The sequence below is a fragment of the Burkholderia lata genome (assembly GCF_902499025.1).
In the GTDB taxonomy this organism is placed as follows: Bacteria; Pseudomonadota; Gammaproteobacteria; order Burkholderiales; family Burkholderiaceae; genus Burkholderia; species Burkholderia lata_C.
The window spans coordinates 1-56,375 of sequence record NZ_CABVPW010000017.1 but is presented as its reverse complement, the minus strand read 5'-3'; the positions used below and the strand labels follow the sequence as shown (position 1 = coordinate 56,375).

Sequence of the window (56,375 nt, the reverse complement as noted above, 5' to 3'; positions counted from 1 at the left end):
GCTGGCCTGCCGATGCGTCGCAAAAAATGAGTCTGATGCAGCAGTTTGCGATCAACACGGCTTTCGACCACTTGAAGGAAGAAGGATTGTTTTCCGTCAACGGGCCACCGGGCACCGGGAAAACGACACTGCTTCGCGACATGATTTGCGAGAACGTCGTGCGACGCGCGAGTCGACTGTCAAAGTTGGCGCGCGCGGCGGACGCATTGGCGGACGTGAGTACGGGAGTCCGCTTCGTGGATGGCGATACCGCGCGAATTCGCATGCTGCGCGCCGATCTCACGGGGTTCGAGATGGTGGTGGCCTCGTCGAACAATGCGGCGGCCGAGAATATCTCGAACGATCTGCCCAAGCAGAAGCAACTCGGTGCGGAGTGGAGCGGGGTGCGCTACTTGCAGCCGGTCGCGCACAAGATTGCGGCGCAGGTGGGCGACCGCAAAATGACGCGGCTCGACGCCGACGATGTGCCCTGGGGGCTCGTGTCATGTGCGTTGGGCAACGGCGACAATCGATGGCGTTTCAAGGAACGTTTCTTTATCGATTCCCGGCCGTTGGGCGAACGCGGCGGGCCGGGCGACCCCCAGGCGTTCTGGGGGTGGCGGGACCGCTACTCGGGCCCGACCTTCCAGTCGGCGAAGGCGTCCTTTCTCGAAGCGGAATCCGCCTACCAGGCCGCGCTCTCCGACCGGGTGGCCTTTAGGGCGCTGCATTCGGCGTGGGGCAACGTAACCGAGGCGCAGTTTGCGCAGCCGGCAACGGATGCGTTGCGACAGGCGGAGCAGCGTGGTCGCGACGCGAGCGCCGAGCTCGCGGCATGCGACGGCCGGACGGCGACAGCCGATGCCGTGCTTGCGCAATTGCAGGAAGAAGAGCGATTGCTCGATCGTGCCCGCCCGGGATTCTTTTCCCGGTTTTTCCGGACGGAGGTGGCGCGACGGCACATGGAACAGGTGGCGACGAATGCACGCGAGCAGATCGACGCGCACCGTGCCGCCGCGCAATGTCGTTTGGATACCGCATCCGCGCGCAACGCGTTGGACAACGCGCAGTCGCAAGCGAAGCGGGCCGATGCGGAATTGATCGCGGCCCGTCGAGTGTGGGCGGAAAAGCGCGCATTGCTTGCCGACGGGTGCAGCCGATTCGGTAAGGCCAGCTTGCCGGTGGGCTCCGAGCAACTCGAATCGGACGACGTGCAGCGGAACGGCTTCGGGCACGACGACGAGTTTGCGCGCCTGCGGTCCGGTCTGTTCGTCGCGGCGCTTGCGTTGCACGAGGCCTGGCTCGCGGAAGTGTCGAGGAAAGGGGGAGGCTTCGGCGGCAATCTGGTGGCGATTCAGAAACTGCTTGCCGGGACGCGCCTGGAGGATGCTTCGGAAGCCGAATTCATATGGCAGAGCCTGTTCATGGTGGTGCCGGTCGTGTCGTCGACGTTCGCGTCGTTCGCTCGACAGTTTCGCGGCATGGGGCCGCGTTCGATCGGCTGGCTGTTCATCGACGAGGCAGGGCAGGCCGTGCCGCAAGCTGCTGTAGGGGCGCTGTGGCGGGCGCGACGCGCCGTGGTCGTCGGCGATCCGCTGCAGATCGAACCGGTGTTCACGGTGCCGACCCGATTGATCAATGCGTTGGCGGACCTGTCGCCGCACACGTCCGACGGACGGTGCTCGCCCGCCCGAGTGTCGGTACAGCGGCTGGCCGACGAGGCGAATCCTTTCGGTACGTATGTGCCGGTAGAAGGGGAAGAACCGTTGTGGATCGGGAGCCCGCTTCGTGTGCATCGTCGCTGCTGCGACAAGATGTTCACGATCGCGAACCGGATCGCGTATCGCGACAAGATGGTCTACGGGCTCCAGTCCCGCGACCCTTCGGGAGATCCGCTCGAAAGACTGGGGAAGAGCGCGTGGATCGACGTACGTGGCCGCACGTCGGTACGGCAGGTCGTGCCGGCGCAAATCGAAGCGGTTGCGGCGCTGGTGATCCGGTTGTATGCGGACTCCGGCGCTTTGCCGCCGTTGTACGTGATCGCCCCTTTCAAGGCGATCAGGAAGGCGCTGTCTGACCGCTTGCAGGCAATCAAATGGGTGGCCGACACCGGTCGGCGAGGGCCGGCGAACAAGGTGTGGAAACAATGGTGCTCGCAACGTATCGGCACCGTACATACGTTTCAGGGAAAGGAGGAAAGCGTCGTGGTGTTCGTTCTCGGGGCGGACCTTGAGAGTGCGGCGTCCGCGAACTGGGCGGCATCCAAGCCGAACCTGTTGAACGTGGCGGTGACCCGTGCAAGGCATCGTCTGTTCGTTGTCGGCGACGCGTCGCTCTGGGGCGGCCTGAAGTACTTCAGCGAGGCGCGATTCCAGCTTGGGGAAGCGAGTTCTGCAGACGCGTGGCTGGCGAGACTGGACGAGGCGCCGCACGGTCATCCGGCGTGACGGCGGTTGCGGGCAAAGGCCGGGCTGTGCCCGGTCCGGGACCACGTGCCGGCAGGACGTGATGTACGGAAGACGCAAATGAAAAAGCCGCTGTTCCTTTCAGAACAGCGGCTCTCGCATTTGGTGGCGAATCAGGGATTCGAACCCCGGACCTGCGGATTATGATTCCGTCGCTCTAACCGACTGAGCTAATTCGCCGAAGAAATGAATTATGGAGAATGCCGGTCAGGCTGTCAACACCTTTTTTCATCATCGTTGAAAAAGGGTGCCGGCGGCCCGTGCCGGCCTCGTTGCGGACGGTCGCCGTGCGCCACCGGCAACCGCCCGCCCATCCACGTCAATCCTGCGCGTAGATGTTCGAGTCCTTCGTCTCCTTGACGAACAGCAGGCCGATCACGAACGTGGCCAGCGCGATCACGATCGGATACCAGAGGCCCGAGTAGATGTCGCCCTTCGCCGCGACGATCGCGAACGCGGTTGCCGGCAGGAAGCCGCCGAACCAGCCGTTGCCGATGTGATAGGGCAACGACATCGACGTGTAGCGGATCCGCGTCGGGAACATCTCGACCAGCATCGCCGCGATCGGGCCGTAGACCATCGTCACGTAGATCACGAGGATCGTCAGGATCACGATCGTCATCGGCCAGTTGAGCTGCGCCGGGTCCGCCTTCGCCGGGTAGCCGGCTGCCTTCAGCGTCGACGCGAGCGTCTTGTCGAACGCCGCGCCCTGCGCCTTCGCGTCGGCCGCCTTGCCCTCATAGGCCGGGATCACCGTGTCGCCGACCTTGATCTGGGCCGCCGCACCGGCCGGCGCCGCGACGTTCTCGTAGTTCAGGCCGGCCTTCGCGAGCGCGCTCTTCGCGATGTCGCACGAGTTCGTGAACTTCGACGTGCCCACCGGGTTGAACTGGAACGAGCAGGCGGCCGGATCGGCGATGACCGTGATCGGCGCCTTCTGCGTCGCGAGTTCGAGCTGCGGGTTCGCGTAGTGCGTGAGCGCCTTGAACAGCGGGAAGTAGGTCAGTGCCGCGATCAGGCAGCCCGCGAGGATGATCGGCTTGCGGCCGATCTTGTCCGACAGCGAACCGAAGAACAGGAAGAACGGCGTGCCGATCAACAGCGCGATCGCGATCAGGATGTTCGCGCTCGCACCGTCCACCTTCAGCGTCTGCGTGAGGAAGAACAGCGCATAGAACTGGCCCGTGTACCACACGACAGCCTGGCCGGCCGTCAGGCCGACGAGCGCGAGGATCACGATCTTCAGGTTCTTCCACTGGCCGAACGCTTCTGTCAGCGGCGCCTTCGACGTCTTGCCTTCCGCCTTGATGCGCAGGAACACCGGCGATTCGTTCAGCTGCATCCGGATCCACACCGACACCGCGAGCAGCAGGATCGACGCGACGAACGGCACGCGCCAGCCCCAGTTGCCGAATGCTTCCTCGCCGATGAGCGTGCGGATGCCGAGGATCACGAGCAGCGACAGGAACAGGCCGAGCGTGGCGGTCGTCTGGATCCACGCGGTGTAGAAGCCGCGACGGTTGGCCGGCGCATGCTCGGCGACGTAGGTCGCCGCGCCGCCGTACTCGCCGCCGAGCGCGAGGCCCTGCAACAGCCGCATCGCGATGAAGATCACGGGCGCGGCGATGCCGATCGACGCGTAGCCGGGCAGGAAGCCGACCACGAACGTCGAGAGGCCCATGATCACGATCGTCACGAGGAACGTGTGCTTGCGGCCGACGAGGTCGCCGAGGCGGCCGAACACGATCGCGCCGAACGGCCGGACCGCGAAGCCGGCGGCGAAGCCGAGCAGCGTGAAGATGAAGGCGGCGGTCGGATTGACGCCGGAGAAGAAGCTCTTGCTGATGTAGGCCGCGAGCGAGCCGGCCAGGTAAAAGTCGTACCACTCGAACACGGTGCCGAGCGACGACGCGAAGATCACCTTCTTCTCTTCGCCCGTCATCGGCGCGTGCGAAATTTGCCCGCCTAACGTCGCCATGAGTCGTCTCCAAGTCCCTTGATATAGATATGCGGCCGCCTTGGGTGGGCGGGCCTGTCGAGGATTATTGGTACGGAAACTTACGGCCGACTGACGCGCGTGTGCAAAATGGCTGCGCGTTAACCCGCGCCGAACCGGTTGCTTTGCGGGCCTATCGTGCGGCGAACGTCCGGTAAATCGCCGGTTTTGATGCAATCCTGGCGTGCTGCGGCGGTACGCGTCAGGGTTAATCCGGGGCGGTTTCGGTCAGCGGCAGGCTGATGCGTACCAGCGTGCCGGCGAGGCGCGGTGCGTGCTGGTAGACGTGATCGTCGAGCGTCAGCGTGCCGCCGTGCTGCGTGGCGATCTCGCGCACGATCGCGAGCCCGAGGCCGCTGCCGTCGCCTTCGCGGCCGAGGATCCGGTAGAAGCGCTCGACGACGCGTTCGCGTTCGGCGGCCGGGATGCCCGGCCCCGTGTCCTCGACTTCGAGATGCACGCGCCGCGCCGCGGGCTCGGCGCGCACGCGCACCGTGATGCGGCCGCCGTCCGGCGTGTAGCGGATCGCGTTGTCGATCAGGTTGCCGAGCATCTCCCGCAGCATCACCGGATTGCCGTCGACGTCGAGCGGCGTGTCGTCCGGCGGGTCCGGCGGGCTTTCGTAGCCGAGATCCATCCGTTTCGCGAGCGCGGCCTGCACCCAGTCGCGCACCGCGCGCCGCGCGAGCGTGGCGATCTCGACCGGCTCGAACGTCAGCCCGCTTGCGCGGTTCTCGGCGCGCGCAAGCGCAAGCAACTGCGTGACGAGCCGGGCGGCCTGCTCGGAGCTCGTCGCGATCTGCTCGAGCGAGCGCTGCACGTCGGGCGGGACGGGGTGGCGCAGCGCGAACTCGGCCTGCGTGCGCAGGCCCGCGAGCGGCGTCTTCATCTGGTGCGCGGCGTCGGCGATGAAGCGCTTTTGCAGCGCCATGTTCTGTTCGAGGCGGGCGAGCAGGTCGTTGAACGACGTGACGAGCGGCTCGATCTCGGGCGGCGCACGCTGCGCCTCGACGGGCGACAGGTCGTCGGGCCGCCGTGCGCGGATGTGCGCCTGCAGCGCATTGAGCGGCGCGAGCCCGCGCGACAGCCCGAACCAGACCAGCAGGATCGCGAGCGGCAGGATCACGAACTGCGGCAGGATCACGCCCTTGATGATGTCGTTCGCGAGCGCGTTGCGCTTGTCCAGCGTTTCGCCGACCTGCACGAGCACCGGCTGCGTGGTGCCCGATTGCGGCAGCGCGACCGTCGTATACGCGACGCGCACGTCGTTGCCGCGCAGCAGGTCGTCGCGAAACATGACGACGCCCGGCGGCGGGCGGTCCTCGTCGCGCGGCAGCGGCATGTCGGCTTCGCCCGCGACCAGCTCACCGCGCGTGCCGAGCACCTGGAAGTAAACGCTGTCGACGTTGTCCGCGCGCAGGAAGTCGCGCGTCTGCTCCGGCAGCGTCAGCTCGGCGACGCCGTTTACCGGATGGATCTGCCGCGCGAGCACGTACGCGTTGGTCTCGAGCGCGCGGTCGAACGGGCCGTTCGCGATCGTCTTCGCAACCAGATAGGTGACGGCGATACTCATCGGCCATAGCAGCAGCAGCGGCGCGAGCATCCAGTCGAGGATCTCGCCGAACAGCGAGCGCGGGCGCGGCGCCTCGGGCGCATCGGTTTCGTCGGGCGGCGCGAACGGGTTCTCGTAGCGCGCGTCGCGCGCCTCGTCGGCGGCCGACGACGGCGCGCCGGTCGGATGGCGGGTAGGGGCCGGCGTGGCCATCGCGGCGACGCCCGGGTTCAGCGCAGCGGCGTGCCGGCCACCGCGGGCTGGGGCGCTGCCGTGTCGGCCGGCGCGGCGGGCGCGACCTTCTCGAGGCAATAGCCGAGGCCGCGCACGGTCGAGATCCGTACGCCGCTGGGTTCGATCTTCTTGCGCAGCCGGTGCACGTAGACTTCGATCGCGTTGTTGCTGACTTCCTCGCCCCATTCGCACAGATGGTCGACGAGCTGTTCCTTCGATACGAGCCGGCCGATCCGCTGCAGCAGCACCTCGAGCAGGCCGAGCTCGCGCGCGGAGAGGTCGAGCACGTGATCGTTCGCATACGCGATGCGGCCGACCTGGTCGAACGCGAGCGAGCCGTGGCGCACGACGGTCGGGCCGCCGCCCGCGCCGCGCCGGGTCAGCGCGCGCACGCGCGCCTCGAGCTCGTTGAGCGCGAACGGCTTGGCCATGTAGTCGTCGGCGCCGAGGTCGAGCCCCTTCACGCGCTCGTCGACGCTGTCGGCGGCCGTCAGGATCAGCACGGGGAGGTTCGAATTGCGGGCGCGCAGGCGCTTGAGTACGTCGAGCCCGGACATTTTCGGGAGCCCGAGATCGAGGATCAGCAGGTCGAATGTCTGCATCGACAACGCGGTATCGGCGTCGACGCCGCTCTTCACGTGGTCGACCGCATAGCCCGATTGGCGGAGTGACCGGGTGAGGCCGTCCGCGAGTATGCTGTCGTCTTCCGCGATGAGAATTCGCATGGTGCTGACCGATGGCCGGCAGGGCGTTCGCGCCGGCCAGCTGTCTCCGAAGTTATTCGTGTACAACGCAGCCTGCATTGCGGGCTTGCACAAAACACTGTTTTTTTATACAGTGTCTGCATTCGTGGGCGGCGCTTGAAAGTGGGCGCGCCTTTAACAGACGCTGCTCATCATAGCAAAGGACGATTCATGGAAGATAGCAAGAAGGGCTCCGGGATGACCGCCGAGAAGAGCAAGGCGCTGGCCGCCGCGCTTGCCCAGATCGAAAAGCAGTTCGGCAAGGGCTCGATCATGCGCATGGGCGACGGCGAGGCGACCGAGAACATCCAGGTCGTGTCCACGGGCTCGCTCGGTCTCGATATCGCGCTCGGCGTCGGCGGCCTGCCGCGCGGCCGGGTGGTCGAAATCTACGGTCCGGAATCGTCCGGTAAAACCACGCTCACGCTGCAGGTCATTGCCGAGTTGCAGAAGATCGGCGGTACGGCAGCGTTCATCGACGCCGAGCACGCGCTCGACGTTCAATATGCAGCGAAGCTCGGCGTGAACGTGCCGGAACTGCTGATCTCGCAGCCGGACACCGGCGAGCAGGCGCTTGAAATCACCGACGCGCTGGTGCGCTCGGGCTCGATCGACATGATCGTCATCGACTCGGTCGCGGCGCTCGTGCCGAAGGCCGAAATCGAAGGCGAGATGGGCGATTCGCTGCCGGGTCTGCAGGCCCGCCTGATGTCGCAGGCGCTGCGCAAGCTGACCGGCACGATCAAGCGCACGAACTGCCTCGTGATCTTCATCAACCAGATCCGGATGAAGATCGGCGTGATGTTCGGCAACCCGGAAACCACGACGGGCGGTAACGCGCTGAAGTTCTACTCGTCGGTGCGTCTCGACATCCGCCGGATCGGCTCGATCAAGAAGAACGACGAGGTGATCGGCAACGAAACCCGCGTGAAGGTCGTCAAGAACAAGGTGTCGCCGCCGTTCCGCGAAGCGATCTTCGACATCCTGTATGGCGAAGGCATTTCGCGTCAGGGCGAGATCATCGATCTCGGCGTGCAGGCGAAGATCGTCGACAAGGCGGGCGCCTGGTACAGCTACAACGGCGAGAAGATCGGCCAGGGCAAGGACAACGCGCGTGAATTCCTGCGCGAGAATCCGGAAATCGCACGCGAGATCGAGAACCGCATTCGCGAATCGCTCGGCGTGGTCGCGATGCCCGATGGTGCAGGCCAGGACGAAGCCGAGGCGATGGACGAAGAAGAGTGATGGTCGGGCGCCGAGGTCAGGCTGGCGAGCCGGAGGAGAGTGACGCGCCCGAAGCGGCGGGTCGCTCCGGCCGGCGAACCGGATCCTCGAGCGCCGATCGGCGGGGCGCGGGCAGCGATGCCGCGAACCGCACCGCGACGAGGGCATCCGACGATGCCCTCGTTTCGTTTGAGATTGCCGCACCGGACGATCCGTTCGACGACGATGAATCGTTCGACGCGCACGACCGCTCCCGCCGTCGTGTTTCCGGTGTCAGTTTCCCGGGCGATCGCGCAGCCGATACATCGGCGCCGGCCAGGGAAGATGTCTATACGCGCAGCAGCCAGCATCCGCGCCGCACACGTCGCGCGTCGGCTGCCTCTTCCAGTGCTTCGTCAGGTGACGCTCCGGGCACGACCGAGCGCAAGTCGTCGAAGCCTCAGCGATCGTTGAAGGGCCGCGCGCTCGGCTATCTGTCCAGGCGCGAATACAGTCGCACCGAACTCGCGCGCAAGCTTGCGCCTTACGTCGGCGAAGACGAATCCGTCGACCCCGTGCTTGATGCGCTGGAACAGGAAGGCTGGCTGTCCGATGCACGCTTTGCCGAGAGCCTCGTGCATCGTCGCGCGTCGCGCGTCGGTGTCGCACGCATCGTCAGTGAGCTGAAGCGTCATGCGGTGGGCGACACGCTCGTCGAGGAAGTGAATGCGCAGCTCCGCGAGACCGAATGGGCGCGTGCACAGGCGGTCTGGCGCAAGAAATTCGGTGCACTGCCGCAAACGCCGGCCGAGCGTGCGAAGCAGGCGCGCTTTCTCGCTGCGCGCGGCTTCTCGAGCGCGACCATCGTGAAGTTGCTGAAGGTCGGCGACGATTTCCCGATCGACGACTGACCGCGCCGATCGCGCGCGTGGCGCGCGATTTTGCTGCAATGCAACCGCTTCCGGACAGGCGGGAATACCCGCCGTCGCGTCAAACTGTCTCAAATACCCAATATGCTAAAATCCACGGGTTTTCCTCTTCGGCCTCAACCTCCAGCATGCCGCTATCCGAGCCCGTGCCCCGTCAGTTGCGACATCAACGCGCAATCCGAGCGGAAGCTTACGAGCGCGGCGACGGCTTGTGGGACATCGAAGCCTGCCTGACCGACCACAAGCCGCGCGATGTCGCGCTTGCGTCGGGCATCCGGCCCCAGGGCCTGCCAATCCACGAACTCTGGCTGCGCGTGACTATCGATCGTGACCTCAATGTCGTCGACGCCGAAGCGTCTTCGGAATGGGTTCCCTATCCCGGTCACTGTCAATCCGCTCCTCCCGCCTATCGGGCCCTCATCGGGCTCAATCTCTTCCGCAATTTCCGCCGCAACGCGAACCGGCTGCTCGCCGGCGTCGCAGGCTGCTCCCATCTCACCGAACTGTGCGCCGTACTGCCGACGGCAGCGATCCAGGCGTTCGCCGGTGATGTGTGGAATGTGCGCGAAGAGGGGGGCGAAGGGCCGGACCATGGCGGCGTGCATGACGAAGCGCCTTTCCAGCTCGGCCGCTGCCGGGCGTTGCGCTTCGACGGCGAGGTCGTGCGGCAGTACTACCCGCGCTGGTATGGCGCGAGCCGGCCGGACGTGCCCGGTGAAGGCAGCACGAAGGAATGAACGGAAATCATTCGAAGAAGCGTCTAAAGCGACTTTTCATCCAACTCTCAGACTGAAGGGAATCACGCATGAAGATTCACGAGTACCAGGGTAAGGAAATCCTGCGGAAATTCGGAGTCGCGGTACCGCGCGGCAAGCCGGCGTTCTCGGTTGACGAGGCCGTCAAGGTGGCAGAAGAGCTCGGCGGCCCGGTTTGGGTCGTGAAGGCTCAGATTCACGCAGGTGGCCGTGGCAAGGGCGGCGGCGTGAAGGTGGCGAAGTCGATCGAGCAGGTTCGCGAATACGCGAACCAGATCCTCGGCATGCAGCTCGTCACGCACCAGACCGGTCCGGAAGGCCAGAAGGTCAACCGTCTGATGGTCGAAGAAGGCGCCGACATCAAGCAGGAACTGTATGTCAGCCTCGTCGTCGATCGCGTGACGCAAAAGATCGTTCTGATGGGTTCGAGCGAAGGCGGCATGGACATCGAAGAAGTTGCCGAAAAGCACCCGGAACTGATCCACAAGGTCATCGTCGAGCCGTCGACGGGCCTGCTCGATGCACAGGCCGACGACCTCGCCGCGAAGATCGGCGTGCCGGCTGCTTCGATTCCGCAAGCGCGCGCGATCCTGCAAGGCCTGTACAAGGCATTCTGGGAAACCGACGCATCGCTGGCTGAAATCAACCCGCTGAACGTCTCCAGCGACGGCAAGGTCATCGCACTCGACGCGAAGTTCAACTTCGACTCGAACGCGCTGTTCCGCCACCCGGAAATCGTCGCGTACCGCGATCTGGACGAAGAAGATCCGGCTGAAATCGAAGCGTCGAAGTTCGACCTCGCGTACATCTCGCTCGACGGCAACATCGGCTGTCTCGTGAACGGCGCAGGCCTGGCAATGGCGACGATGGACACCATCAAGCTGTTCGGCGGCGAGCCGGCGAACTTCCTGGACGTCGGCGGTGGCGCGACGACCGAGAAGGTCACGGAAGCGTTCAAGCTGATGCTGAAGAACCCGGATCTGAAGGCGATCCTCGTGAACATCTTCGGCGGCATCATGCGCTGCGACGTGATCGCGGAAGGCGTGATCGCCGGTTCGAAGGCCGTGAACCTGAACGTGCCGCTCGTCGTGCGCATGAAGGGCACGAACGAGGACCTCGGCAAGAAGATGCTGGCCGATTCGGGCCTGCCGATCATCTCGGCGGACAGCATGGAAGAGGCTGCGCAGAAGGTCGTCGCGGCTGCCGCAGGCAAGTAAAGAAGCGCCCCCAGACCTGGCGCTACACGCCAGGCCCCCCGGGGGGGTCAAGAAAACTTGGGGCGGCCCGGCGTTTTCTTGGCGCGCTCAATGAATAGGTATGGCGGCGCGGTTTGCACGCGACGCCAATCGAACAGAGGTCAAAATACATGTCGATTCTGATCAACAAGGACACGAAGGTCATCACGCAGGGCATTACCGGCAAAACCGGTCAGTTCCATACGCGCGCCTGCCGTGAATACGCAAACGGCCGCGAAGCATTCGTCGCGGGCGTGAACCCGAAGAAGGCCGGCGAAGATTTCGAAGGCATTCCGATCTACGCAAGCGTCAAGGAAGCGAAGGCAGAAACCGGCGCGACCGTGTCGGTCATCTACGTTCCGCCGGCAGGCGCAGCTGCTGCGATCTGGGAAGCGGTCGAAGCCGATCTGGATCTCGCGATCTGCATCACGGAAGGCATCCCCGTCCGCGACATGATCGAAGTGAAGGACCGCATGCGTCGCGAAGGCCGCAAGACGCTGCTGCTCGGGCCGAACTGCCCGGGCACGATCACGCCGGACGAACTGAAGATCGGCATCATGCCGGGTCACATCCACCGCAAGGGCCGCATCGGCGTCGTGTCGCGTTCGGGCACGCTGACGTACGAAGCGGTTGCTCAGCTGACGGCACTCGGCCTCGGCCAGTCGTCGGCAGTCGGTATCGGCGGCGACCCGATCAACGGTCTGAAGCACATCGACGTGATGAAGATGTTCAACGACGATCCGGACACGGACGCAGTCGTGATGATCGGCGAAATCGGTGGTCCGGACGAAGCCAATGCGGCAGAGTGGATCAAGGACAACATGAAGAAGCCGGTCGTCGGCTTCATCGCTGGCGTCACGGCGCCTCCGGGCAAGCGCATGGGCCACGCCGGCGCGCTGATCTCGGGCGGTGCGGATACGGCCGAAGCGAAGCTGGAAATCATGGAAGCGTGCGGCATCACCGTCACGCGCAACCCGTCGGAAATGGGCCGTCTGCTGAAGAAGGCGCTGTAATATTTCCACCTGGGTTCGTCCTGCAGAAAACGCCGGCTTTGCCGGCGTTTTTTGTTATGCTCGCGCAATGAATTCGTAAGCACCGGGCATGCATCGCGCATGTGCCGGCGATGAACCGGGCCGCCCGCGGGCGGCCGCCGTCCTGCCCGTCACGCCATGCTCGAATTCCTGACGTCGCTCCATTGGGGCGCCGTTCTCCAGATCGTCATCATCGATATCCTGCTCGGCGGCGACAACGCGGTCGTGATCGCGCTCGCATGCCGCAACCTGCCCGCGAACCAGCGGCTGCGCGGTGTCATCTGGGGCACTGCGGGTGCAATCCTGTTGCGCGTCGCACTGATCACGTTCGCGGTCGCGCTGCTCGACGTGCCGTTCCTGAAGCTCGGTGGCGGGTTGCTGCTGCTGTGGATCGGCATCAAGCTGATGGCGCCGGCCGGCGACGCACACGACGACATCAAGCCGGCCAGCCGGCTGTGGGACGCCGTGAAGACCATCGTGATCGCCGATGCGGTGATGAGCCTCGACAACGTGATCGCGATCGCGGGCGCGGCCGAGCAGGCCGACCCGATACACCGGATTCCGCTCGTGATCTTCGGGCTCATCGTCAGCGTGCCGATCATCGTGTGGGGCAGCACGCTGGTGCTGAAGCTGCTCGACCGTTTCCCCGTCGTCGTTGCGCTCGGCGCCGGGCTGCTCGGCTGGATCGCGGGCGGGCTGATCGTGAACGACCCGGTCGGCGACCGCTGGCCGGTGCTCGATACGCCGGAAGTCCTCTACGGCGCGAGCATCGCGGGCGCGCTGTTCGTGGTGGCGATCGGATACGCGCTCAGGCGGCGCAGCGGCGCACCGCGCGCGCATTGACGCTGGCCATCCGGCCGACTGCCGGATTCACGGCCCGCTGGCTACGATCGAGACGCCTGCCTTTATCGGCAGGCGTTTTTCGTTTCCGGAGCCTGCCATGTTCGAAGCCTTTTCCGTTTCCCTGTTCCGTCGCGTAGCCGCCGATCTGCGGCGCGCGAACCGGCCGTCCCCGCGCTGGAGGCCGGCCGGCTTCACGCTGATCGAACTGATGATCGTGCTGGCGATCGTCGGCGTGATCGCAGCCTATGCGATTCCCGCGTACCAGGATTACCTTGCGCGCTCGCGCGTCGGCGAGGGGCTCGCGCTCGCGTCGTCCGCACGGCTGGCCGTCGCCGACAACGCCGCGAGCGGCGCGAGCCTCGACGGCGGCTACAGCCCGCCGGCCGCGACCCGCAACGTCGAATCCGTTGCGATCGACGGCGAGACCGGCCAGATCACGGTCGCATTCACCACGCGCGTCACCACGGCCGGCGCCAATACGCTGGTGCTCGTGCCGTCAGCGCCCGACAAGGCCGATGCGCCCACCGCACGCGTGCCGCTCAAAAAGGGCGCGATGCAGGCCGGCGCGATCGCGTGGGAGTGCTTCGCCGCCGGCAAGGATGCGTCGTCGCTGCCGGCGCCCGGGGCCGGGCCGTTGCCGGGCGATGCCGCGACGCTGCCCGCGAAATACGCGCCGGCGGAGTGTCGCGCGTAGCGCCGGTGGCGGAGCCGGGCGGCGCGGGTAGCCTGCCGCCCGCCGCTTCAGCCGGCCGGGGCGGCCGCTCCGCGTCGGGGCGCGGCGCGAAGGCCCCGCACAGAGGGGGGAAAGTTTTGTATAGTGCGCCGGTTGCTGACATCCGGTTCGCTCATGCCTTCTACTTTTTCCCGTTCGTTGCCGCTCGTTGCGCTGGCTGTCGCCCTGATCGTGCCGTACGCGATCACGAATCACACGTATCCGATCCCGACCTTCTATTCCGAATTTTCCGCACTGGTGCTGTATCTGCTGGTGGGGGTGTCCGTCGTGCTGCTCGCGCGCACGGGTCGCCCGGCCGAACCGTTTGCGGCGCCGACTGCGTTCGTCGCGCCGCTCGGGTTCGCCGCGGTGCTCATCGCGCAGGTCGCGCTGATCCCGCTCAAGGTACCGTCGATGAACTGGCTCGCGGTCGGCTATCTCGCCGCTGCGCTGGTCGCGATGCAGGCCGGCTATGCGCTCGCACGCGACGGGCTGGCCGAGGCCGTGTCGCGGATGATGGCCGGCGCGCTGCTCGTCGGCGGCGTGTTTGCGGTCGGCACGCAGATCGTGCAGTTGTTCCACCTCGAGTCGACGCTGTCGCCGTTCGTCGTGATGTACAACGTCGCGGTCGATCGCCGCCCGTACGGCAACATGGCGCAGGCGAACCACCTGGCCAGCTACATCGCGTTCGCGCTCGTGGGTGCGTTGTATCTCGTGCAGACGCGCCGGCTCGCGGTATGGGCGTGGCTCGCGCTGTCGATCGTGCTGTCGGTCGGTCTTGCGCTGACGGTGTCGCGCGGGCCGTGGCTGCAGGTCGCGGTGATGGTTGTCGCGGGCTTCTGGATGGCGTGGCTCGAATCGCGTCGCGCGCCGGGCAATGCACGTGCGTGGGTGATACCGGTCGTGCTCGCCGTGGCGTTCATCGCGGTGAACGTCGCGGTGCGCTGGGCGAACGTCCACTACCACCTGGGTCTCGCGGAATCCGCGGCTGACCGGATGCGTGACGCGGGGCAGATCGCGCCGCGCCTCGCGCTGTGGAAGTACGGGCTCGCGATGTTCCGCGAGCATCCGCTGCTCGGCGTCGGCTGGGGCGAGTTCCCGTCGCACCAGTTCGCGCTGGTGCGCGCGCTCGGCGGCGTCGAGATCGCGAACAACTCGCATGACATCTTCATCGACCTGCTCGCGAAGTCCGGCCTCGTCGGCCTGGGCGTGCTCGTCGTCGCGCTCGTGACGTGGTTCGTGCGTGCGGTGCGCGCGCCGCAGTCGAGCATGCGCGTGTTCGGCTTCGCGCTGATCGGCATCCTGCTGATGCACGCGCTGGTCGAGTATCCGCAGCAGTACATGTTCTTCCTGCTGCCCGCGATGTTCGTGATCGGGCTGCTCGAAGTGAAGCCGCTGCGCATCCTGCCGGGGCGGGCAGCCTTCGGGCTGTTCGCGGTGCTGTCGGTCGGCGGCGTGCTGGCGGCGGTGCCGGTGCTGCGCGATTACCAGCGCGCGGAAGTGCTGTATTACGGCAGCGATCCGGCCGCGCAGTACCGCGATGCGCCGTCGCTGCTGTTCGGCGCCTGGGGTGAGTATGGCGCGGCCACGCTGCTCCCGATTTCCCCGGACGACCTGCCGGCCAAGCTCGCCGCGCATGAAAAGGCGATCGCGCTGCTGCCTGGCGAGACGGTACTGCGCCGCTATGCGGCGCTGCAGGCGCTGGCCGGCCACGAAGCCGACGCGCTCGACACCGTCGCGCGCCTGCACGTGTTTGCAAAGGAGCTGAAGGACTGGCCGCAGCAACTGGCGGCGCTGTACAAGCTGTGCGACCAGCAGCCGGCGCTGAAGCCATTCAAGGCGGCGGTCGTTGCGAAATACGGCGAAGTGCCGGCCGATGCGGCCGACGACGAGGACGACGACGATTCGGATTGATGCGCACAGTGCCTGCTGGAACGGGGAATTCCGGCAGGCGCCGCGCCGTGATGAAGTCGCGGCGCGCATCGGGCGTTACAGCCCGGCGCGAGCCCGGCGAATCCGGCCGCGTATCGATTACCTCGCGGATTGCGCGGATTCCGGCAGAAGGCGCGGCGATTCGCGTCAACCATTGTCAAATCGCCGCCGCTTGTAGGGCGGCGCGTGCACAATGCGCGAAAGCGCTCGCGTGCCGGCCCGTGAGAGGCAAAGGCCGGCGAGAGCGCAGGCAACACCCCGGCCACCGGGGAAGTCCACCAAGCAGGATCGCGGCCGAGCATCGATCGGCCGTGCGGCCGTAACGGGGCGCCGGTCCGATGGCCGCGGCGCAGTGGGACGCATGCGATGCGGCCGGGCGATGTTCCCCGGTGCGCGGCACATGCGTCCGGAACAGTGCTGAAGAACGATATTCGACCATGGCTATTCGCTCGACCTACCTGATCCTGCCCGCCGTCGCGATGCTGTTTTCCGGCTGCGCGATGCTGTCGTCGTCGCAGGAAAGCAAGCTGACGTGCCACATTCCGCGCGCCGTCTATCCGGATACCGCGAAGCCGCTCACGCGCCCGGCGACCGTGCTCGTGCGCGCGCTGATGACGACATCCGGCGAAGCGCAGAACGTGACCGTGACGACGAGCAGCCGCAACGCGGCGGCCGACCGCGCGGCCGTCGACGCGATGACGCACGCGACCTGCGTGCAGACGGGCGCGACCGCGAACCCGTTCCTGCTGACCCAACCGTTCGTGTTCGAGCCGCAGCGCGGCCAGTGATACGCGGGCGGCGCTGCCTGCGTGCGGGTTGCCGCCCGGTTGCGTTTCCTGCCAGCCGCTTCGTTGTGCATGGCCACGGACAGTCGATGCGCGCGGCCGTTGCGGCGCGCGCGCCCGACGTTCAGTGCTGCGGCATCAGGTTCGCGCCGCGACAAGCCGGCTCGGCCGCCGTGCTCAGCCCGAGCAGCGTGAACCCGTTGCGCTCCTGGCGAATCTGCGCATAGTGCCGCGCGACCGTTTCCCCGGTGGTGCCCGTCAGATCGAGTTCGACCTGGAAGCGGTCCTTGCTGTCCGAGCAGCTGCGCACCGGGCCGTACGCGAACCCCCTTCCTGCCGCCTTGCCGGCCTTGTCGAACGCCTGCCGGCCTTTCAGCGCGGCCGCGGCGGCGGCGGGCTCGCTCCATTCGCGCGCCAGCGCGTCGTCCGCCTTCAGCCATTCGTCGACGAAATCCCGGCCGTTGAGCGCGACGGGTTGTACGCGCTGAACGGAGCCGCCGTCGACGCGATAGCGGAAGACACCGGGCCGCGTCATCACTTCGCTGTCCATCGAGCCGACCGTCGCGCGTACCTCGAAGCCGTCGGGGCGCACCTTGAACCGGATCGGGTTCTCATCGATCACGTAGCTGTTTTCGGAATGGAACACCGTGCGTTGCGCGGCCGAGCCGTTGGCCGGTGCGACCACGTCCGCGGCGAACTGGCTCCATCGCGACGCGCACGACGGTGTACCGTGGACAACCGCGACCTGCCCGCCTGGCAGCGCCGAGAACCAGAAGCCGCTGCCGTACGCGCCGCCGATGTCCTGGTAGCCGTCGGCCTGCCAGCGCAGCACGCGCCGCCAGGCGCCGTTTTCCCATGCGTAAGCGGTCAGCAGGTTGTCGTCGCCGCATGCGATGTCGAGGCCGGCGCGCACGAACAGCAACGGACGGGACGTGCCGCCGCGTTCGACGTCGACGTCCGGATTGCGGCCGAAGGCCGATTCGCCGTCTTTCGGCTGGACGGGGCGGGCCGGCACGCCGAGCGCGGCCGCGAGCGTGCGCTTCAGTGCGGCCGGGTCGACCTGCTCGTCGCTGCACGCGAGCCGCGCATCGATCGTGCCGACGAGCGCCTGCTTGTACGCACGCAGCGCGTCGCGCAGCGGCGGCGGAATGTCGACACCGCTGCCGTCGCTTGTCGGAATACGGATCTGCTGGACGCGGTGCTGCGCGTCGATGGCCGCCCGCGCGGCGGTGTCGGCGGCGGGGCAGGCGCTGGCGGCCGATGCGACGGCCGGCAGCAGCGAGAGCGCGCACAGCAGCGGCGCGCCGTATTTCAGCGTGAGGTTCTTCATGGGTGATGTGTTTTTCTGGTTGTTATCGTTCGAACGGGGTATCGCTACGGCCGACGACGCCCCGTGAATGGCTGCTGTTGCCGTTGGCGCTTAACCGGCCGTGTCTTCCGCCTTCCAGTCCCCCGACTTCCCGCCGCGCTTCTCGCGCACGCTCACATCGGTGATCACCATCCCGCGATCGACGGCCTTGCACATGTCGTAGACGGTCAACAGCCCGACCTGCACGGCGGTCAGCGCTTCCATCTCGACGCCGGTCCGGCCGAACGTTTCGACCTGCACGGCGCAGTGGACGCCCGGCAGCGCGTCGTCGAGTTCGAAGTCAACGGCCACGCGCGTCAGCGCGAGCGGGTGGCACAGCGGGATGAGGTCGGCCGTGCGCTTGGCGCCCTGGATGGCCGCGATGCGCGCGACGCCGAGCACGTCGCCTTTCTTGGCCTTGCCGTCGCGGATCAGCGCGAACGTGGCCGGCAGCATCCGGATCGTGCCGCGCGCGATCGCGATGCGTTGGGTTTCCTGCTTGCCGCCGACGTCGACCATGTGTGCATGGCCGGCGGCGTCGAAATGGGTAAGTCCTGACATGTCGTGCTCCGGTGGAACGGCGTGCTCGCGCGAGCACGTCCGTCGGTCCTGCTTCGCGATCGGGCAGGGCGCCGTATTGAATCCTCGCACCCCGATCCGATCCCACGTTTCAACGGGCGCCTATCATAGCAGTGGCATTCGCGGCGCCGGGTACGCAGATGGCGCCCATGCCGCACGGGACAGTCGCGATGTCGCCGGTACAATGACCCGAATATTCAGACCAAACGCCGCGATGCGCGCCCGGCGCGCGGGACGGCGTCGCTTTCATCCTGCCATGCGTGTCAAACAGTTGCTTGCCGTGTCGCTGTCGGTGGCGCTCGCATTGCCGCCGAGCGGCCATGCGCAGAGTGCGTCCGCGCCGCCGCTCGAATCGGCGGCCAGCGGCGCGCGGTCGATTTCCACCGTGCCGTCCGGCATCGCGGCCGGCGTGTTCGGCACGTACGGCGGCGCGGAGAGCCGGTTTTCGGACACCGGCGGCGCGTCGGCGCCGGCCGCGAGCCTGCGCGCGCCGCTTCGCTCGTTCGAGCTGCCCGATCTGGGCGACGGTTCCGGCGGTTCGCTGACGCCGCAGGCCGAGCGCCGGCTCGGTGAGCGCGTGATGCGCGAAGTGCGGCGCGATCCCGACTATCTCGACGACTGGCTCGTGCGCGACTACCTGAACGCGATGGCGGCGCGGCTCGCGGCCGCGGCGGCCGCGCGCTTCATCGGCGGCTACACGCCGGACTTCGAGCTGTTCCCGGTGCGCGACCCGCAGATCAACGCGTTCTCGATGCCGGGCGGCTTCATCGGGATCAACAGCGGGCTCGTCGTCACGACGCAGACGGAATCGGAGCTCGCATCGGTGGTCGGCCACGAGATGGGGCACGTGCTGCAGCGGCATATCGCGCGGATGATCGGCGCGAGCGAGAAGACCGGCTATACGGCGCTCGCGACGATGCTGCTCGGCGTGCTGGCCGGCGTGCTTGCGAGAAGCGGCGACCTCGGCAGCGCGATCGCGGTGGGCGGGCAGGCGTATGCGGTGGACAACCAGCTGCGCTTTTCGCGTTCGGCCGAGCGCGAGGCCGATCGCGTCGGTTTCCAGCTGCTCGCGGGTGCGGGCTATGACCCGTACGGGATGCCGGGATTCTTCGAGCGGCTCGACCGCGCGTCGATGGGCGATGCGGGCGTGCCGGCCTATGCGCGCACCCACCCGCTGACCGGCGAGCGGATCGCCGACATGGAGGATCGCGCGCGCCGCGCGCCGTACCGGCAGCCGCGCCAGTCGCCCGAATACGGGTTCGTGCGTGCGCGGCTGCGCATCCTGCAGAACCGCGCGCCGACCGACATCGCGGCCGAGGCGCGGCGGATGCAGTTCGAGATCGACGATCGCACCGCGCCGAACGTCGCGGCGAACTGGTATGGGATCGCGCTCGCGAATGCGCTGCTCGGCGAGTACGACGCAGCCGGCAAGGCGCTCGCGTCGGCGCGCAATGCGTTCGATGCGCGCGAGCGGCGCGAGGACGATCCGGCGACGAGCTCGCCGAGCCTCGACGTGCTGGCCGCCGACATCGCGCGCCGCGCGGGGCGGACCGACGACGCGGTGCGGCTCGCGGCGCTCGCGCAGCGGCGCTGGCCGGCGTCGCACGCCGCGATCGTTGCGCATCTTCAGGCCCTGATCGCCGCGCGTCGTTTCACCGAAGCGCAGGCGCAGGCACGTGCACAAGCGAAGGCCGACCCCGAGCAGCCGGACTGGTGGGACTATCTCGCGAAGGCGAGCGACGGCAAGGGCGACCTGCTGGCGCGGCGCCGCGCGCTGGCGGAGAAGCTCGCGCTCGACGGCGCGTGGCCGTCGGCGATTCGCCAGCTGAAGGAAGCGCGCGACGCGAAGGACGTGTCGTTCTACGAGCAGTCGATGATCGGTGCGCGGCTGCTGGAATTCGAGGCGCGCTACAAGGAAGAGCGCGAAGACGAGAAGAACGGCCGCGGGTAGCGGCCGGTACGCGGCAAGCGCGGACAGGGCCGCCGCGGGTCAGGCGCTGCCGTCGGCCGCGTCGCGAGCCTGTTGCGCCGGGCTTGCAACGTAGCCGAATCGCGTGGGCACATCGGCGCAGACGATGCTGTCGAGCGGCAGCGTGCGGCCGTCGCGCCAGCGCAGCACGGGCGGCGCGGCATCGAAATCCGCGTGATCGGCGAACAGCCCGAGATCGTGATCGTGCAGCGCCGCGATGCGTGGCCGCGTGCCGGCCGCGCGAAACAGCACGCCACCCGCATCGTCGAGCCAGGCTTCGTCCGGTTCGAACGGCGTGCCGGTCTGGTCGGTGAGCGTGAGCTGCCCGTCGCGCTCGGCGAGCCGGACGACCCACGGCGTATAAGCCAGCTCGACGTACACGCGTTGCGGCCCGTTCTGGAAGAACCACTGGCCCTGCGCATCGCATTCGTAATTGCGGGCGATGAACGCGTTCAGCGCCGCATGCCGGACCGGCGAGCCGAGCTCGCCGGCCGCCTGGGCCGCGTCGTCACGCAGCCGCCATTCGCCGCGCCGGTCGAGCAACAGCCAGCCGGTACAGTGCGGCACGTTCGGCCACTTGGCGAGGGCCTGCCTGACGATGTCATCCATGGTCGACGAATTTGGAGCAGTAGCCGAACACCCGCGCCGACAACCAGTCGAGGCGCCCGGGGAACGGCCCGGTCATGAAACCCGCATGGCCGCCTGCCGCGGGCTGGTCGAGCTCGACGGCCGGCGAGACGTCGGCCGGGCCCGGCAGCGCGGACTCGGGCAGGAACGGGTCGTTGCGGGCGTTGAGGATCAGCGTCGGCACGTCGATCGCGGGCAGCAGCGGCCGTGTCGTCGCCTTGGTCCAGTAGTCGTCCGCGTTCGCGAAACCGTGCAGCGGCGCGGTGACGACCTCGTCGAAGTCGCGCATCGTCACGGCCTGCAGCATTGCTTCGCGGTCGAACAGCCCCGGGTACTGGTCGAGCTTCGCGATTGCCTTGCGCTTGAGCGTCTTCAGGAAGCTGCGTGTGTAGACCATCGCAAAGCCTTGCGACAGCGCCCGCCCGCCGGCGTGTACGTCGAGCGGCGTCGAGATCGCGGCGGCCGCCCGCAGGATCGACGTGTCGCTGCGATGCTCGCCGAGCCAGCGCAGCAGCACGTTGCCGCCGAGCGACACGCCGGCCGCGACCAGCGGCCCGCGATGCTGCGCGGCGAGCCGGCGCAGGATCCAGTCGACTTCGGCGCTGTCGGCGAGATGGTAGAAGCGCGGCTGGCGGTTGATCTCGCCGCTGCAACTGCGAAAGTGCGGCACGACGGCGTGCCAGCCTTTCGCGCGCGCGGCGGCCATCATCGCGAGTGCGTAGTGCGAGCCGGAGCTGCCTTCGAGGCCGTGGAACAGCACGAACAGCGGCGCATCGGGCGCCGGCGCCGCGCTGTCGAGATGCGCGACCCAGTCGAGATCGATGAAGTCGTGGTCGGGGGTTTCCCATCGCTCTCGTCGGTAAGCGACGACGGGACGCCGCGCGAACAGCGCAGGCACGATGGTTTGCGCATGGCTGTTGGGCAGCCAGCGTGGTGCGCGATAGCGCAGAAGGTCGTCGTCGGGGGCCGGAGCCCCGGTCAGCGGCGAGGTGGGCGGAGAAGCCGTACTCATGATCGCCCCGCGTATGCGTTGCTTCGTCTTTTCGTCAGTGCAGCGGACCCTGCCCGTGACGGATCTTCGCGGCGAATTGTCCGGCCGCTTGTTCGGGAATCGGGCTCGCGTGGATATGCGCGATGCGCCACTCGCCGCGTTCGTGAATCATCACGTACGTGGCGAAAACCATATCGGGTTCGGCCGTCAGGTCGGCCTGCTGATGCGCTTCGGCGATCGTATAGACGACCGTGCCGAGGCTGTCGTACACGCGGATGTCGAGCGGCTCGATCGTCACGGGGCGCGTGGCGAGCCGGTTGGCGAGCCCGCTGCGGATCTGGTCGAGGCCGTGCAGATGCTCGCCGTCCGCCCATACGCAGCTGGCGAAATCCTCGTCGATCCACAATCCCAGCAGCGCGTCGAGATTGGCATCGGCGACGGCCTGGTAGTAGGCATTCAACGTATCGGCGGCGGCTTCGAAGAGGCGGGCAAAACGTGGCATCGGGGTTATCTCTCGCGCGCGTCGCGCGCCGTATTCAGCACGGCGGCCCGGATGGAGCCGCCGTACACCGGTGAATCGGATTGCCCGGCGCGCCGTGCGACGCTGCCGGCCAGGGTCAGCGCTGCCCGACGAGCATGCCGCGCAAATCGCCGAATACCTGCTCGGGACCGAGTTCGCGCAGGCACTTCAGGTGGCCGAGCGGGCACTCGCGTTCGAAGCAGGGACTGCATTCGAGATGAAGCCATTGTACCTTCGCCAGGTCCGACAGCGGAGGGGTGTGGCGCGGATCGGTCGATCCGTACAGCGCGACGAGTGGCCGGCGTAGCGCGGCGGCAACGTGCATCAGCCCCGAGTCGTTGGTGACCACCGCGTTCGCGCGTGCGATCAACGCGCACGCCTCGGACAGCGACGTCTGCCCGCACAGGTTGCGCACGTTCGGCGCGTGGTCGGCGATCGCCTGTGCCGCGGCGGCATCCTTCTGCGAGCCGAGCGCGACGATCTGCGTGTACGGGAACGACTGGTGGACGATGGTGGCGAGCGATGCGAAGTGCTCGGGCGGCCAGCGCTTGGCCGGGCCGTATTCGGCGCCGGGGCAGAACACGACGAGCGGCTTGCGTGTATCGAGATTGAAACGTGCGGACACGCGCGCCGTCTCGTTCAGGTCGGCGTCGAGGCGCGGCGCGGGCAGCGTCTTCATCGACTCGGGCAGCTTCGCGCCCGGCGCGTACGCGAGCGCCGCGTAGTGCGTCGTCATCGGCGGCCGCTCGCCCGACTTGTCGGGGTTCGCGTGCCGCACGTTCAGCAGCCCGTAGCGGTGCTCGCCCGTATAGCCGACCCGCAGCGGGATGTTCGCGAGCCACGGGATCACCGCGGATTTCAGCGAATTCGGCAGCACGTACGCCGCGTCGTAGCCGACGTCGCGCAGGTCGCTCGCGAGCTGCCAGCGGCGCAGCAGCTGCAGCTTGCCGTGCGCGAGATCGGTCGCGTAGACATCGTGGATCTCGGGCATCCGCTCGAGCACGGGCGCGACCCACGAGGGCGCGACGGCATCGATCGCGATGCGGGGATGGTTTTTCTTCAGCAGCGCAAAAAGCGGCTGCGCCATCAATGCGTCACCGATCCAGTTCGGTGCGATAACCAGCGCTCGACGCATCAGGTCGACTTCCGATGTCGTAATGAAGCACGGCGCTCAGGCGCCGCGTTCGGGTTGCCAGAATGGAGAAGGGCGGCGCGCCGGCAATCCGGCTGCGCCGCCTTGGGGGCCGGCGGGCCTGCATGAGCCTGCCGGCCCGGCCGCCGGGGCTCAGTGGCCCTTGACGACCTCGCCGTCGCGCAGCTTGTAGCGCGTGCCGCAGTACGGGCAGCGCGCTTCGCCGTGCGAGACGTCGATGAAGACGCGCGGGTGGGCGCTCCAGCGCGCCATGGCCGGGTTCGGGCAGTACGCGGGAAGATCCTTGGCCGTCAGCTCGACCAGCGGCATTTCCTTGATTTCACTCATGAGACTTTCTCTTATCACTCTTTTGTGGGGCGGTATGTGGCGCAGCGCGCTCAGACCTTCGTCAGCCAGTGCGCGTACTTCGCGTTCTTGCCCGACACGATATCGAAAAACGCCGACTGGAGCTTTTCCGTGACGGGGCCGCGCGCGCCGCTGCCGATCGTGCGGTTGTCGAGCTCGCGGATCGGCGTGACTTCAGCGGCCGTGCCGGTGAAGAACGCTTCGTCGGCCGTGTAGACCTCGTCGCGCGTGATGCGTTTCTCGATCACTTCGATGCCGGCGTCCTTCGCGAGCGTGATGACGGTATCGCGCGTGATGCCGTCGAGGCACGACGACAGGTCGGGCGTGTACAGCTTGCCGTTGTTCACCAGGAAGAAGTTCTCGCCGGAGCCTTCCGACACGTAGCCGTCGACGTCGAGCAGCAGCGCTTCGTCGTAGCCGTCGGCCGTCGCTTCCTGGTTCGCCAGGATCGAGTTCACGTACCAGCCCGACGCCTTCGCGCGCACCATCGACACGTTCACGTGGTGGCGCGTGAACGACGACGTCTTCACGCGGATGCCCTTCGCGAGGCCTTCCTCGCCGAGGTACGCGCCCCACGGCCATGCGGCGATCGCGACGTGGATCGTGTTGCCCTTCGCGGCCACGCCGAGCTTTTCCGAGCCGACCCAGATGATCGGGCGCAGGTAGCACGACTCGAGCTTGTTCTCGCGCACGACTTCGAGCTGCGCGGCTTCGAGCGTTTCCCGGTCGAACGGCACGTCCATCTGGAAGATCTTCGCCGAATTCAGCAGACGTTTCGTGTGCTCGTACAGGCGGAAGATCGCGGTGCTGCCGTCGGCCGACTTGTACGCGCGCACGCCCTCGAAGACGCCCATGCCGTAGTGCAGCGTGTGGGTCAGGACGTGGATCTTGGCATCGCGCCAGTCGATCAGCTTGCCGTCCATCCAGATCTTGCCGTCGCGGTCGGCCATTGACATAGATTTCTCCTGGGATGCGGTTGTATGCAGCGTTGAGCCGGAAAGACGCTTATTTTAGCGTCATTTGAAGGCGATCCGGTCGGTCGGTGCGGGGCCGGCGCTATAATCGCCCGGTACCGATTCCAATAACGACGGGTCGTACCGGCAGGAGGCGCCGGCGCCCCGACGAACCGCCCGCTGCGGCCCGCTTCCCATGCTCGCTCGATTGTCCGCCACCGACCGCTTCGCGCTGATCCAGGGCGCGCGCGACTATTCCCCGACGCTGATGGCGATTTTCTCGTGGGGGCTCGTCACCGGCATCGCGATGAGCAAGTCGGTGATGACACTCGGGCAGGCGAGCGCGATGTCGCTGCTGGTCTATGCGGGCTCGTCGCAGCTCGCGGTGCTGCCGCTCCTCGCGGCGAAGCTGCCGATCTGGACCATCCTGCTCACGGCCGCGATGGTCAACACGCGCTTCGTGATCTTCAGCGCCGGGCTTGCTCCCCATTTTTCCTACCTGCCGCTGTGGCGGCGCCTCGCGATCGGCTATTTCAACGGCGACGTGATCTACCTGCTGTTCCAGAAACAGGGCTTCGCGTACGGCCACGTGCCGGGCAAGGAGGCGTATTTCTGGGGGATGGCGCTCGCGAGCTGGCTGTCGTGGCAGGTGTCGTCGCTCGCCGGCATCCTGCTCGCGAGCTTCTTTCCCGCGAGCTGGGGGCTGGAACTGGCCGGCACGCTCGCGCTGATCCCGATCATGGTGTCGGCGGTCGCGAACCGCTCGACGCTCGCGGCCGTCGCGGTCGCCGGCGTCGTGTCGCTCATCGCGTTCGACCTGCCGTACCGGCTCGCGCTGCCGCTCGCGGTGCTCGCCGCGCTCGCGGCCGGCTGCACGGCCGATTTCTTCGTCGAGCGGGCCGACTGGCGGCGCATCCGCACCGAAACCGTGCACGAAAAGGAAATCGAATGAGCGCGACGGACATCTGGATCGTCATCATCGGGATGACGATCGTCACGGCGGTCACGCGCGCGCTGTTCCTGATCGGCGGCGAACGCACCGTGCTGCCCGAACGCGCACAGCGCGCGATGCGCTACGCGCCGGCGGCGGCACTGGTCGCCGTCGTGCTGCCCGACGTGCTCGAAACGCCGGCCGGCCTGTCGTTCGCGCTGTCCAACCATCCGTTCTACGCGGCGCTCGCCGGCCTCGGCTGGTTCTTGTGGCGGCGCAGCATGCTCGGCACGATCGTCGTCGGGATGCTCGTGTTCACCGTACTGCGCCTGATCTTCTGATGGGCTGCCGTTCAGGCCTGCCGGGCACCGGCCGCTCGTGCGGGCGCATTGCTGCATTGCAGCAATGCGTCTGTTCCCGCCGACGATCTCAAATAGGCGGAATTCGCCGCCGCACGGGTCAGTCTGCCGGGTGGATCGGCTAGAATGCCCGTTCGAGATTTTTTACCCGTGCGCGTCATGCGAACCGCCAGCCACGGCCGCATCCGGCGCCCTTTCGCGGCAGCCCGCGCACGTCCAGCGTGAACCCCCTTTCCCCATCCACCACTTCAATTTGTTCAACATGAGCCAAGTCAAGCGTCTTACCGACCTGATCGCCGCCGGCCAGCTCGCCGGCAAGCGGGTATTCATCCGCGCCGACCTGAACGTCCCGCAGGACGACCAGGGCAACATCACCGAAGACACGCGCGTGCGTGCGTCCGTGCCGGCCATCCAGGCCGCGCTCGACGCCGGCGCGGCCGTGATGGTCACGTCGCACCTCGGTCGCCCGACCGAAGGCGAATTCAAGCCGGAAGATTCGCTCGCGCCGGTCGCGAAGCGCCTCGCCGAGCTGCTCGGCCGTGACGTGCCGCTCGTCTCGAACTGGGTCGAGAACGGTGTGAACGTCGCACCGGGCCAGGTCGTGCTGCTCGAGAACTGCCGCGTGAACAAGGGCGAGAAGAAGAATTCGGACGAGCTCGCGCAAAAGATGGCGAAGCTCTGCGACGTGTACGTGAACGACGCGTTCGGCACCGCGCACCGCGCGGAAGCGACCACCCACGGGATCGCGAAGTACGCGCCGGTCGCGTGCGCGGGCCCGCTGCTGGCCGCCGAACTCGACGCGCTGGGCAAGGCGCTCGGCGCCCCGGCCCGCCCGCTGGTGGCGATCGTCGCCGGTTCGAAGGTGTCGACCAAGCTCACGATCCTGAAATCGCTGGCCGGGAAGGTCGACCAGCTGATCGTCGGCGGCGGCATCGCGAACACGTTCATGCTCGCGGCCGGCCTGTCGATCGGCAAGTCGCTCGCGGAAGCCGACCTCGTCAACGAGGCGAAGGCGATCATCGACGAAGCGCGCGAGCGCGGCGCGTCGGTGCCGATCCCGACCGACGTCGTGACGGCCAAGGAATTCTCGCCGACGGCCGTGGCCACGGTGAAGCAGGTCGCCGACATCGAAGCGGACGACATGATCCTCGACATCGGCCCCGATACGGCCAAGGCGCTCGCAAGCCAGCTCGAGAAGGCCGGCACGATCGTGTGGAACGGTCCGGTCGGCGTGTTCGAGTTCGACCAGTTCGGCAACGGCACCAAGACGCTCGCGGAAGCGATCGCCAAATCGTCCGCGTTCTCGATCGCGGGCGGCGGCGACACGCTCGCGGCCATCGCGAAGTACGGCATCCATGACCAGGTCAGCTACATCTCGACGGGCGGCGGCGCCTTCCTCGAGTTCCTCGAGGGGAAGAAGCTGCCGGCAGTGGAAGTGCTGGAAACGCGGGCGGCCTGAGCGTGGCGGCGCGCGCAGGGGTGACGAAGGCCGCGCGCTCCGCGAAAGCGGAGCCGACGGCCGGCGCGGGCAAGCGCAAACGCGCGCCCGCGCGGGCGAACACCGCCCCGCGCGCACCGGCGGCCGCCGGCGACGCGGCCGAGCAGCACCACGAGATTCAGAACAAAGCGATGCCGGGCGCAAGCACCGGCACGCCCCCCGGAACGGCCGCCGCTGGGCCTGCCGCTTCCGGCTCTCGCAGCGTTTCACCCAGCGCATCCACCTTGATCCAGATGAGGAGTTTCATGCAGCGCGCCACCAAGATAGTCGCCACGATCGGCCCGGCTTCCAGTTCGCCGGAGATTCTGCTGCAGATGATGCAGGCGGGCCTCGACGTCGTGCGGCTCAATTTTTCGCACGGCACGGCCGACGATCACCGCCAGCGCGCCGAGATGGTGCGCGAGGCCGCCCGCAAGGTCGGCCGCGAGATCGCGATCATGGCCGATCTCCAGGGCCCGAAGATCCGCGTCGGCAAGTTCGAGAACGGCAAGACGACGCTCGAGCCGGGCCAGTCCTTCATCCTCGACGCGAGCTGCGAGATGGGCAACGACGAGCGCGTCGGGCTCGATTACAAGGAACTGCCGCGCGACCTGCGCACGGGCGACCTGCTGCTGCTGAACGACGGCCTGATCGTGCTGACCGTCGAGCGCGTGCTCGGCGACGAGATCCACACGATCGTCAAGGTGGGCGGCGAGCTGTCGAACAACAAGGGCATCAACCGCCAGGGCGGCGGCCTGTCGGCGCCTGCGCTGACCGCGAAGGACATGGAAGACATCCGCACCGCGATGTCGCTCGGCGCGGACCTGGTGGCGGTATCGTTCCCGAAGAACGCGACCGACATGGAAATGGCGCGCCAGCTCGCGAACATCGCGGGCGCGCCCTACGGCATCAAGCCGAAGATGATCGCGAAGATCGAGCGCGCGGAAGCGATTCCGGCGCTGCAAAGCATTCTCGACGCGTCCGACGGCATCATGGTCGCGCGTGGCGACCTCGCGGTGGAAGTGGGCAACGCGGCCGTGCCGGCGCTGCAGAAGCGGATGATCCGGATGGCGCGCGAGTCGAACAAGCTCGTGATTACCGCGACGCAGATGATGGAATCGATGATCCACGCGCCGGTGCCGACGCGTGCGGAAGTGTCGGACGTCGCGAACGCGGTGCTCGACGGCACCGACGCGGTGATGCTGTCGGCCGAGACGGCCGCCGGCAAGTACCCGGTCGTCACGATCGAGACGATGGCGGCCGTGTGCGTCGAGGCGGAAAAGTCGGAGCACGTCGAGCTGGACAAGGATTTCCTCGACCGCACGTTCACGCGGATCGACCAGTCGATCGCGATGGGCGCGCTGTTCACCGCGTACCACCTGGGTGCGAAGGCGATCATCGCGCTGACCGAATCGGGCGCGACCGCGCTGTGGATGTCGCGTCACTACACGCACGTGCCGATCTTCGCGCTGACGCCGCGCGTCGGCAGCGAGCGCACGATGGCGCTGTACCGCAACGTGACGCCGCTGCACGTCGACTTCAACAGCGACCGCGATTCGGCACTGCAGGCGGCGCTCGAGATCGTCGTCAAGCAGGGCTACGTGCAGCACGGCGACATGGTCGTGCTGACCGTCGGCGAGCCGATGGGGCAGGCGGGCGGCACCAACACGCTGAAGATCGTGCGGGTCGGCGAGCACTATTGAGTACCGGCCGGGCAGTTGCCCGGCCCGAAACCGGCGGCCCGGCGCGATCGGGCACCGATTTTCGACGAAAGCCGCGCGGGGTCGCATGCCCCGCGCGGCTTTTTTTCTCTTTTTTGCCCGCATTGTGCCGTGCGAACGTAACAAATTGCGAGTCGGCGCCACCGGGCGGTCGGAATCGGAGGCGCTTCGCGATAAAATGCGGCTATTCGACGCTCAGCCGCGCCGCGCCACCCCGGGTTCGACCGGGAGCGAGCGCCGCGCCGGCGTCAGGGCGCACCGGTTTTCATTCCAAGGAGTTCCACAATGCCTCTCGTATCAATGCGTCAATTGCTGGACCACGCGGCAGAGCACGGTTACGGCCTGCCGGCCTTCAACGTGAACAACCTGGAGCAGGTCCAGGCAATCATGGCGGCGGCGGACCAGGTCGGCGCACCCGTGATCATGCAGGCATCGGCCGGCGCGCGTAAGTATGCGGGCGAGCCGTTCCTGCGCCACCTGATCGAAGCAGCGGTCGAGTCGTACCCGCACATCCCGGTCGTGATGCACCAGGATCACGGCCAGTCGCCGGCAGTCTGCATGGCCGCGATCCGCAGCGGCTTCACCAGCGTGATGATGGACGGTTCGCTCGAAGCCGACGGCAAGACGGTCGCGTCGTACGAGTACAACGTCGACGTGTCGCGCAAGGTCGTCGAGATGGCGCACTCGATCGGCGTGACGGTCGAAGCCGAACTCGGCGTGCTCGGCTCGCTCGAGACGATGAAGGGCGACAAGGAAGACGGCCACGGCGCGGAAGGCACGATGACCCGCGAGCAGCTGCTGACCGATCCGGAGCAGGCTGCCGACTTCGTGAAGCTCACGCAGTGCGATGCACTCGCGATCGCGATCGGCACGTCGCACGGCGCGTACAAGTTCTCGAAGAAGCCGACGGGCGACATCCTGTCGATCCAGCGCATCAAGGAAATCCACGCGCGCATCCCGAACACCCACCTCGTGATGCACGGTTCGTCGTCGGTGCCGCAGGAACTGCTGGCCGAGATCCGCGAATTCGGCGGCGACATGAAGGAAACCTACGGCGTGCCGGTCGAGGAAATACAGGAAGGCATCAAGCACGGCGTGCGCAAGATCAACATCGACACCGACCTGCGTCTGGCGATCACCGGTGCGATCCGCCGCTACCTGTTCGAGAACCCGGGCAAGTTCGATCCGCGCGACTACCTGAAGCCCGCGCGCGAAGCGGCGAAGCAGGTCTGCGTCGACCGCTACCTCGCGTTCGGCTGCGAAGGCCAGGCCGGCAAGATCAAGCCGGTGTCGCTCGACAAGATCGCCGAGCAGTACAAGTCCGGCGCGCTCGCACAGGTCGTGCGCTAAGACTGTAGTACGATTGCCGCGCCGAAAGGCAAAGGCAAGGCTGTCCAGCCGGATCTGATCCGGCCCCGCAGCCGTTCCGTCCGGCCGAACGAGGGCCGGCCGGCAACCGCCCGGGCGCTGTCGCCCGGCCGGTTCGCCGACGTATTGCAAGACCGCCGTTCCCGCCTGCCGCGGGGAACGGCGTTTCCCTTTTTGTTTGGCTCCTTATCTGCGAAAAGACGATGTCTACCCTCTACGAATCCACGCTCCGCTCGCTGCCGCTCCTCGGTCGCGGCAAGGTCCGCGATAACTACGCGGTCGGCAACGACAAGCTCCTGATCGTCACGACCGATCGCCTGTCGGCATTCGACGTGGTGATGGGCGAGCCGATTCCGAACAAGGGCCGCGTGCTCAACCAGATGGCGAACTTCTGGTTCGACAAGCTCGCGCACATCGTGCCGAACCACCTGACGGGCGACGCGCCGGAAGCCGTCGTCGCGGCCGACGAAGTCGAGCAGGTGAAGGGCCGCGGCGTGGTCGTCAAGCGCCTCGAGCCGATCATGATCGAAGCGGTCGTGCGCGGCTACCTGGCCGGCAGCGGCTGGAAGGAATACCAGGCGTCGGGCGCCGTGTGCGGCGTGCAGCTGCCGGAAGGCCTGCAGAACGCGCAGAAGCTGCCCGAGCCGATCTTCACGCCGGCCGCGAAGGCCGAGATGGGCGAGCACGACGAGAACATCACGTTCGAGGAAACCGAGCGCCGCATCGGCACCGAGCTGGCTGCGACGATCCGCGACATCTCGATCAAGCTGTACAAGGAAGCGGCCGACTACGCGGCGACGCGCGGCATCATCATCGCCGACACGAAGTTCGAATTCGGCCTCGACAACCACGGCAAGCTGTACCTGATGGACGAAGCGCTGACGGCCGATTCGTCGCGCTTCTGGCCGGCCGACCAGTACGAAGTCGGCACGAACCCGCCGTCGTTCGACAAGCAGTTCGTGCGCGACTGGCTCGAGGCGCAGCCGTGGGGCAAGACGGCACCGGCACCGGCGCTGCCGGCCGACGTCGTCGAGAAGACGGCCGCGAAATACCAGGAAGCGCTCGAGCGCATCACGGGCCAGTCGCTGGCCTGATCGGGGAGCGGAACACATGAGCGAAGTTCAGACTGCCCACATGCACAGCGCGCCGCTCGTCGGCGTGCTGATGGGTTCGAGTTCCGACTGGGACGTGATGAAGCACGCGGTCGCCATCCTGCAGGAATTCGGCGTGCCGTACGAAGCGAAGGTCGTATCCGCACACCGGATGCCCGACGAGATGTTCGACTATGCGGAGAAGGCGCGCGAGCGCGGGCTGCGCGCGATCATCGCGGGCGCCGGCGGCGCCGCGCACCTGCCCGGCATGCTGGCCGCGAAGACCACGGTGCCGGTGCTCGGCGTGCCGGTCGCGAGCAAGTACCTGAAGGGTGTCGATTCGCTGCACTCGATCGTGCAGATGCCGAAGGGCGTGCCCGTCGCGACGTTCGCGATCGGCGAGGCCGGCGCGGCGAACGCCGCACTGTTCGCGGTGTCGATCCTGTCCGGCAACTCGGTCGACTATGCGAACCGGCTCGCCGCGTTCCGCGTGCGCCAGAACGAAGCCGCGCACGCGATGGTGCTGCCGCCGCTGGAATGACGGCGCACCGGCGGCCGCGTGTCGCGGCTGCCTGACCCTCCCCACTGCGGCGGGCAGCGCCCGCCGCGACCGACCACTGACATGACCGCAACTCCTGATTCCGTTTCCCCGATCCTGCCCGGCGCGTGGCTTGGCATGGTCGGCGGTGGCCAGCTCGGCCGCATGTTCTGCTTTGCCGCCCAGTCGATGGGCTATCGCGTCGCCGTGCTCGATCCCGATCCGACGAGCCCTGCCGGCGCGGTCGCCGACCGCCACCTGCGCGCGGCCTACGACGACGAAGCCGCACTCGCCGAACTGGCCGACCTGTGCGAGGCTGTTTCGACGGAGTTCGAGAACGTGCCGGCCGCGAGCCTCGATTTCCTCGCGCGCACGACGTTCGTCGCGCCGGCCGGCCGCTGCGTCGCGGTCGCGCAGGACCGGATCGCGGAGAAGCGCTTCATCGAAGCGTCGGGCGTGCCCGTCGCGCCGCACGTCGTGATCGAATCGTCGGCGGCACTCGCCGCGCTCGACGATGCCGCGCTCGACGCGGTGCTGCCGGGCATCCTGAAGACGGCGCGCCTCGGCTACGACGGCAAGGGCCAGGTGCGGGTGAGCACCGCGCAGGAAGCGCGCGACGCGCATGCGGCGCTGAACGGCGTGCCGTGCGTGCTCGAAAAGCGCCTGCCGCTGAAATACGAAGTGTCGGCGCTGATCGCGCGCGGGGCGGACGGCCGCTCGGCCGCGTTCCCGCTCGCGCAGAACGCGCACCACAACGGCATCCTCGCGCTGACGGTCGTGCCCGCGCCGGCCGCCGATGCCGCGCGCGTCGAAGAGGCGCAGCAGGCCGCCGTGCGGATCGCCGATACGCTCGGTTACGTCGGCGTGCTGTGCGTCGAATTCTTCGTGCTGGAAGACGGTTCGTTCGTCGCGAACGAGATGGCGCCGCGTCCGCACAACTCCGGCCACTACACGGTCGATGCGTGCGCAACGAGCCAGTTCGAGCAGCAGGTACGCGCGATGACGCGCATGCCGCTCGGCAACCCGCGCCAGCATTCGCCGGCCGCGATGCTGAACATCCTCGGCGACGTGTGGTTCCCGAACGGTGCGACCGGCGTAGGTGCAGCGGCGGAAGCCGTCACGCCGCCGTGGGACACGGTCGCCGCGATGCCGACCGCGCACCTGCACCTGTACGGCAAGGAAGACGCGCGGGTCGGCCGCAAGATGGGCCACGTGAACTTCACGGCCGAGACGCGCGACGAAGCCGTTGCCGCGGCCACCGCGTGCGCGCAGCTGCTGCGCGTGCCGCTCGACTGAGGCGCCAGCCGATGTCCATCGATCTCCCGAACTCCGTGACGGCCGCTCAGATCGACGCGGCCGCCGCGCTGCTCGACGCGGGCCAGCTCGTCGCCTTTCCGACCGAAACCGTCTACGGGCTCGGCGGCGACGCGGCGAATCCCGAGGCCGTCGCGCGCATCTACGCGGCGAAGGGGCGGCCCGCGAATCATCCGGTGATCGTGCACCTGCCGCCGGGCGGCGATCCCGGCTACTGGGCCGACGATCTGCCGGCCGACGCACAGGCGTTGATCGATGCGTTCTGGCCGGGCCCGCTGACGCTGATCCTGAAGCGCCACGCGCGCATTCCGGACGCCGTGAGCGGCGGCCAGGATTCGGTCGGGCTGCGCTGCCCGTCGCATCCGGTCGCGCAGGCGCTGCTGGCCGCGTTCAGCGCGCGGCGCGGCGGGCATGGCGGCGTGGCTGCGCCGTCCGCGAACCGGTTCGGCCATGTGAGCCCGACCACCGCGCAGCACGTGCGCGACGAATTCGGCGACACCGTGCACGTGCTCGACGGCGGCGCATCGGAAGTCGGTATCGAGTCGACGATTCTCGACCTGTCGCGTGGCTTCCCGGCGCTGCTGCGTCCGGGCCACGTGACGCCGCAGCAGATCGCCGACGTGCTCGGTCGCGCGCCGCGGCTGCCGGACGGCAGCGACGCGACCGCGCCGCGTGCGTCGGGCACGCTGAAAGCGCATTACGCGCCGCGCACGCCGCTCGCGCTGCTGCCGTTCGACGCGCTCGAGCCGCTGCTTGCGGCCGCGCAGACCGATGGCGAGCGCGTCGCGCTCGTCGCACGCGCATCGCGCGCGGGACGCTGGGCGCAGGCCGACGGCGTGCATTTCGTCGCGGCACCGGAAGATCCGCAGGCGTATGCGCGCGACCTGTACGGGATGCTGCGTGCGCTCGACCGCGCGCAGGTCGCGCGGATTCTCGTCGAGAAGCTGCCCGAGACCGTCGAATGGATCGCGGTCAACGATCGCCTCGGCCGCGCGGCCGCGGCTTTTGAAGCGACCGAATGACGAAGGTGCGCGGCTGACGCGACCGTCGCCGCGCCGGTTGCCCCGCGCATGAAAAAACGCCCGACCGGCGAACCGGTCGGGCGTTTTCGTTTGGGCGCGTGGCCGGCGGCTTACTTGCCGACGCCGGACGCCGCGATCTTCGACTGCACGAACTGCGCGAACAGCGCGTACAGGTGCGTCGTCGGGTGGACCGTGTCGGCGAACATGTAGGTCTGGTCCGCGTTCGCGGCCGTGTAGGTCTGCGGCGAGCAGAACAGCGACGAGCCGAATGCGGTTGCGTTCGCGACGCCGTATTGCGTTGCGGCCGCGACCATCGCCTTCAGGTTGCACCCGGTATCGGTGTTCGATACGGTGAAGCCGTTCGCCTGGTAGTTCGCGAGGATGCCGTCCTGCCACGTGAACGTGTCCATCAGCACGTACTTGGTCGTATCGACCTTGAGCGCCTGCAGCGTCGCGGCGAGCGTGCCGTTGAACAGCATCGACAGTTGCGTGAGGGTCGTCTGCGTGCCGGCTTGCAGCGCGAGCGGCGTGCCGCCGATGTCCGGCACGTTCGACACGAACACGTGGGTCGCGCCGGCGGCGACGATCTGCTGGACGATGCCGGCAAGCTGCTGCGCGGCCGCCCCGATGTTCTGCTGCAGTTGCGTCGGCGTGATCGCGCCCGCCTGCAGCGCCGTGACCTGATAGAAGATGTCGTTCGCACCGCCGTTGAGCAGCACGATCTGGCCAGCGTTGAAGCTGCCGTGCTGCGACACGTATTGCTTGACCTGGTCGGCGATCGGCATCGTGGTCGCCTGTGCGTAGTCCGCGTTCGGCACGCTCGCGTCCGCGTGGCCGATGCCCGGCTGCTGCGTCACGCGCGCGCCGCCCTGTGCGTAGCCGAGGCCGCCGGTGGCCTGCAGCGGAACGCCGAAGCCGCCCTGGTTGGCCGGCTGCAGCGTGTCGCCGTAGTACTGCGCGACGTCCTGCGTCCACACCTGGCCGGGGTTCGTCGTGAAGCGGCCGCCCCCGAAGCCGAGCTTGATCTGCGAGTAGGTGCCCGCGTCGGACAGGCTGTCGCCGAACGACACGATCTGCATCTTCACGCCCGACGGCGGCGTGTTCGACGCGCTGTTGTTGTTGTCGTCACCGCCACCGCCGCACGCGGCGAGCAGCGCGAGTGCGGCGCCGGCGATTGCAACTTGCGCGGTGCGCAGCATGCGTTGCCGGGTGCGGGTAGGTGCGTGTTGTCGTGTCTGCATCGTTCGATCTCCTCGTAGATATGGCCTGATGTGTTTCTCATCTGCCGCGTGCCTGCTCGGTTCCGGGCTGCGCGGCGGCCGTTGGCTGAAACGGTTTATTGGTCTCGCGCAGCCGCAAGCGGCACGGTGCGCGGATCGGGGTTCGCGGCCTCGGCAATCTGCGCATGATAAGCGCTCGCCCATTCGGGCGGGCCGAAAATCGCGCGCAGCTTGTTGCGCCAGCCGTCGACGCGCAACGCGTCGCCGGCCATCGACACCCACTCGTGGAACGTCGCGACGAGCGGATTGTTCGAGCCGAGCCGCTCGACGATCCCGTATTGCGGCGGATCGTCGGGCGTTTCCTCGACATAGCTGCCGAACAGGCGATCCCAGATCACAAGGACGCCTGCGTAATTGCGGTCGATGTAGCGCGGATTGCGTGCATGGTGCGCGCGGTGGATCGACGGCGTGTTCAGCACGTATTCGAGCCAGCCGAGCTTGCCGATCGCCTGCGTGTGCACGAAGAACTGGAACGCGAGGTTGATCAGCACGATGCCGACGACCTGTTGCGGCGGAAAGCCGGCGAACGCGAGCGGCAGCCAGAACACCCACATCCCCGCGACGGGGTACATCAGGCTCTGGCGGAACGCGGTCGAGAAATTCATCCGCTCGGACGAGTGGTGCACGACGTGCGCGGCCCACAGCCAGCGCACGCGATGGCTCGCGCGATGGAACACGTAGTAGAGGAAATCCTGCGCGACGAACAGCACCGCGAACGACAGCCAGCCGTCGTGCCACGTGTACAGCCGATAGTGCCGGTAGCAGTACGCATAGACGGGGATCACGAACAGCCACGCGATCTTGTCCGCGCCCTGGTGCATCAGCGCGAGCGCCGCGTTGCACAGCGTGTCGCGCCACGCATAGACAGGGTCCTGCGCGCGAGTGCGGGCGAGGTGCCAGGCCTCCCACGCGATGCAGAGCAGGAAGACGGGCGCCAGCGCGAGCAGAAGCAATTCGACGTCGAATCGCATGGGCGTGTCTCCTTCTTTCCCCTGCAAGCCGTGAGGCCGGGCGTGTGGCCCGTTGTAGATATCAGTCAGGCCAACAGCCTACGCAATCGCCACGCGCTAGGCGAGGGGGGAGCGTAGAGGGTTCCCTCTGAGGACAGGGTTTCTACGGAAGCCGCGCGGCACGGGGCCGGGCGGTGTGGCCCCGTTTTGTGGGCACGGTTGGCGCGCGGTATGCCACGGGCCGGTGGCGGCTGCCGTTTCAAACCGGGGAGGGCGGAATTCGATGGGCGGGGGCGCCGCGAGGCCGCCCCGGCGGCCGGTCAGAGCGACCCGCTGCGCGGTGTCGCCCGTGGCCGGCGCAAGTCGACGAGAGCCGGCAGCCGGCGCCGCCGCATCGTGTCGTGGCGCGCGAATCGTCAGTGCGCGCCCGCGTAGATCCACTCGAGCAGCGTGTCGTGTGCGGCGCGTGCAGCTTCCGCGTGATCGTTGTTGATGAAACTCACGACGATGTAGCTCTGGCCGTCGGTGCCGGCGACGTAGCCGGCGATCGCGCGCACGTCGCGCAGCGTGCCGGTCTTGATGTGCGCGTTGCCGAGCACGCCGGCGTTGGTGAGGCGGTTCTTCATCGTGCCGTCGATGCCCGCGATCGGCAGCGAATCGACGAACGCCTGCGCAACGGGGCTCGCGTTCGCGGCCTGCAGCAACGCGGCGAGCGACAGCGCGCTCACGTGCTCTTCGCGCGACAGGCCCGAGCCGTTCTCGAGCACGAGATCGGGCATCGCGATGCCGTTCTTCTGCAGGAACGCCTGGATCACGCGGCTCGACTGCTCGGGCGTCGCGGGCGGCTTGCCGCTGACCGCGCCGATCGTCAGGAACAGGTTGCGCGCCATCACGTTGTTGCTGAACTTGTTGATGTCGTAGACGATGCTGCCGAGCACCGGGCTGTGATGCACGGCGAGGGGCCGCGCGGTGGTCGGCACCTTGCCTTCGCTCACCGGCCCCGTGATCGTGCCGCCGTCCTGCTGCCACAGCGCGAGGAAGCCGCGCGCGAAGAACGTCGTGTGATCGAGGATCGCGAGGTTGGTCGTGTGCGCGCCGCAGCGCAGCGGGTAGTCACCGGCGAACGACGCGGTCATGATCCCGCTGCCGGCGGTCAGCGTCGGGCGCGCAGCCGCCGCGGCCGCGCTGCACGAGCCCGAGCCTTCGACCAGCTGGTTGTCGATCGACAGGTCCGCGAGCGGCGGCAATACGTCGACGGCCACCTTGCCGTCGTCGCCCGGCGTGACGGTGAACGACACGGCCTTGAATGCGTACAGCAGCGGATCGGGGCCGACGTTGTACGGCGCGCTCGCGTCGTCGTCGAACGAAGGGAGATCGCGCGTCGATGTCGCGAAGTAGCTCTTGTCGAGCACGAGGCCGCCGGCCACGCGCTTGACGCCGGCCTTGCGGAGCTTGTCGACGAGGTCGATCAGCTCTTCGGGCACGAGCTTCGGATCGCCGGTGCCCTTGATATACAGGTTGCCCTGCAGCGTGCCGTCGGGGTCGATCGTGCCGTCCGTGTACGCGGTCGTGCGCCAGCGGTAGTCGGGGCCGAGGATCGACAGGCCCGAGAAGGTCGTCACGAGCTTCATCGTCGAGGCCGGCATCATCGGCCGGCTCGCATTCCACGCGATCAGCGGTTCCGGATCGCCGACGCGCTCGACGACAACGCTCATCGCCGACGCCGGCACCTTCGCGCGCTGCAGCGCGACGAGCACGGACGCGGGCAGGCCGGCCGCGCGCGCGGCGGGCGACACGACCGTGGTTTTGCGCGCTTCCTTGTGGGATTTCTTGCGGGCCTGCGCGGACGGCGCGAAGGCGAGGGCGGTGCAGGTGGCGACGATGGCGGCCGCCTTCAGGCAGACGCGGGCGCGGGGGGCGAACCGGGTGGAAAGATCGGAAATCGGCATGAGCGAATACGGGAGAAGCACGACGTTCGGGCAGGGCGCGCGCGGCGCCAAAGCGCACATTGTAGAGACAAGTCCGGACAGGTCCCTTGCAATCCGCCTTTCTGTTGCATTGCACGGTGCCGCGCGCACGGTTCGCGGCGCTACAATGGTCGGCGTGTTTGACTCGCCCCATGGATGCCTGTCCCGATGCGGATTCTGCTTGTCGAAGATGATCGAATGATTGCCGAAGGCGTGCGCAAGGCGCTGCGCTCGGATGGCTTTGCGGTCGACTGGGTGCAGGACGGCGACGCCGCACTGACGGCGCTCGGCGGCGAGACGTACGACCTGCTGCTGCTCGATCTCGGCCTGCCGAAGCGCGACGGCATCGACGTGCTGCGCACGCTGCGCGCGCGCGGGCTGGCGCTGCCGGTGCTGATCGTCACGGCGCGCGATGCCGTGGCCGATCGCGTGAAAGGGCTCGACGCGGGCGCCGACGACTACCTCGTCAAGCCGTTCGACCTCGATGAACTGGGCGCGCGGATGCGTGCGCTGATCCGCCGCCAGGCCGGGCGCAGCGAATCGCTGATCCGCCACGGCGCATTGACGCTCGATCCCGCTTCGCACCAGGTGACGCTCGACGGCGTGCCCGTCGCGCTGTCCGCGCGCGAGTTCGCGTTGCTCGAGGCGTTGCTCGCTCGACCCGGCGCGGTGCTGTCGAAGAGCCAGCTCGAGGAGAAGATGTACGGCTGGGGCGAGGAGATCGGCAGCAACACGGTCGAGGTCTACATCCACGCGCTGCGCAAGAAGCTCGGCTCGGACCTGATCCGCAACGTGCGCGGGCTCGGCTACATGGTCGTCAAGGAAAGCTGACGCGTGAGGTCGATTCGTCATCAATTGCTGATCTGGCTGCTCGCGATCGTCGTCGCGGGCGTGGGCATCGCGGGCTGGCTCATCTACCGGCAGGCGCTCGCCGAAGCGAACGAACTGTTCGACTACCAGTTGCAGGAAATCGCCGCGGCGCTGCCGTCGGAACCGTTCTCGCAGGTGTTCGGCTCGCGCACCAACGGCGACGAAGGCATCGTGATCCAGATCTGGAACCGCAACGGCGTGCTGATGTACTTCTCGCATCCGCGTGCGCCGATCGCGCCGCGCGCGGAGCTCGGTTTCTCGACCGAACGCACCGACCGCGGCGAATGGCGCGTGTACGGCGCGATCGTCGGCGACAACGTCGTGCAGCTCGCGCAGCCGCTGTCGGTGCGCAACCGGCTCGCGGCGAACGTCGCGTTGCGCACGCTGTGGCCGCTGATCGTGCTGCTGCCGTTCCTCGGCGCGGCCGTGTGGGTGATCGTCGGGCGCGGGCTCGCGCCGCTCGGCCGCGTGACGCGCGCGGTCGAGGCGCGCCGGCCGGAAGCGCTCGATCCGTTGCCCGATGCGCGCCTGCCGCTCGAGGTGCAGCCGCTCGTAAGGGCGCTGAACGGGCTGCTCGCGCGGCTGGCGGCCGCGCTCGACACGCAGAAGGCGTTCGTGGCCGATGCCGCGCACGAACTGCGCACGCCGCTTGCGGCCGTGCAGATCCAGGCGCAGCTCGTCGCCCGCGCGAAGGACGACGCATCGCGCCGCGAGGCGGTCGCGGATCTCCAGGATGGCGTGTCGCGTGCGACGCGTCTCACGGAGCAGCTGCTCGCGCTCGCACGCGCCGAACCGGATGGCGCGACGATGCGCGAGCCGGTCGACCTGCAGGCGCTGCTCGCCGAATGCGTGGCCGCGCTTGCGCCGCTCGCGCAGCGGCACGACATCGATCTCGGCTTCGAGGAGACACGGGCGGCGAGCGTGGTCGCGGACGTCGGCGCGCTGCGCGTGATGTTCGGCAACCTGCTCGACAACGCGGTCAAGTACACGCCTGACGGCGGCCGCATCGACGTGTCGCTGACGCGCGACGCGGCCGGCCGCGCGTGCGTGCAGATCGGCGACAGCGGGCCCGGCATTCCGGCCGACGAGCGCGAGCGCGTGTTCGACCGCTTCTACCGCGACAGCTCCGCGCGGGCGCGCACCGACGTGTCGGGCAGCGGGCTCGGGCTGGCGATCGTCAAGCGCGTGGCCGCGCAGCAGGGCGCGACGGTGTCGCTCGGCGATGCGGCCGCGGGCGGCCTGCTCGTCAGCGTCGTGTTCCGCGACGCCGAGATGCCGGCCAAGGCGCCGCAGCCGTCCGAATCCGTGTGAAGATCGCTGCCGGACGGGCGCCGGCAGCCGCTTAAGCCCCGCTTAAGGCTGATTAAGCCTCCTTTAAGTCAGGGTCGTTACGCTGCGTCCTAACAAAGAGGAGGTCCTACGATGAACACCCGATTCCTTGCGCGCGGCGCCGTCGCGGTCGCCGTGGCGGCCGCCCTGTCCGCCGGCTACGTCGCCGGCACCCGCCGCGCCGATCCGCAGATCATCACGCCCGCGCAGGCGGCCGCGCTGATGCCGGCCGAAGCGGCCGCGAAGACCGGCATCCCCGATTTCTCCGGGCTCGTCGAAACCTACGGCCCGGCGGTCGTGAACATCAGCGCGAAGCACGTCGTGAAGCAGGTGTCGCGGCGCGTGCCGCAGCCGCAACTGCCGATCGATCCGAGCGACCCGTTCTACCAGTTCTTCAAGCACTTCTACGGCCAGGTGCCGGGCATGGGCGGCGACGCGCAGCCGGACGACCAGCCGAGCGCGAGCCTCGGTTCCGGGTTCGTCATCAGCTCCGACGGGTACATCCTCACCAATGCGCACGTGATCGACGGCGCGAACGTCGTCACGGTCAAGCTGACCGACAAGCGCGAATACAAGGCGAAGGTCGTCGGCTCCGACAAGCAGTCCGACGTCGCGGTGCTGAAGATCGACGCGAGCGGCCTGCCCACCGTGAAGATCGGCGACCCGGCGCAGAGCAAGGTCGGCCAGTGGGTCGTCGCGATCGGTTCGCCGTACGGCTTCGACAACACGGTCACGTCGGGCATCATCAGCGCGAAGTCGCGTGCGTTGCCGGACGAGAACTACACGCCGTTCATCCAGACCGACGTGCCGGTGAACCCCGGCAACTCGGGCGGCCCGCTGTTCAACCTGCAGGGCGAGGTGATCGGCATCAACTCGATGATCTATTCGCAGACGGGCGGCTTCCAGGGCCTGTCGTTCGCGATCCCGATCAACGAGGCGATCAAGGTGAAGGACGAGCTCGTGAAGACGGGCCACGTGAGCCGTGGCCGCCTCGGCGTCGCCGTGCAGGGGCTGAACCAGACGCTCGCGAGCTCGTTCGGATTGCAGAAGCCGGATGGCGCACTCGTCAGCTCGGTCGATCCGAACGGCCCGGCCGCGAAGGCCGGCCTGCAGCCGGGTGACGTGATCCTGTCGGTCAACGGCTCGCCGGTTGCCGATTCGACGTCGCTGCCCGCGCAGATCGCGAACCTGAAGCCGGGTTCGAAGGCCGACCTGCAGATCTGGCGCGACAAGTCGAAGAAGTCGATCAGCGTGACGCTCGGCGCGATGGCCGACGCGAAGCTCGCGTCGAATGACGGCGGGCCGGTCGAGCAGGGGCGCCTGGGTGTCGCGGTGCGTCCGCTGTCGCCGCAGGAGCGCAGCGCCGACAACCTGTCGCACGGCCTGATCGTGCAGCAGGCCGGCGGGCCGGCCGCCAACGCGGGCATCCAGCCCGGCGACGTGATCCTCGCGGTCAATGGCCGCCCGGTCACGAGCCCCGAGCAGTTGCGCGACGCGGTCAAGGGCGCGGGCAACAGTCTTGCTCTATTGATCCAGCGCGATAATGCACAGATCTTCGTGCCGGTCGACCTGAGCTGACCGGCGACGGCCGACGGCCGGCCGGGCCGGCCGCGGCGGGCGCTGCCGCCGTTCGAATGTGTGACGCAGTGCCCTGTATGTGTTCCGACCCCAAGGAGAGAGCCATGCAATATCTACGCAACGTGTCCCGATTTGCCGTCGCCGCGGCGCTGGCCGCCGGCCTCGCAGCCGGAGCGACCGGCGCGTACGCGCAGTCGGACGGCCTGCCCGCCGCGCGCCAGCAGGGCGACGTCACCTTCGTGTCCGGCGGCGTCGGGCAGGACGAATCGACGGCGTTCCAGCGCAACGAACCGAAGTGGCCGCTGGCGCTGCGCTTCACCGGCAAGGGCGGCGAGTTCCTGGCCGACGTCCATGTGCGGATCGTCGACGGCAAGGGTACCGAAGTGCTGAAGACCGACGCGCGCGGGCCGTACATGCTCGTGAAGGTGCCGCCGGGCCGCTATACGGTGTACGCGTCGTACCAGGGCAACGAGGAATCCCGCGCCGTCACGGTCGGCACGAAGGGCGGCGCGAAATCCGCATTCCAGTGGAGTGCGCAGTAGCCCGCCGCGCGCGGCTCCGGCCGGGGCCGCGCATTCGGCTGCGGTTTCGCCCATAATGAAAGCCACGGCACCCGTGCCGTGGCTTTTTCGTTTCCTGAGCCCGGCTTGGCCGGGCCGCCCGAAGGAGAAACGATGTCCGATGCAGCCGACCCTCGTCTCGAAATCGTGCCGAACCGCCATCGCGTGCGCGTGATCCATCGCGGCATCACGTACGCCGATTCGCACGGCGCGCTGACCGTGCGCGAAACGGGCCTGCCGGACACCCACTACCTGCCGCGCGGCGACGTCAACATGCGCCGGCTCGTGAAATCGGGCGTCACATCGGCGTGCCCGTTCAGGGGCCGTGCCGTGCATTTCGACTTGCAGACGGAAGACGGCGTGATCGAGAACGCCGCATGGAGTTACGAGGAACCGGAGGCAGCCGCGTCGGCGCTCGCGCACTACGTTGCCTTCGACGCTGCACGGATCGACAGTCTCGTCGAGACGTCCTGATGCGGCGCGCGTTCATCGGGGAGGCGTCATGGAACTGAACGACACATTACGCATACCGCTCCCGCCGCCTGTCGTGCGGGAGGCGTTCGAGGATCTCGCGTTGCTGCGCGCGAGCTTCGACCATTGCGAATCCTTCGTGAAGCTTGCGCACGGCGAGTTTGCGCTGACGATCACGGTGCCGCTCGGCCCGCTGCGCGCCCGCTACGACGTGCGTGCGCATGCGGCCGCCGAGCAGGGCGACGCGGAAGGGCAGCCGCGCCGCGTGCTCAACTTCAAGGCGCGGGCCGACGGGCTCGGCGCGCTGCGCGGCCAGGTCGAACTCGTGCTGATGCCGGAAGACGACGACGCGAACGCCACGCGCATCGAGTACGTGGTCTGGGCGACGGCGAGCGGCCCGCTCACCGAGCTGCCGGGGCGGCAGATCGAAAATACGCTGCACGAATGGACCGACGATTTTTTCCGTGAATTCTGCGCGGTCGTACAGGCGAAGCACGGTCTTGCGCCGAATCGCGCGCGCTCGGCCGCGCCGCGGCGCCAGCATGTGTTCCTGCGGCCGGCGGCGCTGGTGGCCGCGACGAAGCGTGCGTTGCCGCCGCACCTCGGCGGCGCGCTGACGGGGCGTGCCGCGAGCGCGCTCCCGCATCGCGGCTCCGGCACGGTGCCCGTGTGGGCGTGGGCCGCGATGATCGTCCTCGTCGCGCTGCTGCTTTACGCGGCGCGCTGGTTCAACGGCGGCTGAGCGGCCGGCCGGTTCCGCTGCAAGACCCGCCCGCCGCGCGCGTTACCGCGCGGCATCGGTGCCGGCGCCGGCACCGCGAAACTCCCTTCGATACGCCGACGGCGACGTGCCGAGCGCGCCCGCGAAATGCTGGCGCAGCGACACGCTCGACCCGTAGCCGGCCGCCTGCGCGATCGCGTCGATCGATTGCCCGGTGGTCTCCAGCAGATGCTGCGCGCGCGCGAGCCGTTCGGCCTGCAGCCACGCGGTGACGGTCGTGCCGGTAGCCTGGCGGAAGTGGCGCGTGAACGTGCGCCGGCTCATCAGCACGCGTTCGGCGAGCGAGTCCACGCTGTGCGCTGCATCGAGGTGGGCGCGCACCCAGTCCAGCAGGCCCGCGAGCCGCGCATCGCGCGGGTGCGCGGCGACCGGCTGCGGCACGTATTGCGCCTGCCCGCCCTGGCGGTGCGGCGGGATCACGAGGCGGCGCGCGATCTGGTTCGCGGCGTCCGAGCCGAAGCGCAGCCGCACGACGTGCAGGCAGCAGTCGAGCCCGGCGGCCGTGCCGGCCGACGTCATCAGGTTGCCGTCGTCCACGTACAGCACGTCCGGATCGAGTTTCACGCGCGGAAAGCGTTGCGCGAAGTCGTCGGCCCATGCCCAGTGCGTGGTGGCCGGGCGGCCGTCGAGCAGGCCGGCCGCGGCGAGCACGTAGGCGCCGAGGCACAGCCCGACGAGCTGCGCGCCGCGCGCGGCGACCGCGCGGACGGCGTCGAGCAGCACGTCGGGCGGCGCTTCGTCCGGATCGCGCCATGCCGGCACGATGACGATGTCCGCGTCGTCGAGCCCGTCGAGCCCGTATGGCGCGGTGATCGTGAAGCCGCCGGTGGTCGACAGCGGGCCGCGCTCGGCCGAGCAGACACGGAACTCGAACGCGGGCGACGTGGCCGCGTCGCGTTCCTTGCCGAACACGACGGACGGCACCGACAGGTGGAACGGGCTGATGCCGTCGTACGCGATCACGGCGACGACGGTCGGAACGGGCGGGGCGGGCCGGGCGGACGAGGCTGCGGCGGTCATGGCGGGCTCCGGAATGGCGATGGCCCGATTCTATCGAAGAATGGCTATCGGGCCACTGTCCGCGCGTACGATGCGCGCCGACAATGCATCGCATCGCGCCGCTGGCCGTCCCGTTCCGGGGCGGGGCCGCGCCCCCGGAGCCCGCCATGTCGAACACCGTCCCGCCTTCCGCTTCCCAAGTCGCTTCCTCTCCGGCTGCCCGCCGCGCGCTGATCGTGATCGACGTCCAGAACGAATACGTGACGGGCAACCTGCCGATCGAATATCCGCCGCTCGACGTGTCGCTCCCGAACATCGGCCGTGCGATCGATGCCGCGCATGCGGCCGGCGTGCCGGTGATCGTCGTCCAGCACGTCGCCCCGGCCGGCGCGCCGATCTTCGCGCCCGGCACCGATGGCGTCGCGCTGCACACGGTGGTTGCCAGCCGGCCGTACGCGCACCTGATCGAGAAGGCGCAGGCAAGCTCGTTTGCCGGGACCGACCTCGCCGCGTGGCTCGAGGCGCACGGAATCGACACGCTCGCGGTGGCCGGCTACATGACGCACAACTGCAATGCGGCGACGGTCTATCACGCCGCGCATGCGGGGCTGAATGTCGAGTACCTGGACGACGCGACGGGCGCGCTGCCGTACGAGAACGAAGCAGGCGCGGCGAGCGCCGAGGAGATTCACCGCGCGTACGCGGTGGTGTTCCAGTCGAATTTCGCGGCCGTGATGTCGACCGACGCGTGGATCGCGGGACTGGCCGGCGCACCGATGCCGAAGCGCGATTCGGTCGCCGCGTCGAACCGGCGGGCCCGCGCGCAGCGCGCGAAGGCGGCCTGACACGGGCAGGACGAGGGGGAGGGCGCAGGCAGCGCGTTGGCGAGAGGCCCGGCGCGCGGCCCGATGAAACGAACACCGCGGGCGGACGCTCGTCGCGCGGTCAGTCGCCGTCCTTCAGCATGGCCGGGCTGTAGCGCAGCATGTCGAAACAGCCGTCGACGAGCTTTTCCGCATGCTGCTCGGCGTCGATCTCGTCGGGCAGCATCAGCATGTCGCGCACGAAACCGCTGACGAGCGTGTGCAGCATCAGCGTCGCGCGCCACGTATCGAGCCGCTCGGGCAGCAGCTTGAGCCGCACCGCCGCCGCGAGATCGGCATCGATCGCGTGCAGCGCCTCGCTCATCCCCGCGCGGTTGCGCTGGAGCAGCGGCTCCAGATCCGCGACGTACTCGCACTTCATGAACAGGATGCTGAACACGCGGCGCAACTGCGCGTCGCGCTGCACGCCGAGCAGGCACCAGATCAGGATCTGACGGATCTTCTCGAGCGGATTGCCGCCCGGCGCGTCGAGCGGCATCCGCTTCAACTCGTCGATCGGCAGAAACACGCGGTCGAACATCGCGTCGAACAGTTCGCTCTTGTTCGCGAAATGCCAGTAGATTGCGCCGCGCGTCACGCCGGCGTGCTGGGCGATGTCCGCGAGCGACGTGTGCGACACGCCCTTCTCGAAGAACACGTGTTCGGCGGCGTCGAGAATGCGATTGCGCGTCTCGAGCGCCTCCTCCTTGGTACGTCTGACCATGTGCAGGCCTGATTGGATCGATCGTAGGTGAATTTAGGGTCTGCAACCCTCGGCGCAGTCATATAGACTGGCTATGCTTGCGGCTTGTAACAATCCGTAAGACTGGACAGCAGGCGGGGCATAAACGGGCTTTTTACATACATTCATGAATGTATATACAATACCACCCTACGATCGAATGACCCAAGTGGCAATCAGTTAATATCCCACTCTGCTGATTCCCGCCAAAGTACCAGTCCGCAGTTGCGGGGCAACCTGTCGGCACGGAGGTTTCGTGCCGCTTGCTGTATCTAGCAGTCCAGTATTTCAGGTGTTCGATCTGCGCCGTGAGGCGCATCCGTGTTGCGCTCGCTCCGGTCGGGTGCGGCACTTATTCCATTGGTTATACACAGAGGTCGCTCCATGCGCGTCGAACGGGTTCCATACCGCTTAATCACTGTCGCGACGGCCGCCGTTTTCCTGGCCGCGTGCGGGAAAAAAGAATCGGCACCGCCGCCGCAAACGCCGGAAGTCGGCGTCGTCACCGTCCAGCCGCAATCCGTACCGGTCTTCACCGACCTGCCGGGCCGCACCAGTGCATTCCTCGTCGCGCAGGTCCGCGCGCGGGTCGACGGCATCGTGCTGCGTCGTGAATTCACCGAAGGCTCCGACGTCAAGGCCGGTCAGCGCCTCTACAAGATCGATCCGGCGCCGTACATCGCCGCGCTGAACAGTGCGAAGGCGACGCTCGCGAAGGCGCAGGCGAACCTCGTCACGCAGAACGCGCTGGTCGCACGCTACAAGGTGCTGGTGGCCGCGAACGCGGTCAGCAAGCAGGACTACGACAACGCGGTGGCCACGCAAGGCCAGGCTGCGGCAGACGTCGCGGCCGGCAAGGCAGCGGTCGATACCGCGCAGATCAACCTCGGCTATACCGATGTCGTGTCGCCGATCACCGGCCGCGTCGGCATTTCGCAGGTCACGCCGGGCGCCTACGTGCAGGCGAGCCAGGCGACGCTGATGTCGACGGTGCAGCAACTCGATCCGGTGTACGTGGACCTCACGCAATCGAGCCTCGACGGGCTGAAGCTGCGCCAGGACGTGCAGAGCGGCCGCCTGAAGACGACTGGCCCGGGCGCGGCGAAGGTGTCGCTGATCCTGGAAGACGGCAAGACCTATTCGGAGCCGGGCAAGCTGCAGTTCTCGGACGTGACGGTCGACCAGACCACCGGCTCGGTGACGATCCGCGCGGTGTTCCCGAACCCGGGCCGCGTGCTGCTGCCGGGCATGTTCGTGCGCGCACGGATCGAGGAAGGCGTGAACGAAAACGCATTCCTGGTGCCGCAGATCGGCGTTACGCATGACCAGAAGGGCCAGGCGATCGCGATGGTGGTGAACGCCGGCAACAAGGTCGAGCCGCGTCCGCTGAAGACGACGGGCATGCAAGGCGCGAACTGGATCGTCGAAGGCGGTCTGGAAGCGGGCGATCACGTGATCGTGCAGGGCGTCGACAAGGTGCGCCCGGGTGCGACCGTGAAGACGGTCGCCGCGCAGCTCGCACCGGCGGCCGATGCCGCACCGGGTGCTGCTGCTGCCACCGCCGCGCCGGCTGCCGCCGGTTCCGGCGCCGCTGCCGCTTCCGGTGCTGCCGCATCGGGCGCCGCGCCGGCGAGTGCTGCCGCTGCTTCGAGCGCGCAATAACAGGGAGCCTGTTTCATGGCAAAGTTTTTTATCGATCGCCCGATCTTTGCGTGGGTGATCGCCATCATCCTGATGCTGGCCGGGGTTGCGGCGATCTTCACGCTGCCGATCTCGCAGTATCCGACGATCGCGCCGCCATCGATCCAGATCACCGCGAACTACCCGGGCGCTTCCGCGAAGACGGTGGAAGACACGGTGACGCAGGTGATCGAGCAGCAGATGAGCGGTCTCGACAACTTCCTGTACATGTCGTCGACCAGTGACGACTCGGGTAACGCGACGATCACGCTGACCTTCGCGCCGGGTACCAACGCCGACATCGCACAGGTTCAGGTGCAGAACAAGCTGTCGCTCGCGACGCCGATTCTGCCGCAGGTCGTGCAGCAGCTCGGCCTTTCGGTGACGAAGTCGAGCAGCAGCTTCTTGCTGGTGCTCGCCTTCAACTCCGAAGACGGCAGCATGAACAAGTACGACCTCGCGAACTTCGTGGCGTCGCACGTGAAGGATCCGATCAGCCGGTTGAACGGCGTCGGTACCGTCACGCTGTTCGGCTCGCAGTACGCAATGCGGATCTGGCTCGATGCGAACCGCCTGACGAACTACGGCCTCACGCCGGTCGACGTGTCGACCGCGATCGCCGCACAGAACGTGCAGATCGCAGGCGGCCAGATCGGCGGCACGCCGGCCACGCCGGGCACGATGCTGCAGGCGACGATCACCGAATCGACGCTGCTGCAGACGCCCGCGCAGTTCGGCAACATCCTGCTGAAGGTCAACCAGGACGGCTCGCAGGTTCGCCTGAAGGATGTCTCGAAGATCGAACTCGGCGGCGAAAACTACAACTTCGACACGAAGTACAACGGTCAGCCGACCGCGGCACTCGGTATTCAGCTCGCGACCAACGCGAACGCCCTCGCGACCGCGAAGGCCGTGCGCGCGAAGATCGACGAACTGGCACCGTTCTTCCCGCACGGCCTCGTCGTGAAGTACCCGTACGACACGACGCCGTTCGTGAAGCTGTCGATCGAGGAAGTGGTCAAGACGCTGCTCGAAGGTATCGTGCTCGTGTTCCTCGTGATGTATCTGTTCCTGCAGAACCTGCGGGCGACGATCATCCCGACGATCGCGGTGCCGGTCGTGTTGCTCGGCACGTTCGCGATCATGTCGATGGTGGGCTTCTCGATCAACACGCTGTCGATGTTCGGCCTCGTGCTCGCGATCGGCCTGCTGGTGGACGATGCGATCGTGGTCGTGGAGAACGTCGAGCGGGTGATGGCGGAAGAGGGCTTGTCGCCGAAGGAAGCGACCCGCAAGGCAATGGGCCAGATCACCGGCGCACTCGTCGGCGTGGCGCTCGTGCTGTCGGCGGTGTTCGTGCCGGTGGCGTTCTCCGGCGGGTCGGTCGGCGCGATCTATCGTCAGTTCTCGCTGACGATCGTGTCGGCGATGGTGCTGTCGGTGCTCGTCGCGTTGATTCTGACGCCGGCACTGTGCGCGACGATCCTCAAGCCGATCCCGCAAGGGCATCACGAAGAGAAGAAGGGCTTCTTCGGCTGGTTCAACCGCACATTCAACAACAGCCGCGACAAGTACCACGTCGGCGTGCACCACGTGATCAAGCGGTCGGGCCGCTGGCTCATCATCTACCTGGTCGTGATCGTCGCGGTCGGCCTGCTGTTCGTGCGCCTGCCGAAGTCGTTCCTGCCGGATGAAGACCAGGGCCTGATGTTCGTGATCGTGCAGACGCCGTCGGGCTCGACGCAGGAAACGACCGCGAAGACGCTCGCGAACATTTCCGATTACCTGCTGAAGGACGAGAAGGAAATCGTCGAATCGGCGTTCACGGTCAACGGCTTCAGCTTCGCCGGCCGCGGCCAGAACTCCGGTCTCGTGTTCGTGCGCCTGAAGGACTACTCGCAGCGTCAGCATGCGAACCAGAAGGTGCAGGCGCTGATCGGCCGGATGTTCGGGCGCTACGCGGGCTACAAGGACGCGATCGTGATCCCGTTCAACCCGCCGTCGATTCCTGAACTCGGTACGGCTGCCGGCTTCGACTTCGAGCTGACGGACAACGCGGGTCTCGGCCACGACGCGCTGATGGCCGCGCGTAACCAGCTGCTCGGGATGGCCTCGAAGGATCCGACGCTGCAGGGCGTGCGCCCGAACGGCCTGAACGATACGCCGCAGTACAAGGTCGACATCGACCGCGAGAAGGCGAATGCGCTCGGCGTGACGGCGGATGCGATCGACCAGACGTTCTCGATCGCATGGGCGTCGAAGTACGTGAACAACTTCCTCGATACGGACGGCCGGATCAAGAAGGTGTACGTGCAGGCAGACGCACCGTTCCGGATGACGCCGGACGACCTGAACATCTGGTACGTGCGCAACGGGTCGGGCGGGATGGTGCCGTTCAGCTCGTTCGCGACCGGTCACTGGACGTACGGTTCGCCGAAGCTCGAGCGCTACAACGGTGTGTCGGCGATGGAAATCCAGGGTCAGGCCGCACCGGGCAAGTCGACCGGTCAGGCGATGACCGCGATGGAAGGGCTCGCGAAGAAGCTGCCGGTGGGTATCGGCTATTCGTGGACCGGCCTGTCGTTCCAGGAAATCCAGTCCGGCTCGCAGGCGCCGATCCTGTACGCGATCTCGATCCTCGTCGTGTTCCTGTGTCTCGCGGCGCTGTATGAAAGCTGGTCGATCCCGTTCTCGGTGATCATGGTGGTGCCGCTCGGCGTGATCGGGGCACTGCTTGCGGCAACGATGCGCGGCCTCGAGAACGACGTGTTCTTCCAGGTCGGCCTGCTGACCACCGTGGGCTTGTCCGCGAAGAACGCGATTCTGATCGTGGAGTTCGCACGCGAACTGCAGATGACGGAGAAGATGGGGCCGATCGAGGCGGCGCTGGAAGCGGCGCGCCTGCGGCTGCGTCCGATCCTGATGACGTCGCTCGCGTTCATTCTCGGCGTGATGCCGCTCGCGATCAGCAACGGCGCGGGTTCGGCCAGCCAGCACGCAATCGGTACGGGCGTGATCGGCGGGATGATCACGGCGACGTTCCTCGCGATCTTCATGATCCCGATGTTCTTCGTGAAGATCCGCGCGATCTTCAGCGGCGAGAAGGAAGACGTCGACGAGGCGCTGCGCCTGGCTCAGGAGCACTCGCACCACGAAGAGAAGCCGGGCAACGGCGACGAAGGCAACAAGGGACAGTGATGATGCAAAAACACGCTTTGACTGCAATCGCGGTCGCGCTCTTTGCCACGGGCTGCACGATGGCGCCGCACTACAAGCGGCCCGACGCGCCCGTCGCGCAGGCGTACCCGGCCGGCGGCGTCTACGCGACGCAGCCGGGTGCGGCCGGCGCGCGCAGCGCGAACGGGCAAGCTGCGACCGCCATCGGCTGGCGCGAGTTCTTCGTCGATCCGCGCCTGCAGCGGCTGATCGAGATCGCGCTGAAAAACAACCGCGACCTGCGCGTGTCGGTGCTGAACATCGAGGCGGCGCGCGCGCAGTACCAGATCGCGCGCGCGGGCCTGTTCCCGACGCTCGACGGCACGGGCACGGGCAACATCCAGCGTATCCCGCAGGGCCTGTCGACGTCGGGCGCGTCGATGATCTCGCGCAGTTACAACGTCGGGCTCGCGGCGTCGTGGGAACTCGACCTGTTCGGCCGCGTACAGAGTTTGAAGGACCAGGCGCTCGCGCAGTACCTGTCGACGTCGTACGCACGGCAGGCGCAGGAGATCTCGCTGGTGTCGCAGGTGGCTGATCAGTACCTGACGCTGCTGTCGACCGACGATCTGCTGAAGGTCACCGAGAACACGCTGAAGACGGCGCAGGACTCGTACAACCTGACGAAGCTGCAGTTCGACAACGGCACGGGCACCGAGCTCGACCTGCGCCAGGCGCAGACGGTCGTCGAGACGGCGCTCGCGAACCAGCAGGAGCAGGCGCGTGCGCGTGCGCAGGCGCTGAACTACCTGGTGCTGCTGATCGGCGAGCCGCTGCCGGACGACCTGCCGGCGGGCATGCCGCTCGACGCGCAGAACCTGCTGACGGATGTGCCGGCAGGCCTTCCGTCGGACCTGCTGACGCGTCGTCCGGACGTGATGCAGGCCGAGCAGACGCTGCTGGCTGCAAACGCGAACATCGGTGCGGCCCGCGCGGCGTTCTTCCCGAAGATCTCGCTGACGAGCGCGTTCGGCACCGGAAGCCCGACGCTGGGCGGTCTGTTCAAGGCCGGCACGGCGGCGTGGTCGTTTGCGCCGCAGATCACGATGCCGATCTTCGAGGGCGGTCAGAACATCGCGAACCTGAACCTTGCTCACGTGCAGAAGCGCATCGAGATCGCGAACTACGAGAAGGCGATCCAGTCGGCATTCCGCGAAGTGTCGGATGGTCTCGCCGCACGCGGTACGTACGACCAGCAGATCGCGGCGCTCGAGCGCAACGAGCACGCGCAGCAGCGTCGCTTCGACCTGTCGGACCTGCGTTACAAGAACGGCGTCGACAGCTACCTGTCGGTGCTGACCGCGCAGACGGACCTGTACTCGGCCCAGCAGTCGCTGATCAGCGCACGTCTGGCACGCTGGACGAACCTGGTCGACCTGTATCGCGCCCTGGGCGGCGGGTGGGTCCAGCGGGCCGGCGAGACGCCGCGCGCGCCGGATGCACCGGTCGACTACGACAAGGCGGCCGCTCCGGCGCCTGCGTCGGCAGCGGCGGCGAACGGGTAAGCGCAAGGAAGGGCCGGTGCGGTTTCGATCGCGCTTGTCCTTCGAACCGGCTGGTTGCGGAATCGAAAACGCCACGGACGAAAGCCCGTGGCGTTTTCTTTTGCGTGCTCGAATCGTGCGCCGCGAAGACGGTTGGGGTGACGATGCGTGCACCGGACTCCGGTGATGCTCATTGCGCCGGGCCTGTCGCGTTGCGCGGATACCCGACATTCCGTGCCGCGTCGCGCCGCGGCCACCGGCCAGCGTTCAAGCGCCGCGACCACCCGCACGATTGCCGCGCGTCGTCCGCTCCCGTCAAAGCAAAACGCCACGGCATGCCGTGGCGTTTTTCGTTACCGCTTCTTCGCGCCATCATCCGGCGCGTGGCGATCAGTGGTGCACGTCGGCGGGACGGCCGTCGAAGTCGTGTCCTGCGCGGCGGATGTCGCAGCGCGCGTCCTTCTCGCCTTTCACGCCGTTGAACACGATGTTCAGGATCACGGCCGTCGCCGATGCCAGCAGGATGCCGCTGTGCAGGATCGGGGCGAGCGCGGGCGGCAGCTTCGAGAAGAAGTGCGGCGACACGACCGGCACGAGGCCCATGCCGACGCTCACGGCGACGATGAACAGGTTGTGCGTGTTGTTCACGAAGTCGACCTTCGACAGCACCTTGATGCCGTTCGCAGCCACCATCCCGAACATCACGATGCCCGCGCCGCCGAGCACGAACGGCGGCACCGATGCGACGACCTGCGCCATCTTCGGGAACAGGCCGAGCAGCACGAGGATCACGCCGCCGGTGGCGCACACGAAACGGCTCTTCACGCCCGTCACGCCGATCAGGCCGACGTTCTGCGAGAACGACGTATGCGGGAACGAGTTGAAGATGCCGCCGATCAGCGTGCCGAGGCCGTCGACGCGCAGGCCGCGCACGAGGCGCTCCTGGTTGACCGGACGATCGACCATGTCGCCGACCGCGAGGAACATGCCGGTCGACTCGATGAACGTGACGAACATCACCGTGACCATCGTCACGATCGACAGCGGGTCGAAGTGCGGCAGGCCGAAGTGGAACGGCATCACGAAGCCGACCCACGGGGCGTGCGCGACGCCGTCGGTATTCACGCGGCCGATCGCGAAGGCGATCGCGAAGCCGGCGACGATGCCGAGCAGCACCGAGATGTTCGCGATGAAGCCGCGGCCGTACTTGTTGATCAGCAGGATCAGCGTGAGCACGAGCAGCGACAGGCCGAGATAGACGGGGCTGCCGTACTCGGGATTGCCGACGCCGCCGGCCGCCCAGTTGATGCCCACTTCCATCAGCGACAGGCCGATCACGGCGATCACCGTGCCGACCACCACGGGCGGGAAGAACCGCAACAGCTTGCCGATCATCGGCGCCAGCACGATGCCGATGATGCCGGCCGCGATGGTTGAACCGAAGATGTCGAGAATGCCGAGGCCGGGGTTGGTGCCGATCGCGATCATCGGGCCGACTGCCGCGAACGTGCAGCCCATGATGACGGGCAGGCGGATCCCGAAGATCCACAGGCCGAGCGTCTGGATCAGCGTGGCGATGCCGCACGAAAACAGATCGGCGCTGATCAGAAACGCGATCTGGTCTTTCGGCAGCTTGAGCGCGGCGCCGACGATAAGCGGCACGGCGACAGCGCCGGCGTACATGACGAGGACGTGTTGCAGGCCAAGCGTTACCAGCTTGCCGGTCGGCAGCACTTCATCGCACGGATGGACCGTGTTCGATTGCATCTGTCTCACTCCATGATCTTGTTTTCGGGGTGATACGAAATTATTCGGAATGAATCCACGCAACAAGAGTGCTGGGTTCTATTCCGTTCTTTGCTGGTTCGATATGCCATTTCGGCATGGAACAGGGTGTCGATCATCGGGAAACAGCCGCAGGAGTGAGGTTTCCCGGTTTTATAGCCCTTCAAAATAGCGCCGGCCCCCGTGTCAAATATAGGCCGCTTTATGGTGTGTATCGGGTGGGCTGCATAGTGGCAAAAAGTGCCTGGGAAAAATCGTGCCGGGTTAACCCGCGAACGGCCGCTTTTGCCTGCAAGGTGCAGCCGGGTGGAACCCGGCCGGCGACCGCGTTTTCGGCCTGCCGCCGCGGCGGCAAAAAACGGGGCGCGCATCGCGATCCCGTTATCATCGACATCCGTTCATTCGAATTCGCCCTCACGTCATGCGCCTGCTCGGAATCGACCTCGGCACCGGCTCCGTCAAACTCGTCACGCTCGATGCCGACGGCGTCGAGCGTGCGGTCGCGAGCGAACCTTATGCGCTGTCGTCGCCGCAGCCCGGCTGGGCGGAGATCGCGCCCGATACGTGGTGGCAGGCGCTCGTGCGCGCAGCCGCGCGGCTGCCGGCCGACGAGCGCGCGCAGGTGGCCGCGATCGGGTTTTCGGGGCAGATGCACGGCGTCGTGCTGATCGACGCGGCGGGCCAGCCGGTGCGGCCCGCGCTGCTGTGGCCCGATACGCGCGCGGTGCGTGAAGCGGACACGGCCGATTGGTCCGCCGCCGGTTTGCCCGTCGCACCGAACCCCGTCGCGCCGGGCATGGCCGGCCCGCTGTTGCGCTGGCTGGCCACGCACGAACCCGACGTGCTGCACGCCGCGCGCTGGGCCGTGCAGCCGAAGGACTGGTTGCGCATCGCGCTGGGCGGCGACGTCGCGGCCGATCCGAGCGATGCGTGCGCGACCGCGCTCGCGTCGCCAGACGGCGCATGGGATCCCGCATTGATCGACGCGCTCGGCTTGCCGGCCGACCGCTTTGCACCGGTCCGTCCGTCGACTGCGCGCTGCGGCACGCTCGGCGCGCAGGCTGCGGCCGCGCTTGGCCTGCCGGCCGGCGTGCCGCTGGCGACCGGCGCGGCCGACACC

General features: G+C 67.5%; 50 protein-coding genes and 1 tRNA gene (1 of these 51 running past the window's edge). 32 read left to right on the top strand and 19 right to left on the bottom strand.

Annotation, left to right across the window (positions count from 1 at the left end):
• On the top strand, nt 1-2,426 hold the 3' portion of the coding sequence (locus BDI24065_RS18610; RefSeq protein ID WP_175032515.1) for a DEAD/DEAH box helicase. The gene continues 985 nt to the left of window position 1, outside the view; the window shows 2,426 of its 3,411 coding nt (coding positions 986-3,411); the start codon falls outside the window, past its left edge; the stop codon is at nt 2,424-2,426.
• Between the two features lie 121 nt (nt 2,427-2,547).
• Here the strand turns inward: BDI24065_RS18610 and BDI24065_RS18605 are convergent.
• The 4 genes from BDI24065_RS18605 to BDI24065_RS18590 all read right to left on the bottom strand — a co-directional run bounded on the left by BDI24065_RS18605 (nt 2,548) and on the right by BDI24065_RS18590 (nt 6,951).
• Nucleotides 2,548-2,624: transfer RNA gene (locus BDI24065_RS18605), tRNA-Met, on the bottom strand.
• Nucleotides 2,625-2,763: 139 nt separating this feature from the next.
• Nucleotides 2,764-4,422, bottom strand: a complete 1,659-nt coding sequence (locus BDI24065_RS18600) for an MFS transporter (RefSeq protein WP_175032514.1) — start codon at nt 4,420-4,422, stop codon at nt 2,764-2,766.
• Nucleotides 4,423-4,648: 226 nt separating this feature from the next.
• The gene (locus tag BDI24065_RS18595) at nt 4,649-6,205 is read right to left on the bottom strand and encodes a sensor histidine kinase (protein WP_175032513.1); all 1,557 of its coding nucleotides are present in this window, start codon (nt 6,203-6,205) and stop codon (nt 4,649-4,651) included.
• A gap of 17 nt (nt 6,206-6,222) precedes the next feature.
• Entirely contained in the window at nt 6,223-6,951 is a 729-nt protein-coding gene (locus BDI24065_RS18590; protein WP_012364629.1) for a response regulator transcription factor, read from the bottom strand.
• Here BDI24065_RS18590 and BDI24065_RS18585 point away from each other — a divergent pair.
• From BDI24065_RS18585 to BDI24065_RS18540, 10 genes are all read left to right on the top strand, one after another.
• Entirely contained in the window at nt 6,950-7,090 is a 141-nt protein-coding gene (locus BDI24065_RS18585; protein ID WP_175032512.1) for a hypothetical protein, read from the top strand. The genes BDI24065_RS18590 and BDI24065_RS18585 overlap by 2 nt on opposite strands.
• 50 nt (nt 7,091-7,140) lie before the next feature.
• Entirely contained in the window at nt 7,141-8,214 is a 1,074-nt protein-coding gene (recA, locus tag BDI24065_RS18580; protein ID WP_041492942.1) for a recombinase RecA, read from the top strand.
• Complete coding sequence (gene recX / locus BDI24065_RS18575) at nt 8,214-9,083, top strand: recombination regulator RecX (RefSeq protein ID WP_175032511.1); 870 nt, start codon at nt 8,214-8,216, stop codon at nt 9,081-9,083. The genes recA and recX overlap by 1 nt, the downstream gene beginning before the upstream one ends.
• 146 nt (nt 9,084-9,229) lie before the next feature.
• On the top strand, nt 9,230-9,838 hold the full coding sequence (locus BDI24065_RS18570; RefSeq protein WP_175032510.1) for a DUF2889 domain-containing protein: 609 nt from the start codon (nt 9,230-9,232) through the stop codon (nt 9,836-9,838).
• A 68-nt stretch (nt 9,839-9,906) separates the two neighbouring features.
• Complete coding sequence (gene sucC, locus BDI24065_RS18565; RefSeq protein ID WP_011353083.1) at nt 9,907-11,073, top strand: ADP-forming succinate--CoA ligase subunit beta; 1,167 nt, start codon at nt 9,907-9,909, stop codon at nt 11,071-11,073.
• A 149-nt stretch (nt 11,074-11,222) separates the two neighbouring features.
• A complete protein-coding gene (gene sucD, locus BDI24065_RS18560) occupies nt 11,223-12,104 on the top strand; it encodes a succinate--CoA ligase subunit alpha (RefSeq protein WP_006477916.1) in 882 nt (293 codons plus the stop codon).
• 156 nt (nt 12,105-12,260) lie between these two features.
• Entirely contained in the window at nt 12,261-12,965 is a 705-nt protein-coding gene (locus tag BDI24065_RS18555; protein ID WP_175032509.1) for a TerC family protein, read from the top strand.
• 97 nt (nt 12,966-13,062) lie between these two features.
• Nucleotides 13,063-13,659, top strand: a complete 597-nt coding sequence (locus tag BDI24065_RS18550) for a pilin (protein WP_174967564.1) — start codon at nt 13,063-13,065, stop codon at nt 13,657-13,659.
• Between the two features lie 153 nt (nt 13,660-13,812).
• Nucleotides 13,813-15,591: a PglL family O-oligosaccharyltransferase gene (locus tag BDI24065_RS18545; protein ID WP_175032508.1), complete on the top strand. Its 1,779-nt coding sequence runs from the start codon at nt 13,813-13,815 to the stop codon at nt 15,589-15,591.
• A 455-nt stretch (nt 15,592-16,046) separates the two neighbouring features.
• Nucleotides 16,047-16,397: a TonB family protein gene (locus BDI24065_RS18540; RefSeq protein WP_089426248.1), complete on the top strand. Its 351-nt coding sequence runs from the start codon at nt 16,047-16,049 to the stop codon at nt 16,395-16,397.
• Nucleotides 16,398-16,518: 121 nt separating this feature from the next.
• On the opposite strand, the gene BDI24065_RS18535 is transcribed toward BDI24065_RS18540, so the two are convergent.
• The gene (locus tag BDI24065_RS18535) at nt 16,519-17,724 is read right to left on the bottom strand and encodes a hypothetical protein (protein ID WP_175032507.1); all 1,206 of its coding nucleotides are present in this window, start codon (nt 17,722-17,724) and stop codon (nt 16,519-16,521) included.
• Between the two features lie 90 nt (nt 17,725-17,814).
• Complete coding sequence (gene moaC, locus BDI24065_RS18530) at nt 17,815-18,303, bottom strand: cyclic pyranopterin monophosphate synthase MoaC (protein ID WP_175032506.1); 489 nt, start codon at nt 18,301-18,303, stop codon at nt 17,815-17,817.
• 274 nt (nt 18,304-18,577) lie between these two features.
• Between moaC and BDI24065_RS18525 the strand changes: the two genes are divergently transcribed.
• Entirely contained in the window at nt 18,578-20,272 is a 1,695-nt protein-coding gene (locus BDI24065_RS18525; protein WP_175032505.1) for a M48 family metalloprotease, read from the top strand.
• 39 nt (nt 20,273-20,311) lie between these two features.
• Here the strand turns inward: BDI24065_RS18525 and BDI24065_RS18520 are convergent, their stop codons facing one another.
• The 6 genes from BDI24065_RS18520 to BDI24065_RS18495 form a co-directional block, all read right to left on the bottom strand.
• The gene (locus BDI24065_RS18520; protein WP_175032504.1) at nt 20,312-20,899 is read right to left on the bottom strand and encodes a DUF2946 family protein; all 588 of its coding nucleotides are present in this window, start codon (nt 20,897-20,899) and stop codon (nt 20,312-20,314) included.
• Nucleotides 20,892-21,929: a hydrolase gene (locus tag BDI24065_RS18515; RefSeq protein ID WP_175032503.1), complete on the bottom strand. Its 1,038-nt coding sequence runs from the start codon at nt 21,927-21,929 to the stop codon at nt 20,892-20,894. Before BDI24065_RS18515 ends, BDI24065_RS18520 begins: the two co-directional genes overlap by 8 nt.
• 34 nt (nt 21,930-21,963) lie before the next feature.
• Nucleotides 21,964-22,410 (bottom strand): nuclear transport factor 2 family protein, encoded by a 447-nt coding sequence (locus tag BDI24065_RS18510; protein ID WP_006749968.1) that lies wholly within the window; start codon nt 22,408-22,410, stop codon nt 21,964-21,966.
• Nucleotides 22,411-22,525: 115 nt separating this feature from the next.
• Nucleotides 22,526-23,563, bottom strand: a complete 1,038-nt coding sequence (waaF, locus tag BDI24065_RS18505) for a lipopolysaccharide heptosyltransferase II (RefSeq protein ID WP_041492938.1) — start codon at nt 23,561-23,563, stop codon at nt 22,526-22,528.
• 150 nt (nt 23,564-23,713) lie between these two features.
• Complete coding sequence (locus BDI24065_RS18500) at nt 23,714-23,908, bottom strand: zinc-finger domain-containing protein (RefSeq protein WP_006749970.1); 195 nt, start codon at nt 23,906-23,908, stop codon at nt 23,714-23,716.
• A 50-nt stretch (nt 23,909-23,958) separates the two neighbouring features.
• Nucleotides 23,959-24,882: a branched-chain amino acid transaminase gene (locus BDI24065_RS18495; RefSeq protein WP_011353071.1), complete on the bottom strand. Its 924-nt coding sequence runs from the start codon at nt 24,880-24,882 to the stop codon at nt 23,959-23,961.
• 193 nt (nt 24,883-25,075) lie between these two features.
• Here BDI24065_RS18495 and BDI24065_RS18490 point away from each other — a divergent pair, with 193 nt between their 5' ends.
• From BDI24065_RS18490 to BDI24065_RS18480, 3 genes are all read left to right on the top strand, one after another.
• A complete protein-coding gene (locus BDI24065_RS18490) occupies nt 25,076-25,831 on the top strand; it encodes an AzlC family ABC transporter permease (protein WP_011353070.1) in 756 nt (251 codons plus the stop codon).
• Nucleotides 25,828-26,151, top strand: a complete 324-nt coding sequence (locus BDI24065_RS18485; protein ID WP_043190239.1) for an AzlD domain-containing protein — start codon at nt 25,828-25,830, stop codon at nt 26,149-26,151. The genes BDI24065_RS18490 and BDI24065_RS18485 overlap by 4 nt, the downstream gene beginning before the upstream one ends.
• A 280-nt stretch (nt 26,152-26,431) precedes the next feature.
• Nucleotides 26,432-27,628 (top strand): phosphoglycerate kinase, encoded by a 1,197-nt coding sequence (locus BDI24065_RS18480; protein WP_174955509.1) that lies wholly within the window; start codon nt 26,432-26,434, stop codon nt 27,626-27,628.
• A gap of 157 nt (nt 27,629-27,785) precedes the next feature.
• Here the strand turns inward: BDI24065_RS18480 and BDI24065_RS41385 are convergent, their stop codons facing one another.
• On the bottom strand, nt 27,786-27,914 hold the full coding sequence (locus BDI24065_RS41385; protein ID WP_021164118.1) for a hypothetical protein: 129 nt from the start codon (nt 27,912-27,914) through the stop codon (nt 27,786-27,788).
• Between BDI24065_RS41385 and pyk the strand changes: the two genes are divergently transcribed.
• The 6 genes from pyk (at nt 27,913) to BDI24065_RS18450 (ending at nt 34,700) form a co-directional block, all read left to right on the top strand.
• Entirely contained in the window at nt 27,913-29,349 is a 1,437-nt protein-coding gene (gene pyk / locus BDI24065_RS18475; RefSeq protein WP_175032502.1) for a pyruvate kinase, read from the top strand. The genes BDI24065_RS41385 and pyk overlap by 2 nt on opposite strands.
• A 303-nt stretch (nt 29,350-29,652) precedes the next feature.
• Nucleotides 29,653-30,717, top strand: a complete 1,065-nt coding sequence (fba, locus tag BDI24065_RS18470; protein WP_011353066.1) for a class II fructose-bisphosphate aldolase — start codon at nt 29,653-29,655, stop codon at nt 30,715-30,717.
• A 221-nt stretch (nt 30,718-30,938) separates the two neighbouring features.
• Nucleotides 30,939-31,829, top strand: coding sequence for a phosphoribosylaminoimidazolesuccinocarboxamide synthase (locus BDI24065_RS18465; RefSeq protein WP_175032501.1), 891 nt, complete (start codon nt 30,939-30,941; stop codon nt 31,827-31,829).
• A gap of 16 nt (nt 31,830-31,845) precedes the next feature.
• Complete coding sequence (gene purE, locus BDI24065_RS18460; RefSeq protein ID WP_175032500.1) at nt 31,846-32,367, top strand: 5-(carboxyamino)imidazole ribonucleotide mutase; 522 nt, start codon at nt 31,846-31,848, stop codon at nt 32,365-32,367.
• Between the two features lie 81 nt (nt 32,368-32,448).
• Nucleotides 32,449-33,660: a 5-(carboxyamino)imidazole ribonucleotide synthase gene (locus BDI24065_RS18455; protein WP_175032499.1), complete on the top strand. Its 1,212-nt coding sequence runs from the start codon at nt 32,449-32,451 to the stop codon at nt 33,658-33,660.
• A gap of 11 nt (nt 33,661-33,671) precedes the next feature.
• Nucleotides 33,672-34,700, top strand: coding sequence for an L-threonylcarbamoyladenylate synthase (locus BDI24065_RS18450; protein ID WP_175032498.1), 1,029 nt, complete (start codon nt 33,672-33,674; stop codon nt 34,698-34,700).
• 110 nt (nt 34,701-34,810) lie between these two features.
• Here BDI24065_RS18450 and BDI24065_RS18445 read toward each other — a convergent pair whose 3' ends face one another.
• From BDI24065_RS18445 to dacB, 3 genes are all read right to left on the bottom strand, one after another.
• Entirely contained in the window at nt 34,811-35,941 is a 1,131-nt protein-coding gene (locus tag BDI24065_RS18445) for an SGNH/GDSL hydrolase family protein (RefSeq protein WP_122946173.1), read from the bottom strand.
• A 95-nt stretch (nt 35,942-36,036) separates the two neighbouring features.
• On the bottom strand, nt 36,037-36,951 hold the full coding sequence (locus tag BDI24065_RS18440) for a sterol desaturase family protein (RefSeq protein WP_175032497.1): 915 nt from the start codon (nt 36,949-36,951) through the stop codon (nt 36,037-36,039).
• A 395-nt stretch (nt 36,952-37,346) separates the two neighbouring features.
• A complete protein-coding gene (gene dacB / locus BDI24065_RS18435) occupies nt 37,347-38,879 on the bottom strand; it encodes a D-alanyl-D-alanine carboxypeptidase/D-alanyl-D-alanine endopeptidase (RefSeq protein ID WP_175032496.1) in 1,533 nt (510 codons plus the stop codon).
• 186 nt (nt 38,880-39,065) lie between these two features.
• Between dacB and BDI24065_RS18430 the strand changes: the two genes are divergently transcribed.
• From BDI24065_RS18430 to BDI24065_RS18405, 6 genes are all read left to right on the top strand, one after another.
• A complete protein-coding gene (locus tag BDI24065_RS18430; protein ID WP_039360640.1) occupies nt 39,066-39,728 on the top strand; it encodes a response regulator in 663 nt (220 codons plus the stop codon).
• A 3-nt stretch (nt 39,729-39,731) separates the two neighbouring features.
• The gene (locus BDI24065_RS18425) at nt 39,732-41,078 is read left to right on the top strand and encodes an ATP-binding protein (protein ID WP_175032495.1); all 1,347 of its coding nucleotides are present in this window, start codon (nt 39,732-39,734) and stop codon (nt 41,076-41,078) included.
• 111 nt (nt 41,079-41,189) lie between these two features.
• Nucleotides 41,190-42,674: a DegQ family serine endoprotease gene (locus BDI24065_RS18420; protein WP_011353057.1), complete on the top strand. Its 1,485-nt coding sequence runs from the start codon at nt 41,190-41,192 to the stop codon at nt 42,672-42,674.
• A 104-nt stretch (nt 42,675-42,778) separates the two neighbouring features.
• Entirely contained in the window at nt 42,779-43,216 is a 438-nt protein-coding gene (locus BDI24065_RS18415; protein WP_175032494.1) for a carboxypeptidase-like regulatory domain-containing protein, read from the top strand.
• Between the two features lie 132 nt (nt 43,217-43,348).
• Nucleotides 43,349-43,708, top strand: coding sequence for a DUF427 domain-containing protein (locus BDI24065_RS18410; RefSeq protein WP_175032493.1), 360 nt, complete (start codon nt 43,349-43,351; stop codon nt 43,706-43,708).
• A gap of 28 nt (nt 43,709-43,736) precedes the next feature.
• Complete coding sequence (locus BDI24065_RS18405) at nt 43,737-44,447, top strand: CoxG family protein (protein WP_175032492.1); 711 nt, start codon at nt 43,737-43,739, stop codon at nt 44,445-44,447.
• A gap of 42 nt (nt 44,448-44,489) precedes the next feature.
• On the opposite strand, the gene BDI24065_RS18400 is transcribed toward BDI24065_RS18405, so the two are convergent.
• Nucleotides 44,490-45,506 (bottom strand): helix-turn-helix domain-containing protein, encoded by a 1,017-nt coding sequence (locus tag BDI24065_RS18400; RefSeq protein WP_175032491.1) that lies wholly within the window; start codon nt 45,504-45,506, stop codon nt 44,490-44,492.
• A 146-nt stretch (nt 45,507-45,652) separates the two neighbouring features.
• On the opposite strand from BDI24065_RS18400, the gene BDI24065_RS18395 reads away from it, so the two are divergent.
• Nucleotides 45,653-46,330 carry a cysteine hydrolase family protein gene (locus BDI24065_RS18395; RefSeq protein WP_175032490.1) on the top strand — a complete coding sequence of 226 codons (678 nt, stop codon included), beginning with the start codon at nt 45,653-45,655 and terminating at the stop codon, nt 46,328-46,330.
• 100 nt (nt 46,331-46,430) lie between these two features.
• Here the strand turns inward: BDI24065_RS18395 and BDI24065_RS18390 are convergent, their stop codons facing one another.
• Nucleotides 46,431-47,072, bottom strand: coding sequence for a TetR family transcriptional regulator (locus BDI24065_RS18390; RefSeq protein ID WP_175032489.1), 642 nt, complete (start codon nt 47,070-47,072; stop codon nt 46,431-46,433).
• 402 nt (nt 47,073-47,474) lie between these two features.
• On the opposite strand from BDI24065_RS18390, the gene BDI24065_RS18385 reads away from it, so the two are divergent.
• Genes BDI24065_RS18385 through BDI24065_RS18375 form a run of 3 tightly spaced genes read left to right on the top strand, consistent with a single transcriptional unit; the run spans nt 47,475 to nt 53,491 of the window.
• On the top strand, nt 47,475-48,752 hold the full coding sequence (locus BDI24065_RS18385) for an efflux RND transporter periplasmic adaptor subunit (protein ID WP_175032488.1): 1,278 nt from the start codon (nt 47,475-47,477) through the stop codon (nt 48,750-48,752).
• A 15-nt stretch (nt 48,753-48,767) separates the two neighbouring features.
• On the top strand, nt 48,768-51,968 hold the full coding sequence (gene bpeB / locus BDI24065_RS18380; protein WP_175032487.1) for an efflux RND transporter permease BpeB: 3,201 nt from the start codon (nt 48,768-48,770) through the stop codon (nt 51,966-51,968).
• The gene (locus BDI24065_RS18375) at nt 51,968-53,491 is read left to right on the top strand and encodes an efflux transporter outer membrane subunit (RefSeq protein WP_175032486.1); all 1,524 of its coding nucleotides are present in this window, start codon (nt 51,968-51,970) and stop codon (nt 53,489-53,491) included. The genes bpeB and BDI24065_RS18375 overlap by 1 nt, the downstream gene beginning before the upstream one ends.
• A gap of 369 nt (nt 53,492-53,860) precedes the next feature.
• Here BDI24065_RS18375 and BDI24065_RS18370 read toward each other — a convergent pair whose 3' ends face one another.
• A complete protein-coding gene (locus BDI24065_RS18370; protein WP_175013938.1) occupies nt 53,861-55,237 on the bottom strand; it encodes a nucleobase:cation symporter-2 family protein in 1,377 nt (458 codons plus the stop codon).
• 439 nt (nt 55,238-55,676) lie between these two features.
• On the opposite strand from BDI24065_RS18370, the gene BDI24065_RS18365 reads away from it, so the two are divergent.
• Nucleotides 55,677-56,375: FGGY family carbohydrate kinase (locus BDI24065_RS18365; RefSeq protein WP_254609796.1), on the top strand; the 699-nt coding region annotated here is incomplete at its 3' end.

What these genes read in the sequence shown, in the direction of transcription:
- recX (WP_175032511.1), top strand. Translation starts at nt 8,214, where the DNA reads ATGGTCGGGCGCCGAGGTCAGGCTGGCGAGCCGGAGGAGAGTGACGCG.
- BDI24065_RS18450 (WP_175032498.1), top strand. Translation starts at nt 33,672, where the DNA reads ATGTCCATCGATCTCCCGAACTCCGTGACGGCCGCTCAGATCGACGCG.
- BDI24065_RS18385 (WP_175032488.1), top strand. Translation starts at nt 47,475, where the DNA reads ATGCGCGTCGAACGGGTTCCATACCGCTTAATCACTGTCGCGACGGCC.
- BDI24065_RS18410 (WP_175032493.1), top strand. Translation starts at nt 43,349, where the DNA reads ATGTCCGATGCAGCCGACCCTCGTCTCGAAATCGTGCCGAACCGCCAT.
- BDI24065_RS18490 (WP_011353070.1), top strand. Translation starts at nt 25,076, where the DNA reads ATGCTCGCTCGATTGTCCGCCACCGACCGCTTCGCGCTGATCCAGGGC.
- sucD (WP_006477916.1), top strand. Translation starts at nt 11,223, where the DNA reads ATGTCGATTCTGATCAACAAGGACACGAAGGTCATCACGCAGGGCATT.
- moaC (WP_175032506.1), bottom strand. Translation starts at nt 18,303, where the DNA reads ATGTCAGGACTTACCCATTTCGACGCCGCCGGCCATGCACACATGGTC.
- BDI24065_RS18395 (WP_175032490.1), top strand. Translation starts at nt 45,653, where the DNA reads ATGTCGAACACCGTCCCGCCTTCCGCTTCCCAAGTCGCTTCCTCTCCG.
- waaF (WP_041492938.1), bottom strand. Translation starts at nt 23,563, where the DNA reads ATGCGTCGAGCGCTGGTTATCGCACCGAACTGGATCGGTGACGCATTG.
- BDI24065_RS18500 (WP_006749970.1), bottom strand. Translation starts at nt 23,908, where the DNA reads ATGAGTGAAATCAAGGAAATGCCGCTGGTCGAGCTGACGGCCAAGGAT.
- BDI24065_RS18520 (WP_175032504.1), bottom strand. Translation starts at nt 20,899, where the DNA reads ATGGATGACATCGTCAGGCAGGCCCTCGCCAAGTGGCCGAACGTGCCG.
- BDI24065_RS18455 (WP_175032499.1), top strand. Translation starts at nt 32,449, where the DNA reads ATGACCGCAACTCCTGATTCCGTTTCCCCGATCCTGCCCGGCGCGTGG.
- BDI24065_RS18585 (WP_175032512.1), top strand. Translation starts at nt 6,950, where the DNA reads ATGGTGCTGACCGATGGCCGGCAGGGCGTTCGCGCCGGCCAGCTGTCT.
- BDI24065_RS41385 (WP_021164118.1), bottom strand. Translation starts at nt 27,914, where the DNA reads ATGAAACTCCTCATCTGGATCAAGGTGGATGCGCTGGGTGAAACGCTG.
- sucC (WP_011353083.1), top strand. Translation starts at nt 9,907, where the DNA reads ATGAAGATTCACGAGTACCAGGGTAAGGAAATCCTGCGGAAATTCGGA.
- BDI24065_RS18600 (WP_175032514.1), bottom strand. Translation starts at nt 4,422, where the DNA reads ATGGCGACGTTAGGCGGGCAAATTTCGCACGCGCCGATGACGGGCGAA.
- purE (WP_175032500.1), top strand. Translation starts at nt 31,846, where the DNA reads ATGAGCGAAGTTCAGACTGCCCACATGCACAGCGCGCCGCTCGTCGGC.
- fba (WP_011353066.1), top strand. Translation starts at nt 29,653, where the DNA reads ATGCCTCTCGTATCAATGCGTCAATTGCTGGACCACGCGGCAGAGCAC.
- BDI24065_RS18405 (WP_175032492.1), top strand. Translation starts at nt 43,737, where the DNA reads ATGGAACTGAACGACACATTACGCATACCGCTCCCGCCGCCTGTCGTG.
- dacB (WP_175032496.1), bottom strand. Translation starts at nt 38,879, where the DNA reads ATGCCGATTTCCGATCTTTCCACCCGGTTCGCCCCCCGCGCCCGCGTC.
- BDI24065_RS18480 (WP_174955509.1), top strand. Translation starts at nt 26,432, where the DNA reads ATGAGCCAAGTCAAGCGTCTTACCGACCTGATCGCCGCCGGCCAGCTC.
- bpeB (WP_175032487.1), top strand. Translation starts at nt 48,768, where the DNA reads ATGGCAAAGTTTTTTATCGATCGCCCGATCTTTGCGTGGGTGATCGCC.
- BDI24065_RS18550 (WP_174967564.1), top strand. Translation starts at nt 13,063, where the DNA reads ATGTTCGAAGCCTTTTCCGTTTCCCTGTTCCGTCGCGTAGCCGCCGAT.
- BDI24065_RS18430 (WP_039360640.1), top strand. Translation starts at nt 39,066, where the DNA reads ATGCGGATTCTGCTTGTCGAAGATGATCGAATGATTGCCGAAGGCGTG.
- recA (WP_041492942.1), top strand. Translation starts at nt 7,141, where the DNA reads ATGGAAGATAGCAAGAAGGGCTCCGGGATGACCGCCGAGAAGAGCAAG.
- BDI24065_RS18555 (WP_175032509.1), top strand. Translation starts at nt 12,261, where the DNA reads ATGCTCGAATTCCTGACGTCGCTCCATTGGGGCGCCGTTCTCCAGATC.
- BDI24065_RS18540 (WP_089426248.1), top strand. Translation starts at nt 16,047, where the DNA reads ATGGCTATTCGCTCGACCTACCTGATCCTGCCCGCCGTCGCGATGCTG.
- BDI24065_RS18570 (WP_175032510.1), top strand. Translation starts at nt 9,230, where the DNA reads ATGCCGCTATCCGAGCCCGTGCCCCGTCAGTTGCGACATCAACGCGCA.
- BDI24065_RS18545 (WP_175032508.1), top strand. Translation starts at nt 13,813, where the DNA reads ATGCCTTCTACTTTTTCCCGTTCGTTGCCGCTCGTTGCGCTGGCTGTC.
- BDI24065_RS18495 (WP_011353071.1), bottom strand. Translation starts at nt 24,882, where the DNA reads ATGTCAATGGCCGACCGCGACGGCAAGATCTGGATGGACGGCAAGCTG.
- BDI24065_RS18440 (WP_175032497.1), bottom strand. Translation starts at nt 36,951, where the DNA reads ATGCGATTCGACGTCGAATTGCTTCTGCTCGCGCTGGCGCCCGTCTTC.
- BDI24065_RS18465 (WP_175032501.1), top strand. Translation starts at nt 30,939, where the DNA reads ATGTCTACCCTCTACGAATCCACGCTCCGCTCGCTGCCGCTCCTCGGT.
- BDI24065_RS18590 (WP_012364629.1), bottom strand. Translation starts at nt 6,951, where the DNA reads ATGCGAATTCTCATCGCGGAAGACGACAGCATACTCGCGGACGGCCTC.
- BDI24065_RS18515 (WP_175032503.1), bottom strand. Translation starts at nt 21,929, where the DNA reads ATGAGTACGGCTTCTCCGCCCACCTCGCCGCTGACCGGGGCTCCGGCC.
- BDI24065_RS18370 (WP_175013938.1), bottom strand. Translation starts at nt 55,237, where the DNA reads ATGCAATCGAACACGGTCCATCCGTGCGATGAAGTGCTGCCGACCGGC.
- BDI24065_RS18375 (WP_175032486.1), top strand. Translation starts at nt 51,968, where the DNA reads ATGATGCAAAAACACGCTTTGACTGCAATCGCGGTCGCGCTCTTTGCC.
- BDI24065_RS18595 (WP_175032513.1), bottom strand. Translation starts at nt 6,205, where the DNA reads ATGGCCACGCCGGCCCCTACCCGCCATCCGACCGGCGCGCCGTCGTCG.
- BDI24065_RS18390 (WP_175032489.1), bottom strand. Translation starts at nt 47,072, where the DNA reads ATGGTCAGACGTACCAAGGAGGAGGCGCTCGAGACGCGCAATCGCATT.
- pyk (WP_175032502.1), top strand. Translation starts at nt 27,913, where the DNA reads ATGCAGCGCGCCACCAAGATAGTCGCCACGATCGGCCCGGCTTCCAGT.
- BDI24065_RS18415 (WP_175032494.1), top strand. Translation starts at nt 42,779, where the DNA reads ATGCAATATCTACGCAACGTGTCCCGATTTGCCGTCGCCGCGGCGCTG.
- BDI24065_RS18535 (WP_175032507.1), bottom strand. Translation starts at nt 17,724, where the DNA reads ATGAAGAACCTCACGCTGAAATACGGCGCGCCGCTGCTGTGCGCGCTC.
- BDI24065_RS18510 (WP_006749968.1), bottom strand. Translation starts at nt 22,410, where the DNA reads ATGCCACGTTTTGCCCGCCTCTTCGAAGCCGCCGCCGATACGTTGAAT.
- BDI24065_RS18445 (WP_122946173.1), bottom strand. Translation starts at nt 35,941, where the DNA reads ATGCAGACACGACAACACGCACCTACCCGCACCCGGCAACGCATGCTG.
- BDI24065_RS18485 (WP_043190239.1), top strand. Translation starts at nt 25,828, where the DNA reads ATGAGCGCGACGGACATCTGGATCGTCATCATCGGGATGACGATCGTC.
- BDI24065_RS18525 (WP_175032505.1), top strand. Translation starts at nt 18,578, where the DNA reads ATGCGTGTCAAACAGTTGCTTGCCGTGTCGCTGTCGGTGGCGCTCGCA.
- BDI24065_RS18420 (WP_011353057.1), top strand. Translation starts at nt 41,190, where the DNA reads ATGAACACCCGATTCCTTGCGCGCGGCGCCGTCGCGGTCGCCGTGGCG.
- BDI24065_RS18400 (WP_175032491.1), bottom strand. Translation starts at nt 45,506, where the DNA reads ATGACCGCCGCAGCCTCGTCCGCCCGGCCCGCCCCGCCCGTTCCGACC.